General features: G+C 36.4%; 50 protein-coding genes (2 of these 50 only partly in view). 14 read left to right on the top strand and 36 right to left on the bottom strand.

The genetic code is table 11. From position 1 onward, the window contains the following. The 22 genes from LG402_RS06230 to apbC form a co-directional block, all read right to left on the bottom strand. Window positions 1–518, bottom strand: the beginning of a protein-coding gene (locus LG402_RS06230) for a hypothetical protein (protein ID WP_227336620.1). 661 nt of this gene lie to the left of the window's left edge; only the first 518 of its 1,179 coding nucleotides appear in the window; its start codon is at window positions 516–518; its stop codon lies beyond the left edge, outside the window. A gap of 4 nt (window positions 519–522) precedes the next feature. After that, entirely contained in the window at window positions 523–789 is a 267-nt protein-coding gene (locus LG402_RS06225) for a PAAR domain-containing protein (RefSeq protein ID WP_109409733.1), read from the bottom strand. A gap of 23 nt (window positions 790–812) precedes the next feature. Beyond that, window positions 813–1,760, bottom strand: coding sequence for a DUF6708 domain-containing protein (locus LG402_RS06220; protein WP_227336619.1), 948 nt, complete (start codon window positions 1,758–1,760; stop codon window positions 813–815). Window positions 1,761–1,789: 29 nt separating this feature from the next. Next, window positions 1,790–5,140, bottom strand: coding sequence for an ImcF-related family protein (locus LG402_RS06215; protein WP_227336618.1), 3,351 nt, complete (start codon window positions 5,138–5,140; stop codon window positions 1,790–1,792). A gap of 22 nt (window positions 5,141–5,162) precedes the next feature. Then, window positions 5,163–6,278: a hypothetical protein gene (locus LG402_RS06210; RefSeq protein WP_227336617.1), complete on the bottom strand. Its 1,116-nt coding sequence runs from the start codon at window positions 6,276–6,278 to the stop codon at window positions 5,163–5,165. Between the two features lie 2 nt (window positions 6,279–6,280). After that, entirely contained in the window at window positions 6,281–6,547 is a 267-nt protein-coding gene (locus LG402_RS06205) for a PAAR domain-containing protein (RefSeq protein WP_227336616.1), read from the bottom strand. 454 nt (window positions 6,548–7,001) lie between these two features. Then, window positions 7,002–7,571: a hypothetical protein gene (locus LG402_RS06200; protein WP_227336615.1), complete on the bottom strand. Its 570-nt coding sequence runs from the start codon at window positions 7,569–7,571 to the stop codon at window positions 7,002–7,004. Window positions 7,572–7,826: 255 nt separating this feature from the next. After that, entirely contained in the window at window positions 7,827–8,396 is a 570-nt protein-coding gene (locus LG402_RS06195; protein WP_227336615.1) for a hypothetical protein, read from the bottom strand. Between the two features lie 255 nt (window positions 8,397–8,651). Then, window positions 8,652–9,221, bottom strand: a complete 570-nt coding sequence (locus LG402_RS06190; RefSeq protein ID WP_227336615.1) for a hypothetical protein — start codon at window positions 9,219–9,221, stop codon at window positions 8,652–8,654. A 255-nt stretch (window positions 9,222–9,476) separates the two neighbouring features. Then, window positions 9,477–10,058 carry a hypothetical protein gene (locus LG402_RS06185; RefSeq protein WP_227336613.1) on the bottom strand — a complete coding sequence of 194 codons (582 nt, stop codon included), beginning with the start codon at window positions 10,056–10,058 and terminating at the stop codon, window positions 9,477–9,479. 31 nt (window positions 10,059–10,089) lie between these two features. Further along, the gene (locus LG402_RS06180; RefSeq protein WP_227336614.1) at window positions 10,090–10,884 is read right to left on the bottom strand and encodes a hypothetical protein; all 795 of its coding nucleotides are present in this window, start codon (window positions 10,882–10,884) and stop codon (window positions 10,090–10,092) included. A 243-nt stretch (window positions 10,885–11,127) separates the two neighbouring features. Beyond that, the gene (locus tag LG402_RS06175; protein ID WP_227336613.1) at window positions 11,128–11,709 is read right to left on the bottom strand and encodes a hypothetical protein; all 582 of its coding nucleotides are present in this window, start codon (window positions 11,707–11,709) and stop codon (window positions 11,128–11,130) included. Window positions 11,710–11,740: 31 nt separating this feature from the next. Continuing rightward, window positions 11,741–12,535, bottom strand: coding sequence for a hypothetical protein (locus tag LG402_RS06170; RefSeq protein WP_166540032.1), 795 nt, complete (start codon window positions 12,533–12,535; stop codon window positions 11,741–11,743). Next, window positions 12,483–14,126, bottom strand: a complete 1,644-nt coding sequence (locus LG402_RS06165; RefSeq protein ID WP_227336612.1) for a lipase family protein — start codon at window positions 14,124–14,126, stop codon at window positions 12,483–12,485. Before LG402_RS06165 ends, LG402_RS06170 begins: the two co-directional genes overlap by 53 nt. A 298-nt stretch (window positions 14,127–14,424) precedes the next feature. After that, window positions 14,425–14,880, bottom strand: coding sequence for a hypothetical protein (locus LG402_RS06160; protein WP_227336611.1), 456 nt, complete (start codon window positions 14,878–14,880; stop codon window positions 14,425–14,427). Beyond that, window positions 14,877–15,500, bottom strand: a complete 624-nt coding sequence (locus tag LG402_RS06155; RefSeq protein WP_227336610.1) for a T6SS effector amidase Tae4 family protein — start codon at window positions 15,498–15,500, stop codon at window positions 14,877–14,879. Before LG402_RS06155 ends, LG402_RS06160 begins: the two co-directional genes overlap by 4 nt. Further along, window positions 15,490–18,207, bottom strand: coding sequence for a type VI secretion system Vgr family protein (locus LG402_RS06150; protein ID WP_227336609.1), 2,718 nt, complete (start codon window positions 18,205–18,207; stop codon window positions 15,490–15,492). Before LG402_RS06150 ends, LG402_RS06155 begins: the two co-directional genes overlap by 11 nt. Before the next feature lie 679 nt (window positions 18,208–18,886). Beyond that, entirely contained in the window at window positions 18,887–20,248 is a 1,362-nt protein-coding gene (dcuC, locus tag LG402_RS06145) for an anaerobic C4-dicarboxylate transporter DcuC (RefSeq protein WP_087803616.1), read from the bottom strand. Between the two features lie 277 nt (window positions 20,249–20,525). After that, entirely contained in the window at window positions 20,526–22,460 is a 1,935-nt protein-coding gene (asmA, locus tag LG402_RS06140; protein WP_109409726.1) for an outer membrane assembly protein AsmA, read from the bottom strand. Between the two features lie 47 nt (window positions 22,461–22,507). After that, window positions 22,508–23,089 (bottom strand): dCTP deaminase, encoded by a 582-nt coding sequence (gene dcd / locus LG402_RS06135; RefSeq protein WP_072070520.1) that lies wholly within the window; start codon window positions 23,087–23,089, stop codon window positions 22,508–22,510. A 67-nt stretch (window positions 23,090–23,156) separates the two neighbouring features. Further along, a complete protein-coding gene (gene udk, locus LG402_RS06130; protein ID WP_036938247.1) occupies window positions 23,157–23,798 on the bottom strand; it encodes a uridine kinase in 642 nt (213 codons plus the stop codon). A 219-nt stretch (window positions 23,799–24,017) separates the two neighbouring features. Then, complete coding sequence (gene apbC, locus LG402_RS06125; protein ID WP_109409724.1) at window positions 24,018–25,130, bottom strand: iron-sulfur cluster carrier protein ApbC; 1,113 nt, start codon at window positions 25,128–25,130, stop codon at window positions 24,018–24,020. 204 nt (window positions 25,131–25,334) lie between these two features. Between apbC and metG the strand changes: the two genes are divergently transcribed. From metG to sanA, 6 genes are all read left to right on the top strand, one after another. After that, the gene (metG, locus tag LG402_RS06120) at window positions 25,335–27,362 is read left to right on the top strand and encodes a methionine--tRNA ligase (RefSeq protein WP_166541091.1); all 2,028 of its coding nucleotides are present in this window, start codon (window positions 25,335–25,337) and stop codon (window positions 27,360–27,362) included. Between the two features lie 134 nt (window positions 27,363–27,496). Then, on the top strand, window positions 27,497–27,970 hold the full coding sequence (locus tag LG402_RS06115; RefSeq protein ID WP_109409722.1) for a CidA/LrgA family protein: 474 nt from the start codon (window positions 27,497–27,499) through the stop codon (window positions 27,968–27,970). Continuing rightward, a complete protein-coding gene (locus LG402_RS06110; RefSeq protein WP_192876265.1) occupies window positions 27,964–28,665 on the top strand; it encodes a CidB/LrgB family autolysis modulator in 702 nt (233 codons plus the stop codon). The genes LG402_RS06115 and LG402_RS06110 overlap by 7 nt, the downstream gene beginning before the upstream one ends. Before the next feature lie 200 nt (window positions 28,666–28,865). Then, window positions 28,866–29,750, top strand: a complete 885-nt coding sequence (cdd, locus tag LG402_RS06105) for a cytidine deaminase (protein WP_166541090.1) — start codon at window positions 28,866–28,868, stop codon at window positions 29,748–29,750. A 213-nt stretch (window positions 29,751–29,963) separates the two neighbouring features. Further along, window positions 29,964–31,661, top strand: coding sequence for an NAD-dependent malic enzyme (locus LG402_RS06100; protein ID WP_166541089.1), 1,698 nt, complete (start codon window positions 29,964–29,966; stop codon window positions 31,659–31,661). A 141-nt stretch (window positions 31,662–31,802) separates the two neighbouring features. Continuing rightward, window positions 31,803–32,534: an outer membrane permeability protein SanA gene (gene sanA, locus LG402_RS06095; RefSeq protein ID WP_109409719.1), complete on the top strand. Its 732-nt coding sequence runs from the start codon at window positions 31,803–31,805 to the stop codon at window positions 32,532–32,534. Here the strand turns inward: sanA and yeiB are convergent. The 3 genes from yeiB to LG402_RS06080 form a co-directional block, all read right to left on the bottom strand. Further along, window positions 32,531–33,682: a DUF418 domain-containing protein YeiB gene (gene yeiB, locus LG402_RS06090; RefSeq protein WP_227336608.1), complete on the bottom strand. Its 1,152-nt coding sequence runs from the start codon at window positions 33,680–33,682 to the stop codon at window positions 32,531–32,533. The two genes, sanA and yeiB, sit on opposite strands and share 4 nt — an antisense overlap. A gap of 12 nt (window positions 33,683–33,694) precedes the next feature. Beyond that, window positions 33,695–34,354 (bottom strand): GTP cyclohydrolase I FolE, encoded by a 660-nt coding sequence (gene folE / locus LG402_RS06085; protein ID WP_036938265.1) that lies wholly within the window; start codon window positions 34,352–34,354, stop codon window positions 33,695–33,697. 142 nt (window positions 34,355–34,496) lie between these two features. Then, on the bottom strand, window positions 34,497–35,672 hold the full coding sequence (locus LG402_RS06080; protein WP_227336607.1) for a YbfB/YjiJ family MFS transporter: 1,176 nt from the start codon (window positions 35,670–35,672) through the stop codon (window positions 34,497–34,499). Window positions 35,673–35,891: 219 nt separating this feature from the next. Here LG402_RS06080 and moeA point away from each other — a divergent pair, with 219 nt between their 5' ends. After that, on the top strand, window positions 35,892–37,133 hold the full coding sequence (moeA, locus tag LG402_RS06075; RefSeq protein ID WP_166541086.1) for a molybdopterin molybdotransferase MoeA: 1,242 nt from the start codon (window positions 35,892–35,894) through the stop codon (window positions 37,131–37,133). A 5-nt stretch (window positions 37,134–37,138) separates the two neighbouring features. Next, a complete protein-coding gene (gene moeB / locus LG402_RS06070) occupies window positions 37,139–37,906 on the top strand; it encodes a molybdopterin-synthase adenylyltransferase MoeB (RefSeq protein ID WP_109409715.1) in 768 nt (255 codons plus the stop codon). A 221-nt stretch (window positions 37,907–38,127) separates the two neighbouring features. Here moeB and LG402_RS06065 read toward each other — a convergent pair whose 3' ends face one another. Next, window positions 38,128–38,412, bottom strand: a complete 285-nt coding sequence (locus LG402_RS06065; protein WP_227336606.1) for an NUDIX hydrolase — start codon at window positions 38,410–38,412, stop codon at window positions 38,128–38,130. A 234-nt stretch (window positions 38,413–38,646) separates the two neighbouring features. Next, complete coding sequence (locus LG402_RS06060; protein ID WP_227336605.1) at window positions 38,647–38,820, bottom strand: DegT/DnrJ/EryC1/StrS family aminotransferase; 174 nt, start codon at window positions 38,818–38,820, stop codon at window positions 38,647–38,649. 593 nt (window positions 38,821–39,413) lie between these two features. Here LG402_RS06060 and LG402_RS06055 point away from each other — a divergent pair. Next, the gene (locus tag LG402_RS06055) at window positions 39,414–41,114 is read left to right on the top strand and encodes an amidohydrolase (RefSeq protein ID WP_227336604.1); all 1,701 of its coding nucleotides are present in this window, start codon (window positions 39,414–39,416) and stop codon (window positions 41,112–41,114) included. 89 nt (window positions 41,115–41,203) lie between these two features. On the opposite strand, the gene LG402_RS06050 is transcribed toward LG402_RS06055, so the two are convergent. Continuing rightward, on the bottom strand, window positions 41,204–41,668 hold the full coding sequence (locus tag LG402_RS06050) for a GNAT family N-acetyltransferase (RefSeq protein ID WP_109409710.1): 465 nt from the start codon (window positions 41,666–41,668) through the stop codon (window positions 41,204–41,206). A 9-nt stretch (window positions 41,669–41,677) separates the two neighbouring features. Beyond that, window positions 41,678–42,256 (bottom strand): TIGR00730 family Rossman fold protein, encoded by a 579-nt coding sequence (locus LG402_RS06045; protein ID WP_109409709.1) that lies wholly within the window; start codon window positions 42,254–42,256, stop codon window positions 41,678–41,680. A gap of 329 nt (window positions 42,257–42,585) precedes the next feature. On the opposite strand from LG402_RS06045, the gene rhtA reads away from it, so the two are divergent. Further along, window positions 42,586–43,476 (top strand): threonine/homoserine exporter RhtA, encoded by an 891-nt coding sequence (rhtA, locus tag LG402_RS06040; RefSeq protein WP_109409708.1) that lies wholly within the window; start codon window positions 42,586–42,588, stop codon window positions 43,474–43,476. 275 nt (window positions 43,477–43,751) lie between these two features. Then, entirely contained in the window at window positions 43,752–44,258 is a 507-nt protein-coding gene (dps, locus tag LG402_RS06035) for a DNA starvation/stationary phase protection protein Dps (protein ID WP_072070537.1), read from the top strand. An 89-nt stretch (window positions 44,259–44,347) separates the two neighbouring features. Here dps and LG402_RS06030 read toward each other — a convergent pair whose 3' ends face one another. The 5 genes from LG402_RS06030 to dinG form a co-directional block, all read right to left on the bottom strand. Next, window positions 44,348–46,381 carry a TonB-dependent receptor domain-containing protein gene (locus LG402_RS06030; RefSeq protein WP_227336603.1) on the bottom strand — a complete coding sequence of 678 codons (2,034 nt, stop codon included), beginning with the start codon at window positions 46,379–46,381 and terminating at the stop codon, window positions 44,348–44,350. 61 nt (window positions 46,382–46,442) lie between these two features. Continuing rightward, window positions 46,443–47,588: an NrfD/PsrC family molybdoenzyme membrane anchor subunit gene (nrfD, locus tag LG402_RS06025; RefSeq protein ID WP_109409707.1), complete on the bottom strand. Its 1,146-nt coding sequence runs from the start codon at window positions 47,586–47,588 to the stop codon at window positions 46,443–46,445. Then, window positions 47,585–48,409 carry a 4Fe-4S dicluster domain-containing protein gene (locus LG402_RS06020; RefSeq protein WP_109409706.1) on the bottom strand — a complete coding sequence of 275 codons (825 nt, stop codon included), beginning with the start codon at window positions 48,407–48,409 and terminating at the stop codon, window positions 47,585–47,587. Before LG402_RS06020 ends, nrfD begins: the two co-directional genes overlap by 4 nt. Window positions 48,410–48,427: 18 nt before the next feature. Further along, a complete protein-coding gene (locus LG402_RS06015) occupies window positions 48,428–49,984 on the bottom strand; it encodes a [FeFe] hydrogenase, group A (RefSeq protein ID WP_227336602.1) in 1,557 nt (518 codons plus the stop codon). A 942-nt stretch (window positions 49,985–50,926) separates the two neighbouring features. Further along, on the bottom strand, window positions 50,927–53,035 hold the full coding sequence (gene dinG / locus LG402_RS06010) for an ATP-dependent DNA helicase DinG (RefSeq protein WP_227336601.1): 2,109 nt from the start codon (window positions 53,033–53,035) through the stop codon (window positions 50,927–50,929). Window positions 53,036–53,289: 254 nt separating this feature from the next. Between dinG and LG402_RS06005 the strand changes: the two genes are divergently transcribed. The 3 genes from LG402_RS06005 (at window position 53,290) to fabZ (ending at window position 55,768) form a co-directional block, all read left to right on the top strand. After that, a complete protein-coding gene (locus LG402_RS06005; protein ID WP_166541079.1) occupies window positions 53,290–54,198 on the top strand; it encodes a LysR family transcriptional regulator in 909 nt (302 codons plus the stop codon). Between the two features lie 74 nt (window positions 54,199–54,272). Continuing rightward, window positions 54,273–55,154 carry a dihydrodipicolinate synthase family protein gene (locus tag LG402_RS06000; protein ID WP_166541078.1) on the top strand — a complete coding sequence of 294 codons (882 nt, stop codon included), beginning with the start codon at window positions 54,273–54,275 and terminating at the stop codon, window positions 55,152–55,154. Between the two features lie 188 nt (window positions 55,155–55,342). After that, window positions 55,343–55,768 carry a 3-hydroxyacyl-ACP dehydratase FabZ gene (gene fabZ / locus LG402_RS05995; RefSeq protein WP_166541077.1) on the top strand — a complete coding sequence of 142 codons (426 nt, stop codon included), beginning with the start codon at window positions 55,343–55,345 and terminating at the stop codon, window positions 55,766–55,768. Between the two features lie 61 nt (window positions 55,769–55,829). On the opposite strand, the gene LG402_RS05990 is transcribed toward fabZ, so the two are convergent. Together LG402_RS05990 and purB are read right to left on the bottom strand one after the other, a co-directional pair. Further along, window positions 55,830–57,218, bottom strand: coding sequence for an MmgE/PrpD family protein (locus LG402_RS05990; protein WP_227336600.1), 1,389 nt, complete (start codon window positions 57,216–57,218; stop codon window positions 55,830–55,832). 80 nt (window positions 57,219–57,298) lie between these two features. Further along, window positions 57,299–57,671 carry the 3' portion of an adenylosuccinate lyase gene (gene purB / locus LG402_RS05985; protein WP_166541075.1) on the bottom strand. 995 nt of this gene lie beyond the right edge of the window, so the window shows 373 of its 1,368 coding nt (coding positions 996–1,368); the start codon falls outside the window, past its right edge; its stop codon occupies window positions 57,299–57,301.

Genomic DNA, 57,671 nt, shown 5'->3' with positions numbered 1-57,671 from the left:
ATTAATGATGGTTCTATTAATAATTTATTTAACCTATTTATTATTCTAGTAACATTATTCTCCTTAATATCAGAAAATTGAGAGCAATAAATAACATTGCCATCTAATTGATATGAAGGTAATAACGATGATTTACCAACCACTATTTGAGTCGATAAATCTTTACAATTTTCGAGATAAGGTAATATCATTGTTTGACTTAATAAGGTTATATATCTCTGTCCAATGATAATCAGATTATCTCTATCTTCTTCTCTTTTTTTATCCCACCCATCAGCTATAAATTGATGCAATATATAAAATAAATATCTGAAAAAACAGAGGCCAACCCACACTAAAAAGGTTAAAAAAGATATTTGTAAAACTGATATCTTTTTTATATTAAGAAAAGGAAAGATAAAGTAATTAATAAAATTAATAAAACATAATAAAAAAACAAAAAACTTTCCCCACGTTTTTATGGAGGGCAGTGAATGGCGTTTTGCTTTTGGTGGTAAAGATGATAAATCAACAGGCATAAGTTTATTGACTCACTTTAGCTTTAGAAAGAGAAGAAATTAATGTACAACCACAGCTACATTTATATCCATCGAAAGCAACAGGAATACCATCATCTAAAAATGTGGGATGACCTTGAGCTATTACAACATTATCATGCCCTTTTTTAGGGCAGTAAACAGCATCACCTAAACGTGCAACACCAATACCATTAAATATCATAGAAGATGATCCTGATAATACATAGCCTCCGCTACTATTCTTATCACCGATGCGAATAATTCCTTTCATTATTTAATACCTTAAAATAGTTTTTAATAAAATGCTTTCCAGAGATCTTTAGGATTCGTTTTTTCATTTAAGATATAAGGATCATTAGGGTCTATTTTGCACTGCTCTTCTACTTCCTCTGGCCAAATAGGACGGCGACTGGTTAAGATTGCAATATAGCGAGGAACACTAATAATAAAAATAATTGGAGACATCAATGGCATTAAAATTTTCAACATACCTTTAAATAACGTGCTGACATAAAAGAACGTGAATCCATAACTTTCTTTTTTATTGGCTATCGGCAAACAAAATTCAACTTGTTGAATAATATTCTCAGGACCTTCTTCCATATAACGTCGAATAAACTCCCAATGATATTTCAGTAATTCAAAATTACCGGTGGAGGCAGGAAGGCAAAAGGTATCAACAATGGTTTTATTATCATCAGCAAGAACATGCCCACTAATATAATAGTCATTTTTCATACTTTTAGCGTAATCAAGTCCCGTGGTGAAAAATACCTTCTTCCAAGGTACTGAAATAATAGAGCCATCAGTACGAAAGGCGTAAACCATCTGATTTTTACGATCAAAACGTATGGGGTAATGAGTCCATGCAAACCACTCTGTTTTCAGTAAAGAGAACATAAAAAGTCCCATTGCAAGAAATAGAGAGACCATGATAAAAGTAAATATAATATCTTCTTTAGTGAATTGATTAGAAAAAATGAGATCTATAATAAATAATAATGTACAACTTAAAAATGTAACAGTACCTAAAGACGAAAAAAGACTCACAAACCCTTTTGAGGAATAATATTTATCCACCATTTCGAGATAATGAGAATTTATTGCGATCACTTTTACATCTGGAATTAACTCTTCATTTTCTAAATCAATACGATTATTTTGGTCCAATTTACCGGCTATTTCTTCGTTATTTAATGGGCGATTAAGCTTAAATTTTTGTAGTAATCCATAAGAGTCCATTTTAATTATCTCTTTATTTGTTTAAATTTTTAATCTAAAAAGATCTTTTCTGGTAAAACAAAATTGCGTAGTTGCAAGAGTGCGATTGGGCCATCGCCCATTTCTGTTCTTAAAGTGTAATTGAGTGACTGTCCATTTAAGGTTTTCCAACTGACAGAGTAACTGCTGGTGCTACCAGCATAAGGGGCGATATTGGCATCCTCCAATAACCGAATGATGCCCCAGACGCCACGATAATCGCCATAAATACGTGTACCTGTATTGGTGGTGATCCAACTCAGCGATGCACCTGAAGCAACGGTATCAGCTGGCCAAACAAAGCGTTGCCATTGCGGTTGTTGGTTATCATAGATAAGAGATTGTTTATCTATCATTAGGTGGGTTTGCATAATGTCAGGTGATGTACCTGGACGTAATTCAAAATAAAGACGCGCTTCACCATTCGCAAAAACGACATCCCCGAGATAGCTTAGTTTGTCTAAGGCTTTTAAGAACTCAGGGTTAAAGGTTAAGCCCTGTGCATTTGTGGTATCGGGTACCCAGTGCGTACCTTCTTTATGCAAAACGCCGTTAAGGTGAGTTTCAAGGAAGCGCTGAATACGACCATTATCAGGGCGTAGATATTGCGCCATTAAAGGTAATGAGATTTCACTTTGCGTATTTTTGAGTGGATAGCGACCACCGAATGCCATATTCCAGTCATTAACAACGGCATTTCGCCATTGAGTGTTAATACCTTGCGAAGTGGGCGCTAATAACTGTTGCCATGCTTGAGACATGGGCTGTACAAGAAGTGTTTGTCCAAAGCCACTCCACTCTTGCCCAAAGCTTGCCGCGATTAAGCTACCGTAATCTTGCGTTTCTGATAAGTCGACCGTTTTTCCTTCAAAAACACTTCGAGCCAATGCTTGAGACATGGCTTGTGGATCGGGGGCATTAACAACTTGTTGAAGTTTTAAACGAACTCGAGTCACGCGTGTGAGGTAGGCTTGTAGGCTTAACGCATCACTGTTTTGCGCTGAAGATTGAGGATCGGTGAAGGCAAGTATTGGTGCAAAAACAGGCTCTAGAGGGCCGGTAAATTCCGCCTTTTGACTAATAACCGGCTGTTGTTCTTTGTTTAATAAATCTTTGGCTGAGTTAACAAAAGAGTCTGCTAGTTTTTCTTGTTGGCGCCCCGTTTTACCTTGATAAGAAAGCGTATTCATTAAGGCAATAATGGGGGATTGTCTGACATCGCTCATTAAGGTGAGTTGATCAATGGTATCTGAAAGACTTTGTGTTTCTCGCCACTGCAAACCATTGAGGAAGCTTAACCAACTGCCTGAAAAATCATTAAAATAGCGTTCTGTGAGATTTTGCTGGAGTTTTTCAGGTGAGATATCAATATCGGTCTCTTTTTGTGTGTCACTTAATACCCAATCTATTTCTTCTCGTCTCTCATGAACGGCTTTTTTAATCGCGGGTTCAATCGATTCTTCCCATGCTTTACGCGTAAAAATACCAGGTACTGTATCTGCTGAACTTAATAAGAAACTGACATCGGTATCACCGGTCATATCATCTAACGTCATATCCGCAAAGTTATGCTGCGCTTGTTGTAAGATTTTTTGGTAAAGCGCAGATTCGCCATTACGTTGACCAATTTGGCGAATAAGAATAGTTCGGCTTCCGGCAACTAAAGTTCGATTAGGCTTGATTGTCCATTCATGGTGATAAGGCAATTGAGAGGCATAGAAGGTTAATAATTCGGTGCCTAATGTCTGCCATTCCCCCTCTTTTAATCCGTTATAGTCAGGCCAAATGCGTAATGCACTTTCAGTGAAGAATGCAGGATCAATACGGGACGGATCGCTCATCATTAAATAGGCTTTTAATGCTTGATAAGCGGATTGAGCACCTTCAATACGTTCTGCGCTTTCTGGTGGGAGTTGCATAAACGCGTGAAGGTAATTTTCAAGGTGTTGTTGGGTTGAATCGCGCAATAACGGCAACATAGATTGGCTATAAACCGGCCATAGATGACTAAGTAATGCGTTATTACTGCTTAAGCCAAAGCGTAGCCAAAATGGAACAGAAGTTTTTTCTCGATGGCTTAATAAACCTAAGGTTTGTTGTAAGCCATATTGTGCCTGCAAGCGGGCAAATTCAGATTGATGATTGTCTGTTGCTAACTGCGCTTGTTGTTGGCTTTGGGTAATTAATTGGCGATTCATAAAATAAGAAACCACCATACCAATCCCCCACAGTGTCATGGCAGTGGCAACGGTATATTGCAAAATACGTTTTGAGTTTAGCCCTAAAGGTGATGCCTTTAGTTGAGGGGGAGGGTGTGAATTTGCCGTGAGAAGCGCTTTCCAATGGGGATTGGATGTCCATTGATTATTTTGTGATAAAGTTGCAGACACGTTATTGTCAACAGGTGTACTAAAGAGCACACCAGCGAACGGCAAGGAGCGATAACCTGATAAAAGCGGTGCCAAAGTATTGGCGATTTTTTCACATCCTTCATGTTGAAGAAAACGCGCTAATGCTAATAGGTAAGTTTGTGTTGGGTTATGCAAGACAGCTAGTGTGCCTTGTTCCACTAGTGCCGGTAAAAGCGTTTTTAAGTCATTAGAAAGCGTTTCAGATGTCGCTTTTAAAGGGGCTGAATAAAGGATTGTGGGTACTTCATTTGTTGTTATTTCACCGTTATTACTGATATTCCAAAGCCAAATGGGGGCTTGCCAGCGTAATTGACGAAATAGCTGGTGGAAATAACGGCTCGCTGTATCTGTATTGGTCGGATTTAAGTGATTAAATAAGGAATGACCCAGCGGTTGTTGCGATAAGTTATTTTCTGATACCCAAATAACCGCATCGAGCGGACGACGTCGGCGCAGTTGTTTTAAATCTTGAATTAAATTTTCATCAATACTTTGATGGATATCGCCACCATAGATAAGCAACGTGCCGTTGTTTTCTTGCCAGATATCTGTTGTTAGGTTGGGAGTCAGTTTTTCGATAGAAGTAGAGGTGCCTATTAACAAGTTAATTTTTACTTTACTCTGCCAAAATAAGCCATAAACTCTTTTCATTCTTTCTAATAAAAGATTATTACTATTACCTTCTTCTTTTATTCTATTTTCTTCAGATGGGTATTTGTTGAAATTTTTATCATTATTTCTATATTTATATTTTTTGATTTTATTGAAATAAAAAAATAATGTGCTAATAAAAAAAGACACCAATGCTAGAATAATAATAGCTACTTCTTTCTTTCTTGTCGTATCGATGAAAAAATATTCACCATAACGCCAGATGACGATACAAAGTATTAATATAATAAAAAAGAAGAAGATAGTTTTTATAGACAATGATAAAAATTTTGCATTCATTCTATTTGCTCATTATTTGTCGTTACTGTATTAATATAAAAATTATTTTCACTCTGACATAAAGAAAGAATGTTTTTTTATATTGATATACAAAATTTACGGACAATCCCATTGTTATCCAAGAAGAATAATCATCAATAGGTCCAATAAAATACTCTATATCTAAGGTATTATCTAATGATATATCATTTAATGAATTGTCATTATTAAATAATGCCATAAGGATATTACTATTTGCTTTACTATCTAGAATAATATGCGTGGCTAAATTCGAATCAATTTGAATTTCACTAAAGATATTTAGTGCTTCTTGATAATTTTCATCTTCTGCTATTAACATTGGACGCTGAACATTAGCCATTATGTCAATATGATGTTTTTTGATTATATCATCTGATGACATGATCAATATTCCCAAGGCCGCAGATTGATTCTCTTTAACACTCTGATCGATAATTATTATTTCAATATTATCATCATTATTTGCTATAGTGTTTTCTATATGCTGATACGATAAGCCATCAACTATTTCAAAATCAGGTATTTCTTTATTAAGAAAGAGTTCTCTCCATACAAGATAAAGTTCATCTCTTATTTTGTTTTTATCTTTAGTCGTTAGATATTTTATTTTGATAGACAATTTATCAAGTAATTTTTCTATGGTTGGTTGTGTACTTTTTAATAAATAATAAACTGATGGTTTTTTCTCATCTAAATAGTCGATATTCTGAGGAATGTGATAACATGATATATGTTCTGCTGCATTATTGTTTATATATGAAATCGTTGTTTTTTGTGGAAGGAAAAAAATGCTATCGATAACACAAACACTACGTCTTCCCCAATCCTCCCATTTTTTATCTGCAAATTTTTTCTCATTATATAAAAAAGAATAAATATTTTTGTTTTTTATATAAACTATATGCTTATATAAAAATGTAATTATTGTTATTAAAAAAGGAAGAATAGAAATAATAATTCTAAAGAATTCTTTTTGTTGTGTAACTTCATCTTTATTTTTTAAACTTAAAGAGTAGATTAGAAATAAAATCGACAAACCTATTGCTAAACACCATTTAAAATAAGGAAGATGAGTTGGTTTTGATGTTAATTTAATTGATTTTTTATTCCATGCCATAATTAATCCAGTGAAAAATCAGTAATGCTAGCAATAAGATAACAACCACACTCTGTATGGCATCCCTCAGTCGCAAGAGCTGTACCTTGACAAGTAAAATAAGATGAACCTTCAATAATAGAATTAATTCCATGTCCTTTCTTTGGGCAATTAACTTTATCTCCTACTTTAGCCGCTTTTTTTCCATTGATAATAAAATCAGAGGTCGCTGTAATAACTATGCCGCCATGACTGGTTTTATCTCCTAATAAAATAATTTTTTTATTCATAAATCATTCCATTAATATACATTAAAGGGTGATAATCCAATTTTTTAGATATTGAATACCAACGGTAAGCTATTTAGTGTCAAATAAAGAACTGTATTTTATCACTACGAGGAGCACAACCTTGGATCATAATGATGATAGACAGTAAGAGAAAAAATTTATAAACGCTCCATCTCTTCTTTTGCTTTATATTTGAAGCAAATAGGTTCAAATAACCTCCTGAATTGTAATTGAAGTTATATTTAGTTAAGACTTTTTAATTTATTATAATTTGGAGGCCATGAAGATTTTTTTTCTATGGTGCCATCTGAATAATAAATAATAATATCTTTTTCTAGCTCTTTAGGCATGTCAATCTTCGTGATATTATCCTTATGAAAGAGAGGGGTAAATAATATATTTCTTTCATTATTAACTAATATATATTGAGATCTACCCCAATGGTTAAATAAAGTTATTTTTTTTCATTTGATACTTCGTTATTAATAAATACCGGATAGTAATTAAGTTCTATTTTTTCATTTTCTATTAAATTTCTTATAATTTCTCCTTCATTATATTTATTGTTATTAAAGAGTAAAATAAGTTTATGTGATGGTATTGCTTCAAAGTCACTATCAGTATTCAGAGTTTTTTTGTAAATGATTGATATCCAAACTTCACTTAATTGCCATTGACATGAACCGCCTCCATTCAGGGCGATTTTAGTCTGATAGATATCACTGCTACCTTGTTGTTTAAGTGCTACGGCGTTAGGATTAAAACCAGAAATATACTCTTTCTCACCTGCAGAGTTATATTGAGCGCGTTGGCAAATTTCGGAACGATAAAGCACATTTAAAGGTAATACCTCAATCCCTGCTGGAAGCTTGATCCCGACGGTAACCCACTCTGTATTAGCAGGAGGAGACAGTGTTTTATTTTTATCACTACGAGGAGCACAGCCTTGGATCATGATGATGATAGGCAGTAAGAGAAAAAACTTATAAACGCTCCATTTCTTCTCTTGCCTTATATTTGACATAAATAGGTTCAAATAACCTCCTGAATTGTAATTGAAGTTATATTTAGTTAAGACTTTTTAATTTATTATAATTTGGAGGCCATGAAGATTTTTTTTCTATGGTGCCATCTGAATAATAAATAATAATATCTTTTTCTAGCTCTTTAGGCATGTCAATCTTCGTGATATTATCCTTATGAAAGAGAGGGGTAAATAATATATTTCTTTCATTATTAACTAATATATATTGAGATCTACCCCAATGGTTAAATAAAGTTATTTTTTTTCATTTGATACTTCGTTATTAATAAATACCGGATAGTAATTAAGTTCTATTTTTTCATTTTCTATTAAATTTCTTATAATTTCTCCTTCATTATATTTATTGTTATTAAAGAGTAAAATAAGTTTATGTGATGGTATTGCTTCAAAGTCACTATCAGTATTCAGAGTTTTTTTGTAAATGATTGATATCCAAACTTCACTTAATTGCCATTGACATGAACCGCCTCCATTCAGGGCGATTTTAGTCTGATAGATATCACTGCTACCTTGTTGTTTAAGTGCTACGGCGTTAGGATTAAAACCAGAAATATACTCTTTCTCACCTGCAGAGTTATATTGAGCGCGTTGGCAAATTTCGGAACGATAAAGCACATTTAAAGGTAATACCTCAATCCCTGCTGGAAGCTTGATCCCGACGGTAACCCACTCTGTATTAGCAGGAGGAGACAGTGTTTTATTTTTATCACTACGAGGAGCACAGCCTTGGATCATGATGATGATAGGCAGTAAGAGAAAAAACTTATAAACGCTCCATTTCTTCTCTTGCCTTATATTTGACATAAATAGGTTCAAATAACCTCCTGAATTGTAATTGAAGTTATATTTAGTTAAGACTTTTTAATTTATTATAATTTGGAGGCCATGAAGATTTTTTTTCTATGGTGCCATCTGAATAATAAATAATAATATCTTTTTCTAGCTCTTTAGGCATGTCAATCTTCGTGATATTATCCTTATGAAAGAGAGGGGTAAATAATATATTTCTTTCATTATTAACTAATATATATTGAGATCTACCCCAATGGTTAAATAAAGTTATTTTTTTTCATTTGATACTTCGTTATTAATAAATACCGGATAGTAATTAAGTTCTATTTTTTCATTTTCTATTAAATTTCTTATAATTTCTCCTTCATTATATTTATTGTTATTAAAGAGTAAAATAAGTTTATGTGATGGTATTGCTTCAAAGTCACTATCAGTATTCAGAGTTTTTTTGTAAATGATTGATATCCAAACTTCACTTAATTGCCATTGACATGAACCGCCTCCATTCAGGGCGATTTTAGTCTGATAGATATCACTGCTACCTTGTTGTTTAAGTGCTACGGCGTTAGGATTAAAACCAGAAATATACTCTTTCTCACCTGCAGAGTTATATTGAGCGCGTTGGCAAATTTCGGAACGATAAAGCACATTTAAAGGTAATACCTCAATCCCTGCTGGAAGCTTGATCCCGACGGTAACCCACTCTGTATTAGCAGGAGGAGACAGTGTTTTATTTTTATCACTACGAGGAGCACAGCCTTGGATCATGATGATGATAGGCAGTAAGAGAAAAAACTTATAAACGCTCCATTTCTTCTCTTGCCTTATATTTGACATAAATAGGTTCAAATAACCTCCTGAATTGTAATTGAAGTTATATTTAGTTAAGACTTTTTAATTTATTATAATTTGGAGGCCATGAAGATTTTTTTTCTATGGTGCCATCTGAATAATAAATAATAATATCTTTTTCTAGCTCTTTAGGCATGTCAATCTTCGTGATATTATCCTTATGAAAGAGAGGGGTAAATAATATATTTCTTTCATTATTAACTAATATATATTGAGATCTACCCCAATGGTTAAATAAAGTTATTTTTTTTCATTTGATACTTCGTTATTAATAAATACTGGATAGTAATTCAGTTCTATTTTTTCATTTTCTATTAAATTTCTTATCAGTTCTGGCGGACGAAAATTATGGTCCTTAAAGATTAAAATAAGTTCATCTGATGGTATTGTTTCAAAATCATTATAAGTATTTGGTGTTTTTTTATAAACGATTGACATCCAAACTTCACTTAATTGCCAGTGACATGCCCCGCCCCCATTAAGGGCTATTTGTGCCTGATAGATATCACTGTTACCTTGTTGTTTAAGTGTTACGGTATTAGGATTAAAACCCGGAATATAATATTTCTCGCCAGCTGAATTATATCGAGCACGTTGGCAAATATCGGAGCGATAAAGCACATTTAGAGGTAATGCCTCAATGCCTTCTGGAAGTTTGATCCCGACGGTAACCCACTCTGTATTAGCAGGAGGAGACAGTGTTTTATTTTTATCACTACGAGGTGCACAGCCTTGGATCATAATGATGATAGGCAGTAAGAGAAAAAACTTATAAACGCTCCATTTCTTCTCTTGCCTTATATTTGACGTAAATAGGTTCAAATAACCTCCTGAATTGTAATTGAAGTTATATTTAGTTAAGACTTTTTAATTTATTATAATTTGGTCTTGAAGAGTTGATTTTTTCTATAGTGCCATCTGAATAATAAATAATAATATCTTTTTCTAGCTCTTTAGGCATGTCAATCTTCGTGATATTATCCTTATGAAAGAGAGGGGTAAATAATATATTTCTTTCATTATTAACTAATATATATTGAGATCTACCCCAATGGTTAAATAAAGTTATTTTTTTTTCATTTGATACTTCGTTATTAATAAATACCGGATAGTAATTAAGTTCTATTTTTTCATTTTCTATTAAATTTCTTATAATTTCTCCTTCATTATATTTATTGTTATTAAAGAGTAAAATAAGTTTATGTGATGGTATTGCTTCAAAGTCACTATCAGTATTCAGAGTTTTTTTGTAAATGATTGATATCCAAACTTCACTTAATTGCCATTGACATGAACCGCCTCCATTCAGGGCGATTTTAGTCTGATAGATATCACTGCTACCTTGTTGTTTAAGTGCTACGGCGTTAGGATTAAAACCAGAAATATACTCTTTCTCACCTGCAGAGTTATATTGAGCGCGTTGGCAAATTTCGGAACGATAAAGCACATTTAAAGGTAATACCTCAATCCCTGCTGGAAGCTTGATCCCGACGGTAACCCACTCTGTATTAGCAGGAGGAGACAGTGTTTTATTTTTATCACTACGAGGAGCACAGCCTTGGATCATGATGATGATAGGCAGTAAGAGAAAAAACTTATAAACGCTCCATTTCTTCTCTTGCCTTATATTTGACATAAATAGGTTCAAATAACCTCCTGAATTGTAATTGAAGTTATATTTAGTTAAGACTTTTTAATTTATTATAATTTGGAGGCCATGAAGATTTTTTTTCTATGGTGCCATCTGAATAATAAATAATAATATCTTTTTCTAGCTCTTTAGGCATGTCAATCTTCGTGATATTATCCTTATGAAAGAGAGGGGTAAATAATATATTTCTTTCATTATTAACTAATATATATTGAGATCTACCCCAATGGTTAAATAAAGTTATTTTTTTTCATTTGATACTTCGTTATTAATAAATACTGGATAGTAATTCAGTTCTATTTTTTCATTTTCTATTAAATTTCTTATCAGTTCTGGCGGACGAAAATTATGGTCCTTAAAGATTAAAATAAGTTCATCTGATGGTATTGTTTCAAAATCATTATAAGTATTTGGTGTTTTTTTATAAACGATTGACATCCAAACTTCACTTAATTGCCAGTGACATGCCCCGCCCCCATTAAGGGCTATTTGTGCCTGATAGATATCACTGTTACCTTGTTGTTTAAGTGTTACGGTATTAGGATTAAAACCCGGAATATAATATTTCTCGCCAGCTGAATTATATCGAGCACGTTGGCAAATATCGGAGCGATAAAGCACATTTAGAGGTAATGCCTCAATGCCTTCTGGAAGTTTGATCCCGACGGTAACCCACTCTGTATTAGCAGGAGGAGACAGTGTTTTATTTTTATCACTACGAGGTGCACAGCCTTGGATCATAATGATGATAGGCAGTAAGAGAAAAAACTTATAAACGCTCCATTTCTTCTCTTGCCTTATATTTGACGTAAATAGGTTCAAATAACCTCCTGAATTGTAATTGAAGTTATATTTAGTTAAGACTTTTTAATTTATTATAATTTGGTCTTGAAGAGTTGATTTTTTCTATAGTGCCATCTGAGTAATAAATAATATTAGCACTTCCTAGCTCTTTAGGCATATCAATATTCGTGATATTATCTTTATGATAGATAGGGGTGAATAATATATTTTTTTCATCATTGACTGATATATATTGAGGCCTATCCCAACTATTAAATAGGATTATTTTTTTTCTATTTTCTATTTTACTATTAATAAATACTGGATAGTAATTCAGTTCTATTTTTTCATTTTCTATTAAATTTCTTATTAGTTCTGGCGGGCGAAAATTGTGGCCATTAAAGATTAAAATAAGTCTATGTGATGGTATTGCTTCAAAGTCACTATCAGTATTCAATGTTTTTTTGTAAATGATTGATATCCAAACTTCACTTAATTGCCATTGACATGAACCGCCTCCATTCAGGGCGATTTTAGTCTGATAGATATCACTGCTACCTTGTTGTTTAAGTGTTACGGTATTAGGATTAAAACCCGGAATATAATATTTCTCGCCAGCTGAATTATATCGAGCACGTTGGCAAATATCGGAGCGATAAAGTACATTTAGAGGTAATGCCTCAATGCCTTCTGGAAGTTTGATCCCGACGGTAACCCACTCTGTATTAGCAGGAGGAGACAGTGTTTTATTTTTATCACTACGAGGTGCACAGCCTTGGATCATAATGATGATAGGCAGTAAGAGAAAACATTTATAAACGCTCCATCTCTTCTTTTGCCTTACGGCTAAAACGGATAAGGGCATTTTCGCCTCCTGGAATTGATTTTGTGATATTAAGAGTGATAGCCACTGATTCTTGCATGCCTAAAAAACATTTATCTCTTGCAACTCTTTTGGGAGGGATCCTAGTTTGATCAGTATCATTTCTATTGGTGTATTGTTGTATTTGTTCTTTAAACTTCTGTCGATTGAGTTTGCGTTGTAATTCTAGCTCTGGCCAAGAAGCTTCTAATAATTCATTGTTTATATATGGAACATACATATCTGACATAGAATGATTTCTAGGATCTGTAAAGCTATCTAACAATGGATTTGTATTGGAGGGGAACAAATTTTCATAATCATCGAGGTTATATTCTTCCATTAATGCTTCTTGGTTAGCCCGTGCCTGCTCATTATCTAGCTTTGCTAACGATGGAACAAGAAAAAGCTTTACTTTATAAGGAAGTGGGCTAGTTTGCCGACGGCAATATAATTGTAAAGTATAATCATGGCATACTAAATATTCAATATGTTGTGATATTTTAAAAAAGCAAACTAATTCACCATGATGCCAAAAAGGATCTCCAGATATGGCGCCTATTTTATCTAATGGAAGTTGAACTAAACCCGCCCAAATAAAACCAAAAGTGTTACCCAAGTAACCAAATTTGCCATATAACCAGTTATCTAAATCAGCGTCAGGAGGCACGCTGGTGACAGTATCGGAATCATTAACATGTCGGTAATGAACAAAACTAGTCATCGTTTGAATGGCTTTAGCTGAAAAAATACGAGGCATACCATAAGTATATAATAAAGGTTTATAATTTTTCATTTCAGCGGCATAAGTTAGACCAAGTGCGCCTCCTAAACTATGTCCACAAATAAATGTTTTTTTATTTTTTATTTTATCAACTAGCTCATCCCAAATATCTTTAAAACTCACTTTTGCTATATTATAGGCATCTAAAAACCCCCCATGTATTTTCCCTTCAGAGGCAATCTCTTTTGGGCAAATACTTGGAATATAATTAATATCAGTAAACCAATCTGGTGCCTCCCATGTACCTCGCCAAGAAACAATAATATGCTCTTTATTTTCAACATAAAAAAGTTGCGTATTACCAACTGGAATAGTTGCTCGGCGAGTATCCATAAAAACAGGAGAATAGTAACGTTCACTAAATGGGACATCATTCACTACGGTGTAAGGCATAATTGTTGATTTTGTGAGCTGTGGAATAGCCGATAAATCTTGAAAGTCACGATCGAAAAATTTAATTAAATCGGGTTTATCAAGGTAGGCTAAATCAGACATCACGGCGAGATTATATGCATTAACTAGGGAATATTCGGGTATATGATGAAGAATGAGTAACCATGCGCGGAAAGGGCAAATTTCAATAACATGACGTTTATCTAACTGTTGATCGGATATTTTATATCCATCAAATTTATTTCCATTTGGGAAATGATAGAATGGTAATTTATCATCATTCCAATTTTCAATTACAGGCGCTTGGTTGCATAGTTCCCCAATTTTTGCATAGTGATAAATATGGCTCTTATCTGTATCATATTTGATTGTTGAACCTTCATCGTGTCGGCTTAATCTAAGTTGTCGTTTTTCCATTTCATCAGCAAATTCCTGGGCTTCTAGAAAGAGAGAAAGTTCCAGTTTATGTAAGTTTTTAATGGTAATTATTCCATCTTTATCACTTTTTCCTTTATAAATCTTATTATGCCCACAACGTGTTGATTCATTTTCAGCATACCATGATATACCAGCAATAGGTTTATTTAGCTCATCAACTAACTTTATTTCAACCCAGTATTTTTTTTTGATTATTATTCAAACTTACTATTTTTGTTTGACAGACCGACGATGTGTTATTAGAAAACATATTTATTTCCTTATAAATTTTTACTTTTTATTTTTTTAAAAAACTTATTAATATAATGCTGAAAACGGAAATTATAGTGAATATTCTAAACATAAAAGAGAAAACTTGTTGCGTACGTTCCTCGCCATTATAAATAACCCCATTGTAAAAAATAAAAATATATTTATCATATAAATAGGTATTTAAATTTGGAATTAAAATGACGGTAAAATAAATAAGCAATGAAATAAAGAATGAAGGTATAATTACTGTGCTAATTTTCATTCTAAATTGTTTGAATAGAGAGAATGCTATTGTATTTAATATTATCATTATAATAAATAAAAAAACAAAAGAATAAGTAGGAGTAAAAAATGACGGAAGCTCATTTAATAAATTATTAATTTTACTATTTCGTTTAAAACCATCAATGGATAACAATAGAATTAAAGAATAAAATGAAATGATTAAAATTGATAAAAAACTTAAAATATATTTATTCATAAAATCTCCCAAAAAAGAACTTTTTTTGCTTTTTCAAGGGATGTTACTCGCGCGTTTGAACCAAATAAATCAGTAAAACTTTCTGTAAAATTAGGAAAAGTCACTCTAAAAAAAGAGCCTATTGTTCCACTACCGGCTAATTCACCTTTATTCCATAAATCAATATGGTCTCCTGTTGCTGTTTTTTCTCCTGCTCGTAACCAATAATCTTGAAAAAATATAATGCCTGTTTTATCTGATATTACGCTTTCGTATGAACTCCCAGTTAATTTTATTGCTTTAGGACAACCTGCAAAAGGTTGATTTTGTAAATAATTACTTAATTCTTGTGCCCTAATTGCATGTATCCCTTTTTTTGTTTTATCGTCAGGTGTTGGGCAATGCCAACAACGAGTACCATGGAAACTCCTCATGAGTATTCCACATTGATATAGTGCTTCACTGACATGTATAGCACAGTGATCTGAAAAAACATCATCTCGCGTTTTAGGATCTTTGTGTTCTATTGTTGAAGATGGATAAGCATCCCATAATTTCTCAAATTGTAAGACATTAAGTGAGAGTGTTTTGATCGAATTTGAGTTTCCATTAGTTTTAGCTGTTGTCTCTTTATTCGGCATTTGTTTCTCCTAGTTCTATTTTTTCTAGTGCTTCATCTCCCCATAAAATTTTGATGTCAGATTCAACACCTGTTTCAAATCGTTCTGTTAATCCCTCACTGTTTGTATATCCAAATAAAATCTTACCGTTATTTGATGTCATATAATATGGGTAATTAGGAATAGGAGCTCCTGTCAATATATTGGTTGCTTTGAATTGCTCATCGTGAATGGTATCAGGAAATTCGATTTCTAATGAGTTGGGATAAGACGTATAGATAGTTAGTGTTTTCCCATCTTTATCAGAAACTCCATTATATTCTTCGCCTTCCTCTGTTGTGATTTTATAAGAAGTGAAAGCTAATGGCTCTCCAGTTTGTTCACTCGTTAATACATACTCACCACTAAAACCTCGGGGAAGTTCATTAATTGGGGTTGATAAGGAAGCAGCTCCCATTTTTTGGACATTAGATGATCTTAATAGAATATTTTTAGGACAACCCAGTTCAATATTTCCATTTTTAAGCGTGATATAAGCATCACCACAAGTTAAAGTAAGCTCTTGCTCAGCTTTAATAAGAACCTTACCTTGCTCACTACTTAATAATATATTGCTTAATGCAATGGCATTTAATTCATCATCCTGAGCTTGTAATTCTAATTTTCCTTGTCCTGCAAATAATTTCATTCCTGATTTTCTAGCAAATAAACTTATTGTTTCACTCGCTGTTGCTGTTATTGAATTTTCTGCACTAATATCCGTATTATGGCCCGATATGATCCCAATGCTTTCAACTCCAGAAGAAAGCATAATAGCTTTGGGACTTAAAATACCAATACCTTTTGGTGCATGTAAAAGCATACCTGCGGAGGATAAATATTTTAAAGTTGAATTTAAACTTGATTGACTTTCTAAATCATTGCTACTGGCATGAGCGACTATAGCTGCTTTTTGTAGATTTCTAGCGAGTGATAAAGCCTGCTCTAATTGTTCAATAGCCTCCTCCATTGCCAGCACTTCACCACCTGCTTTGGCTTGATTATCTGCACTAATAAACAATCCTTTACCTGCTCTTATTGCTCCCCAACTGTCAGTGCGTAACTCAAAACCTTCGCCACGTTTATCACGATTGGCATCGACAATATGACCTAAGCTTAACTGAGATTTACCACCATATTCGGTGCTGAGTTTAATATGCTCCTGTCCACGTTTATCCTCCATTCGCAATTTATTATTTGCAGGGGTACGAATCACATTACGAGTGTTGTTTCTATCCGTTACATGATCGGGATGACGCGAATCATGCAATGCATGGGCGATATAAGGTCGGTCTGGGTCGCCCTCATGAAAGGCGATAGCGACTTCAGTACCTTGAATTAACGGAAAATGCATCCCATAGGTATCGCCCGCATAAGGTTTTGCCAAACGTACTGGCATACTTTCATAACCCATGGGTTTTTCATCACGGTCAGCATCAAATTTTACCCAATAAAAACCGTGTTCATTTTGGTGGGCGTAAATATCGTTATCCTTTGCACTGGTAATGCGTGCTGTTAATGTGCCAGAGACGACAGGACGAGGCTTTAACGCAGGTCTCCAACACAGAGTTTCACTGTAGGGGATCGCATTAAATCGTACTTGTAGTGCTTTTTCTCGACCACCACTAAAGCGTAGGCGAGTGATTAAAATCGGTGATTGAAACACAGACGGTAATGATGAAGGTATTGCGTTATCAGTGATAGAAAGCACTTGGAGCGGTGATAAAAAGTCGGCATTACTTTCACCTTTTAAGCGGGTTTGTCGAGTGAGAAAACGTTCATGATCGAGTCTTGCCCAAAAGTTAGCAGTTTCTGCTTCAGGTGTGAGTTTATCGCCACGAGTAAGATGTCTTGCTTGGTAATGATAAACTTCACCATAGTGGATTTCATCACCTTCACCACGTGTCATATCAGCAACTGCAGATAATAATGTGTCTTGCGCTTGTCGATGGTTATAGTCTTTTGTTAATACATTTTGTTCGACCACTTGATGGTGTAATGATAATCCCCATACGCTTTCTTGGTGGTTATCGTTCATACCGGAAGGGCTATTGAGAGGTAATGTTTTATCAAAGATATAAGCACTTTGGCGATCGGCAAAACGGATGACTTCGGTTTGTGTTTGGTCTTGCAAATAGAATGAGTAAAAAATACCAACTTCACTTAATAGTCGTTCTATAAATTGACGATCACTCTCATTGTATTGATTAACTTGCTCACGCTTGGGATATTCATTTTTAAGTGTAAATTCAAATTCCCAATCTTTAAAATTATGCTCACGTAAAATTTGGCTTACAACATCAGGCACAGATTGATTGAGGAAAAATCGATGAGAGCGGATTTGATGACGTAATAATGCAAAGACAGGCTCAATAACGAGTTGATAACGCGCTTCATCCACCGAACCTGATAAACGCCGAAATTGTGTGATAACACCATGAACTTGCTTAGTGATGGGCTCTTGCGTTGCCAAATCGGTAATACTGTTAATTGGCGGTGTAAAAGATAGCGTTGCACTACGGCGCAAGAGTTGTTGTGGCTGTAAATCTTGAGTTTGGCAAGTAAAGGTAATTTGATAATGGTAGGTATCACTTATTGCTTCGCGTCCAGTGAAGTGTTCTACATCAAATAAAACATCACATCCTTGTACATTAAGATAATAGCGATTTTGTCCATTGTACCTGGCCATATTCTCCATTTTTACATTCTCTTTTTTATGTATTTAATTGATCAGTAGTGTATTTTTTAGTGGTTATTCACTGTGAATTACCCTATTAATCACCATAAAACACGCTACCGCCCTTTGCTGTAAACCAAAGCACATAAGGCGTGATTATCAATTCATTATCCATAGCATCATTTTTAGCCAATAAAAAAGCGTATTTAATAATACTTACCAGTGATTTAAGCCAAACATACCACGATACATAAAATAAATTAAACCTATTTATTTTTAAATGTGATTTAACAGTAAAAAAATAGGAATAAATAAGTAGTTACTTTTATTTATATTAGTAATATATTTACAGTTAATTTTTTACTAAATTTTATCAAAAAATAATGTTATCCATTAAATACAATCAGTTACAAATAAAACAATACAAATTTAATACAACACGGGATATTAATAGAGTATTTAAAGTAAAATTTAATTATATATATAGAATTTTGAATATAAAAATATTTAATCACTCCAAATAGGAGTAGAATAAGATTTATTATATTTATTTATATATTTATGAGTGTGATGAGAAAGAATAAGGCAGAATTTTTAAATTTTATTCAATAAAAAACGGGCTTTGTTCAATTACAAAACCCGCCAATAAAATTTAAAACAATAAATTTAGATTAATTTAATAAGTTAATAATTAACCTAATGTACTTGGTACAAGAATTTCAGTCGCAACAATAACAATAACCAGTCCTACTAATACTGGTACAGAAACACGTTTCATCACTTCAAACGGTGAAATTTTCGCCATACCTGATACCGCAACCACAACACCAGAAACAGGTGATAATGTACGGCCTAAGTTTGAAGCTTGTAACATAGGAATAGTTAAATAAGCTGGGTTAACACCCATATTGCTTGCTAAACGAGGAATTAATTCAACGAAAGCATAGAATGGTGCGTTCCCTGAGCCTGTTGTCATCGCAGCTAACATGGTAATTAATACCAGCGCAATCATCATCACGATAGCACCTGAGCCTAATGACTGAGCGCCTTCAATTAAGGCATTAATAAAGCCAACTGTTGTTAAGCCTTGAGCAAATACTCCTGCAGCGACTAATAACATAACAACTTGAGCAAATGCATCTGCCATACCGCGATAAGCAACTTCTAAACCTTCAAAAACCTGTTTTGCACTGAAGCTGCGAATGAATTCGATAATAGCCGCTAAAATCATACAGATGATAATAATGGCAACGATATGAAGCTCTGGTAACCATTTACCATCAAAAACGAGAACACCAATGATTGGCGTAAAAGGTAAAATCGCATAGAAACTTGGTGCGTGAGTTTTGATTTCATTCACGTCTAACATTTCAGTTTCAATGTGCTCTTTGCGGTCAAGGTAACGTTGCCAGAAGAAGTGCGCAATGCACATACCAATAATTGCAGCAATAGAGATAGGCAATGTGGTTTTAAATGCGAAGTCAATCAGCGGCATTTGAGATGCTTCAGCGGCTAAAATAACATCTCCCGATGTTGGCGCTAAAATAATAGAGGCTGGAGATGCACAAATTGCAGCTGCGGCACCGCGACTAATGCCCATATTCACCATAACAGGGAATAAAGTTGCCATTAACAACACCCCTAAACCTGTTGCTGATGAAACAGCCAGTGACATCAAACATGCAACAATGTAAGCCGCAACCATCAGCAGATAAGGTGAGTTGATCATTTTCAGCGGGCGTGATGCTAATTTAACAACAACATCATTAGCACCGATGTGTGTCATATAAGAAGCAAAACCACAAAGTATCATGATCATCATACCTAAATCGCCACCACGGCTCATTAGTAGATTTTTCACATACTCAACAATATCGATTAAGCCATAGCCTGTCGCAGTTGCACTTGCAGGTAAAACAGCTCTTCCCATAATAACGCTGATGATCAGTAATAACAGACCACCTGTCATTAGAACACCGGTTGGTGAATAGCCTTTTACAATATAACGTCCAACGCCTACAGCAACTAAGGCGCCGATAAGAATTTCAATCATTTATTTATCCTGTCTAAAGTAGTCATTTATAAAATGAAGTTTTTTTATTTTTTATCATCATTTTTGCGTTTAGTGCGATTGACACACTCTGCCCAAAGGCAACGTTGCAGTGTATGACATATATCAAAAAAAACGACTATTTTTTTGCATAGGTATAGCACGAATGCTTACTTTTCATTCAAAACATAAATTAAATGATAGATATAAAGCAAAAAGCACACAATTATCAAAATTGTGTGCTTTTATTAAGAGTGTGATGAAGTTAAAAGTCGTGAAATTAAATTTTCTTCAATAGCTGATTAAGTGCTTTTACTTCTGGGCTTTCAGCATCTTGCTTATTCAGCCAATTATCGATGGCTTGTTTCGCTTTTTGCTGTAATTGATCGCGCAATAATTTTTCAACATTGAGTTCATATTGCACCGCATTCCAATCTCCATAAAGCCTTAATGGAATATCAATTTTAGCCAGTTGGCGAATAAATTCATTTTCTTTACCCCACCCTTTTTTAATATTAACCAATAATGTTACATCAAGATCATGACGCTGAAGGTTAACTTTACCCTGCCCTTTAATTTGATAAGCATCCGCTTGGGCATCAAGGGAATTAACCGTCAATTGTCCTTTGGGTGTTAATTTAAATTGGGCAATGACATTATCTGCTTGGGTGTAACTTTCTATATCTTCAGGATAAATCACTTTATCTGTCGCTTGAGCAATAGATTGCTGGATCACCTGTGGGACATTTAGGCCCTGCATCTTAAATTGAGTTAATGAGGTATTGAGTGTGCCCTGCCAGTAATGATAAAAGGCTTTTCGGTTATATCCCGCACCTTCGATATTTCCTTTGGCTGAAATTAATCCACTGAAATTTTCAGGCTGATTAAACGCACGCAATAGAGGTTGTAACGGAATATTATTCATTGTGATATCCATACTAATATGTGCTGGCACAATACTTGTAGAAATCACAGTAGGTAGTGAAAAATCACCCTGATGAATCTTTCCTGTTAAAGTTTGAATATTCATCGAGTTAGGATTATTTAGCGCATCAAGTTTAAAATCATTAATCTCTAAATCTTTATAAAGGAGCTTATTCAGTGCTAATTTCAGCGTAAATTCAAGATCACCCCAATGCGTTAAATCATATTCTTTATTTTCAACAGTCACTGAAGTAATAACTGGCTTGGCCATAATCGTGGCATTAGGTGCTGGAGCCGCGTGTGCAGTATTAAATAATGAAAATGATGATAGTGTCTTATTATCTTTAAGGGACAATAATGCAGTTTCAGTTGTTTTAGCCGTTGCTAACTCTGGTAACAACGTATTTAAATTTAATTGTTCACCTTTTAAATCAACTTGATAACGTGTTTTATTTGCAAACTCTGCACTAACACTACCTTGTAATTGACTGTCATTAGCAGTTAGATTTAGATTATCAAATGAAATTTTTCTCACACCCTCATTTTGGATCATAAAATCTGAGGTTAAACTTCCTGTTATGCCATTTTCAGGGATTTCCACACCGGATAATGCATAATCTAGCTGTGTGATCGTACCGTTGATTTGGTAAGGATAGCTGTTCATATCAGCATTAGCGGCAACATTTAGCGTTATCTCACGACGATCACGATTTACTTTCGTGCTCATCTCTAGATTAATTTGTTTTTTATCATCTGTTTTCAGCGATAAATTAATATCACGCAAATTAAGTTGCTCACCATCTTTCATCTGCCAAATAATTAAGCTGTCTGAAATTTTGACTTTGGCAATATTTAACTGCCAATTATTCGCTCTTGTTTCAATCACAGGGTGAGAAACATCTTTAGGCGTAGAAGGAGAAACTATTTTAGGGATAGCCTTACTTTCAGGTGTTTGACGTACTACAGCACCTTTAAGCATGACTTCTTTTACTTCAAGTTGATGAGAAAGAAGCGGTAATAACTCAACATCCAGACGCATATTATCCGCAGTAATTAAAGGCATTTCAGCACCAGGTGCTGTCAATGACATTTTACCACTGATAATGCTCAGTTTTGGCCAAACATGCCAACGCATATCATCTTGTAATGTGAGTTTATAACCGCTTTGTTTTTCAACTCGCTCAACAAGATATCCACGGAAATCATTAGGGTTAATGAGTAAAACTAATGCTGTTAAGCCTGCCAAAATAACCACAAGCAAAATAGCCAGTGTTGTCAAAAACCTTTTCATATAATTACCCGTTTAGTAAAATCTGATAATGATGATTATAAAGATAGTTAATCTTCACTAATTCGACTACCTACCGCACCTTGTTGATTTTTATATTTAGCATCTTGACGACGATTATAAGGTCTATCGGCGGGGCCAGACATAGGTTCAAAACTTAATGCACCAATCACCATGCCCGGTCTTAATGCAAGAGGCAGTTTACCTGAATTAAAGAATTCTAATACGATTTGCCCATGCCAACCAGGATCAATACGATGTGCAGTAACGTGCACCATCAAGCCTAAACGTGCTAATGATGAGCGTCCATCTAGCCACCCCACCACATTATCAGGTAATGTGACTGATTCTAGTGTCACAGCCAATGCTAATTCACCAGGATGTAAGTAAAACGCCTCACCTTCAGGTAAAACAATCTCATCACTCATCACACGTTCTAATGCAGCATTCACTTCAGCTTTTGGACCACTCAGATCAATATAAGCGGCAGTATGTCCTTGGAAAACACGAAACTGGTTTCCTAAGCGAACATCTGCTGTTGCGCCGTTAATTCGCTCGACAGGCGGGCGAGGCTCAATGACTAATTTACCTTCATCCAGCCACTGAATAATATCACGGTCGCATAATCGCATTTTATTTCCTTCTTCAAGTTAATTAGGCAGTTTCATCATGCATGAAAGCTGCCCATAAATGAACCTATTATTCGCAGAACTGCCCAATTTTTGCTTTCAGAATATCAATCGCAACGCGGTTTTTACCCCCTCTTGGCACAATAATATCGGCATATTGTTTAGAAGGTTCAATAAACTGGAAGAACATCGGACGAACAGTTTTATTATATTGTTCAATGACTGAGTCTAAGCTACGTCCACGTTCATTTACATCACGTTTAATTCTACGCATTAAGCAAATATCTAATGGCGTATCAACAAAGATAGAGAAATCCATCTCTTCGCGTAGGCGCTTATCTGTTAATAACAAGATGCCTTCAATAATAATAACTTTTTTAGGCTTAAAAGGGATGGATTCTGTTTTGCGAGTGTGAGCAACGTAGTCATACTGAGGGAGTTCGATGGCATTTCCTGCTTTTAGTTCACACAAATGCTGGTATAAAAGTGCATGATCCATCGAATTTGGGTGGTCATAATTGACCTTATATCGTTCTTCCATCGTTAAATCACTTTGGTCACGATAATAACAATCTTCTGGTATCACACCGATATTATGATCACCTACTTGTGCTCTTAATTCACGGTAAAGCGTACTTGCAATAAGACTTTTACCCGAAGCAGAAGCTCCAGCGATACCTACAATTGTGCACTGATGTGCTGTGTCAGCCATAATCAAAAACCTGGTTTGAAATAAAAAGAGGGATAACGTAATAATATGTAAATATTACGCTAGCGCAGATTATAGTTTGAAATCACTCTGGTTCCAGCGTAAAACCAGAAATCTATTTGTTTTTTATCAAAAACAGCCGGAAATCACATGTAAAAAATGGAAAGCCAAATGACTCTCCATTTTAATCAGCAAATAATATCAGGCATTATTTTACTGCGATTACACTGCGCGGAAAGAAATTTCCGTTGGAATTGCATCACCATCCCAATACATTTGAGCAGAAACGGTTGACGCTATTTCACGATAAATATCAGCAAATTCACCTTCTGGATCACGCATCACTGTTGGCTGTCCACGATCTAAATCTTCACGTAAAGAGATATGAAGAGGAACTTGACCTAATAATTGGCAATGATATTTCTCCGCCAATTTCGCCGCACCACCTGTACCAAAGATAGGTTCAAGGTGACCACAGTTGCTACAAATATGCGCACTCATGTTTTCAATAATACCTAATACAGGCACATTGACTTTCTTAAACATGACAATCCCTTTCATTGCATCCACCAGCGCAATATCCTGAGGTGTTGTTACCACAACGGCTGCAGTTACAGGGATATTTTGGGATAAGGTTAATTGAATATCACCTGTTCCTGGTGGCATATCGATAACAAGATAATCTAAGTCAGGCCACAACGTATCTTGGAGCATTTGCATTAACGCTTTGCTCGCCATAGGACCACGCCATACCATCGCATTATCATCAGTCACTAAATAACCAATAGAGTTAGACGCTAATCCATACGCCATAATTGGCGCCATATGTTGTCCATCAGGAGACGTTGGACGCTCCATTGTGGTACCTAACATATTAGGAATAGATGGACCATAAATATCCGCATCAAGAATACCTACTTTAGCGCCTTCTTGTGCAAGGGCTAATGCAAGATTAACAGCAGTACTTGATTTACCTACGCCACCTTTACCAGAACTCACCGCAAGAATATTACGTACACCATTAACGCCAGGCAGATCATTTGCACGACGTAAGGTTGAAATATTATGCTTGAGTTTCCATTCAATTGCTTTTGCGCCTGTGATGTCACGAAGTTCAGCTGTCTTTTCTTCGATTAGCACTTGGAAAGGTTTTTTCCAAACAAATGGCATCACTAATTCGATATGAAGAACATCGTCAATCATCGCACATTGATGTAATGCTTTTAGAGAAAGCAGATTACGTTTCAATGTCGGGTGTTCAAAAGTAGACAAGACACCTGAAACTTTTTCGTTCAGAATCTCAGGGGTGGTCTGCTCGGGGGATTTATCACTCATCCCGGCTCCTCTCGTTTTCATTATTTATTAAATATATGAGTGTATCTATCATATCAGATAGTAGATGACTACGATAATGCCTTACCTCAATTTGCCAACTGAAATTTCTCTTGCAAAAACTCCATTATTGCCCTAGCGACATCATGACGGATCGGTTACCATCAAAGTCCCTTTTATTAATTTTATGGAAGTAAGATCCTTACTATGTCTCACGTCGCGAATAAATTATTGGTAACCTGCGCGTTACCTTATGCTAACGGTTCAATTCATCTCGGTCATATCCTTGAGCACATTCAGGCAGATATCTGGGTCCGTTATCAACGAATGCGCGGCAAAGAAGTTCATTTCATCTGCGCTGACGATGCCCACGGCACCCCAATTATGCTGAAAGCTCAACAACTGGGTATAACTCCAGAAGCGATGATTGAAGAAATGAGCAAAGAGCATCAGCAGGATTTTGCAGGCTTCAATATCAGTTATGATAATTATCACTCTACACACAGTGAAGAAAGTCGCGAATTATCGACAAAAATTTATCTAGCACTGAAGAAAAATGGTCACATCAAAAGCAAAACAATTTCTCAGCTTTATGATGAAGAAAAAGGCATGTTCCTACCTGACCGTTTTGTAAAAGGCACGTGCCCTAAATGTAAAGCACAAGACCAATATGGTGATAACTGTGAAGTATGCGGCTCAACATACAGCCCAACAGAATTAATTAATCCACGTTCTGTCGTTTCAGGATCAACACCTGTAATGCGCGAAACAGAACACTACTTCTTTGACTTACCTGCATTTAGTAACATGCTACAAGCATGGATCCGCTCAGGCGCACTGCAAGAACAAGTTGCGAATAAAATGCAAGAATGGTTCGACAGTGGTTTACAACAATGGGATATCACTCGTGATGCGCCTTATTTCGGTTTCGAAATTCCAGATGCACCGGGTAAATATTTCTATGTATGGCTAGATGCACCGATTGGCTACATGAGTTCATTCTTAAACTTATGTGAAAAACGAGGTGATTTAAGTTTTGATGAGTTTTGGAATAAAGACAGCAAAGCTGACCTTTATCACTTTATTGGTAAAGATATCGTCTATTTCCACAGCTTATTCTGGCCAGCTATGTTAGAAGGCAGTGAATATCGCAAGCCGACAAACCTGTTTGTTCACGGTTATGTCACTGTAAATGGCGCCAAGATGTCTAAATCTCGAGGCACCTTTATTACAGCTCGTGCTTATCTTGATCATTTTGATGCTGATTGCCTGCGTTATTACTATGCAGCAAAACTTTCATCACGCATTGACGATATTGACCTAAACTTAGAAGACTTTGTTCAACGTGTTAACAGTGACATTGTTAATAAAGTCGTTAACCTTGCATCGCGTACAGCAGGTTTCATCAGCAAGCGATTTGATGGCAAATTAGCGGATTCTTTAGATGATGCTAAGCTTTATCAACACTTTGTTGATATGCAAGAAACTATCGCACAGTCATTCGAAAATCGTGAATTTGGTAAAGCTGTTCGCGAAATTATGGCATTAGCTGATGAAGCTAACCGTTATATTGACGAAAAAGCACCTTGGGTAGTGGCTAAACAAGAAGGTCAAGATGCTCAGTTACAAGCAATCTGTACTATGGGAATTAACTTATTCCGCATACTGATGACGTACCTGAAACCAGTTTTACCTTCACTGACAGAACGTTCAGAAGCATTTTTACAAACCCAATTAACATGGGATGCACTTGAACAACCACTGTTAGGCCAAGAGATCACTAAATTCAAAGCATTGTTTAACCGCATTGAAATGGATAAAGCCAATGCAATGGTTGAAGCATCAAAAAGCACCATTGCACCTGTAAAAGAAGTCACAGGCCCATTAGCTGATTCACCGATCCAAGAAACCATCAACTTTGATGATTTTGCAAAAATCGATATGCGTATTGCTGAAATTAAACAAGCCGATTTTGTTGAAGGCTCAGACAAACTACTGAAATTAATTTTGGACTTAGGTGGTGAAACTCGCCAAGTATTCTCAGGTATTCGTACGGCATACCCAGATCCTAAAGTGTTAGAAGGTCGCTTAACGGTAATGGTGGCAAATTTAGCACCTCGTAAAATGCGTTTTGGTATTTCAGAAGGCATGGTAATGGCAGCAGGCCCTGGCGATAAAGATATCTTCTTACTCAGCCCAGATTCTGGTGCAAAACCGGGTCAACAAGTGAAATAACAACCAAGATTCATTTGCCAAATAAATAAATGGCGGGGTTCTATTAGAGCCCCGCTCTTTTTTTATTGTGATCCATAGCACACTTTCAAAATCGGTGTATGATAATTCTGTTAGTTGATTTGGGACACTTACTTATGAAATCTAAACGGGCACGATTGCAGATTACACTTTGGCATTATCTACGATCTTTTTTGGTTCTTTATCTTTGTCTTTTTGCAGGTAATCTTATTTCAGCCCTTCTACCCTTCGCGGTTCCTGGTAGTATTGTTGGCTTATTGATCCTTTTTGGTTTACTTGCTTTCCAGCTTATTCCGTTACGTTGGGTTAAACCTGGCGCCAATATCCTGCTAAAAAACATGTCATTGCTGTTTATCCCTATCGGGGTAGCCGTAATGAATTATTATGATTTACTTAGTCAGCAGCTCTTCCCTATCGTTTTAGCCTGTGTAGTCAGTACCTTTGGTGTTATGGCACTGGTTGCTTACTGTTCACATTATGTCCATCGTGAGCGTATTATCGTAGGTTCAAAACCAGATCTAGTTGAAGATGTTATTGAAACAAAAGAAAAAGATGATGATAAAGCATTAAGTGAGAAGAAAAAATGTTAGTGTTAATGAATATATGGTGGTCACTTCCTTTAACCATAATTATCTTTTATTTATCACGTAAACTTGCTGCTCGTTATAAATTACCTATATTGAACCCTTTACTTATTGGTATTGCGGTTATTATTCCTATCCTGTTAATTACACACACTCCTTACGAACACTATTTTGCCGGTAGTCGTATTTTAAATGATTTATTACAACCTGCCGTTGTTGCTTTAGCTATCCCGCTTTATCAGCAATTACACCAAATTCGCGCACAGTGGAAATCACTGATAAGCATTTGCTTTATTGGTAGTGTTGCAGCCATGGTCAGTGGTACTGCGATTGCCTTATGGGCGGGCGCAACCCCAGAAATTGCCGCATCAGTCTTACCTAAATCAGTCACAACACCTATCGCAATGGCAGTTGCAGACTCCATAGGTGGTATTCCTGCAATCAGTGCTGCATGTGTTATTGCAGTAGGTATTTTAGGTGCCATTTTTGGTCACACTCTATTCAAGATATTGCGAATTCCAACTCACGCCTCTCGGGGTCTAGCGATGGGAACCGTTTCTCACGCAGTAGGAACAGCAAGAGCTGCTGAAGTGGATTATATCGAAGGTGCTTACAGTTCATTAGCATTAATGACCTGCGGGATTATTACCTCTTTACTTGCTCCATTTATCTTCCCTATTATTTTGCATCTTTATAGTTGATATCTTTCTTACTCTCCATTCTTAAATCCCCGATTTAATTAAATTTATTTCGGGGATTTTTACTATAAATTTGAGATACATCTCTCAATTAATGAATTTGTTGCAATTGTTTCATTGAAAATATGATTTTCATCACATATAAGAATGGGTAAAGATGCCTAGAATCTTATAATACAGAAAGATTAATGGGAGACTCATGTATGCATACTCGTTTTCAGGCAGTTTGGTCAGATTTATCCCCTCAGTTACAACACGCACTTGCTCCTTATCTTGAGCAGGATGAATTCCCTGCAATGTTTACGGCAGAGCAGGTCAACGCCATAAAAACACAGTTACAATGTAATGATGATGCCTTAGCCCTCGCACTTTTACCGGTTGCTGCAGCTTGTGCTGTTGCACCTATCTCTAACTTCAAAGTAGGTGCAGTTGCGCGTGGTGAAAGTGGTAATCTCTACTTCGGTGCCAATATGGAATTTGCTGGCGCACCATTACAACAAACAGTCCATGCCGAACAAAGTGCGGTAACTCATGCATGGCTACGTGGTGAATCTCGCTTAATTTCAATCACCGTTAACTATACACCTTGTGGTCATTGTCGCCAGTTTATGAATGAACTCAACAGTGGCACCCATATTCAGATCCAATTACCTGGTAGAAAAGTAGCGACATTGGGGGATTATTTACCTGATAGCTTTGGTCCGAAGGATCTCAATATCACTTCTTTATTAATGGATAAAGTTAATCACAGTTACAAAATTGATAACCCTAGTGAATTAGCACAACAGGCGCTACAAGCCGCCAATCGTAGCCATGCACCTTATAGTGAGTCTCACAGCGGAATTGCTGTTCAAATGAAAAATGGCAAAATTTTCCAAGGTAGCTACGCAGAAAATGCCGCATTTAACCCAAGCTTACCACCATTACAAGCCGCATTAATTTTATTAAATATGGCGGGTGAGAGTGTGATGGAAATTGAATCTGCGGTCTTAATTGAAAAAGCAGAAACAATTTTAACGCAATGGGATGCAACTCAAGCCACATTAACGGCTTTAGGTTGTCGCCAGATGCAACGCATCACTTTGTAAAAAGTTTTAACTTATTCCTCTAAAAATCTCTCCTAAAAAAGCATCAGCATGTAAATTTTGCTGGTGCTTACCAGAAAAAGTTGTAACAACTGTATCTATCTCTCATTTCTAAGCATAAAAATCATAAAAAAATAACATAAGCTGTACATATTTTTATTATTTTGTAGGATCTACTATTGTCATGTGACTAACTGCCTTACAAGAGTATTTTTCATGGAACTGGAACACGAAAGTAAACGCCCTCTCTACATCCCGTATGCAGGCCCAATCCTGCTTGAATTTCCCCTGTTAAATAAAGGTAGTGCTTTCAGCGAAGAAGAACGCAGCACCTTTAACTTACATGGTTTACTGCCTGAAGCAGTTGAAACCATTGAAGAGCAGGTTGAACGCGCTTATCGCCAATATCTTGATTTCAAAAACGATAACGACAAACATATTTACCTAAGAAACATCCAAGACACCAATGAAACTCTGTTTTACCGTTTATTGGAATCTCACCTTACTGAAATGATGCCAATCATTTACACACCAACAGTGGGTGAAGCTTGTGAACATTTCTCTGATATTTATCGTCGTGCTCGTGGTTTATTTATCTCTTACCCTAACCGCGCCAATATCGACGATATGCTGCAAAACGCCACTAAACAAAACGTAAAAGTCATTGTTGTCACTGATGGCGAACGTATTCTTGGTCTAGGTGACCAAGGTATCGGCGGTATGGGTATTCCTATCGGTAAACTCTCTTTATATACTGCGTGTGGGGGTATCAGCCCGGCGTACACACTGCCTGTTGTACTTGATGTTGGTACTAACAATCCACAACGTTTAAACGATCCACTATATATGGGATGGCGCCATCCTCGTATTACTGGTGATGAATATAACGAATTCGTTGATGAATTTATTCAAGCTGTTAAACGTCGCTGGCCAAATGTTTTACTGCAATTTGAAGACTTCGCGCAAAAAAACGCGATGCCTTTACTAAACCGTTATCGTGATGAATTATGTTGCTTTAACGATGATATTCAAGGCACTGCGTCTGTTACCTTAGGTAGTCTTATCGCGGCTAGCCGTGCTGCGGGTCGCCAATTAAAAGACCAAACCGTCACTTTCTTAGGTGCAGGCTCTGCAGGTTGTGGCATTGCTGAGCAAATCATTGCCCAAATGAAATCTGAAGGCTTAAGTGATGAGCAAGCGCGTGAGCGTATCTTCATGGTTGACCGTTTTGGTTTATTGACAGACAAACTGCCAAATTTACTTGATTTCCAAAGCAAACTTATCCAAAAAAGTGAAACCATTGCTGATTGGGAAATAGAAAGCGATGCTATTTCGCTGTTAGAAGTGGTGAAGAATGCAAAACCAACTATTTTGATTGGTGTTTCAGGACAAGCAGGTTTATTCACTGAAGAAATTATTCGTGAAATGCACAAACACTGTGAACGCCCTATCGTGATGCCATTATCTAACCCAACTTCACGTGTTGAAGCACGCCCTGAAGATATTATCAATTGGACAGATGGCCAAGCTTTAGTGGCAACGGGTAGCCCATTTGCACCTGTAAAATACAAAGATAAAGAGTATCCAATTGCACAATGTAATAACTCTTATATCTTCCCAGGCATTGGGTTAGGTGTTATTGCCTGTGGTGCTAAACGTGTGACTGATGCCATGTTAATGGTTGCAAGTCGTGCATTAGCTGATTGTTCACCAATGGCAAAAGAGGGAGATGGCTCACTATTACCTTTACTGGCTGATATTCAACAAGTTTCGCGTTATATAGCAAAACAAGTTGCAAAAGAAGCACAAGTTCAAGGTGTTGCTACTGTTACCTCAGATTCAGCATTAGAAGAAGCCATTGAACGCAACTATTGGCAGCCTGAATACCGTATTTACAAAAGAACGTCATTCTAAATCGTTTTAAATACTAAGTACCATTCTGAAAAGCGCATCATTACTTAATATGAGGCGCTTTTTTCTTGCTTCCCTATCTTTGCTCAAGTAGCCTTAACTATTATGAAAATCATTTTTTATTTGCGTCATTAAGGCAAGGACATGCTAAAACGCCTCATTTATCTTTTTCTCACACTTTTTATTCTACTTGCAGTCACTTTGATTGCCTGCGATCGCTGGATCGGGTGGAAAACAAACCCTTATATTTTTGAAGATATTGATAAATTACCCGCCAAAAAAGTGGGCATGGTGTTAGGCACATCAAAATATTATACCAGTGGTTACATTAATCAATTTTATCAATATCGCATCCAAGGCGCAGTTAATGCCTATAACAGTGGTAAAATCCAATATTTATTATTAAGCGGAGATAATGCAAAGCATAGCTATAATGAGCCTAATACGATGCGTAAGGATCTCATTAAAGCGGGTATTCCGGCTTCTCGTATCGTAATGGATTTTGCAGGATTCAGAACGCTTGATTCTGTTGTGCGGACAAAAGAAGTCTTTGGTACTGATGGTTTTACTATTATTACGCAACGTTTTCATTGTGAACGAGCCGTTTTTATTGCTCTAGAAAAAGGAATTGATGCGCAATGCTTTGCGGTTGCATCCCCTAAAAGCATGTTTAAAGTACGTATACGTGAGGTGTTTGCCAGAGCAGGTGCAATGATTGATGTATATATTTTAAATCGAGAACCACGCTTTTTAGGGCCTCCAGAAACAATTCCCGCGATACAATCTATTCCTGATAGCATTAAAGGATATCCCGCAGTTTCACCAGAGGAAGTTGAATCACTTCCTCTAAGTGACAATAATAACGAGAAAATCTAAAAGAATTGCGCTAATTTTGCGGCTGATTTACGCCAAATCCACTCTATTGGGCCTTGTGGAAAATAGCGTAGCCAAATTACGGCAAAAGCAATGTTGATTGCCCAAATAACGACTACAAAAGGCATCAGTTCAGGTAAGGTAAATTGGTTAAATAAGCCCATCCGCTGAAACAGGATAATACCGATAAGACTTTGCATTAAATAGGTCGTTAGCGCCATTTTTCCTACACAACGTAAAGCATAGGCAAAATAAGAGTGGCGAATTATATTCCAACTCCAATAAAATAACGCAATATATCCCAAGCTTTGTATAACTTGGATCAACATAGTTAAAGGCTGTGCCCAAACCGCTGCCCAGCGATAATTCCAATCAGAAAAATAATCCACCAGCACAATCATTGTTTGTAAGCTTAAACTGATTGAGAGAAAACAAAGTGCCACATAACCATAATGTGTACGACTAAATTTCTGTTGTAACCAGCCCGATGCCATTAGCGCAGCACCCATCAGCATTGCGCCAAATAAAAACCAACTATATTGACGCACCAAATTAAAAACGAAAATACTTAACTCATTCAAGCGATAATAAATACTATTTAAATAAGGCCCTGTTTTCCAATCGGATTCAAGCAGTTGGGAATATGGTGTGCTGTACCAAACCGTATCAATAAAATCACGATAATAATAAAACAACATACCTAAAATAAATGCACCACAAAAATAGAGTATCGCCCCCAATATAAATTGGTTCTTTATCGTTATTGATTTGATAAAGACAAAAACAAATAAACCACATACACTATATGGAAATAAAATATCACCTTCCCAAATAAATAGCGTGTGAATAACACCAATCAACGCTAACACAACTAACCGCGATAAATTAAAGCGTGTTCCTTTACGTAGTAGCAGGTAAAGCGTACCACCAAATAGTAATGCAAAAATAAAGAGGAACTTACCTTGGGCAAAAAGGTTTAATGCCATCCATGTTATACGATCACCAAAAGAGGCTTCCCCCGAATGTAACGGATTAAATGAAGCCACTCTTAATAAAGCAAAACCTGAAATATTGAGCAATAAAATGCCAAGGATCGCCATTCCTCTCAACGCATCAAGTGATTCGATACGTTGATGAGACGATTCATTCATTTATTTGAAATCTCAAAGGTGACGAACTGCGCGTAAAAATTCCTGACGCGTATTTTGACTTGATTTAAATAACCCACCTAACGAGGTTGTTGTGGTTGCACTCGTAGCATCACGAATACCACGAGCTTTAACACAATAATGAACCGCATCAATAGAAACAGCCACATTTTTTGTGCCTAGTAACGTTTGTAATGCGATAAGAATTTGCTGGGTTAAACGTTCTTGAACTTGAGGACGTTGAGCAAAGAATTGCACTATACGATTAATTTTTGATAAACCAATCACTTTATCTTTTGGAATATAAGCCACAATCGCCTTGCCATCAATGGTAACAAAGTGATGTTCGCAAGTACTGGTTAATGTGATATCTCGTACTGTCACCATTTCATCAACTTGCATTTTATTTTCAATTAGTGTGATTTTGGGGAAGTTGTGATAATCCAGTCCTGAGAAAATTTCATCAACATACATTTTAGCAATACGACGAGGCGTTTCAGCTAAACTATCGTCGCTTAAATCTAGATTTAACAGCTTCATCACTTCTGTCATATGATGTTCAATTTGCTGTTTACTCTCACTTGGAGATAGCTTTGATTCACGAAGAGGCGTTTCCAAACCGCGTTCAACTAACGCAGCATGCACCCATTGCGCCTCTTTACTTAATGATGACATTGGACTCTCCGATAAACACATTAATGAAGTATCTGTTTTGCTGTCAGCGACAACAGCCTACACTTTAGATGACATGAATCACATTATCCAGCGATACCGCATTTTTCGTTATGAAATTATTGCATTTTTGTATGAACTATTTTTAGCTTAAGCCTGTTTTTTTCTCTTTTAAACACACCAGAAAACCACCGATTATCAACACAATAAAAGCGACATAAAGCGCAGGTTCTAATTTTCCAGTTAATGCCGTTGAAAGCGAAGAAACAACAGGACCAACCAATTGCCCAATAGCATAAAAGGTCGTGAGTAACCCCGCCATATAACGCCCATGATCAGGAGCTAACTCTCTACCTCGTAAAAAAGCAAGTTGTACCGCACACATCAAACCGCCACCAATTAAAAAAGCACCTATCGCAAGCCCTGTTATTGTCGGGAACCACTCTGCGATCAAAATACCTAATGCTTGTAACCAGAGTGTAATAGCTAAGCGTAATTGTGTGTTTAATACATTACGCGTTAAAATAGCAATTCCGATACATAATGCAGCAGATGCACCAAATACGGGCCAAACAAATTGTGCGATTAAGCTCCCAGGAAAGCGCTCTGCTGCCATTTGAGAAAGAAATGTAGCTGGTAAAATATAACCAAAACCCGCAAAGGTATAACCCCAAATTAACTTTTTCATTGCTGGTGTCAGTGTTAAAGGTGCCACTTTAACTTCTTCTCGACTCATCGCCCAAGGTTTAGGAAGGTGATAACTCACATATATTGCACAAATAAAAGCAAGCGAACCGTAAATAAGCCAGCCAGTCATCGCATTCATTTGCCATTTCATAATTAATACAGCGAGCATACCGCTAATAAATATGCCTGCTCCTGTTCCAGCATAAACAGCAACGCTTAATGCAGGGCGATTAAGGCGAGCCAATAATTCATTGGCCCATGATGCCACCAGTACCAACGTCCAACCACTTGCCCAGCCGATAAAAAAACGAGCAATACTGTGTGTAAATGCATCATTTAAAAAAGCAGACAACAGAGTGATTATCACTGCTCCCCAAAGCCCTGCCCACAAGCGATATCCCACACCTTTAACAGCTTTCATTGCATCGTAGGAACCAGCAAGATAACCAAGATAATTAAATGCAGCGACAATGCCCGCACTTGTTAGCGTCAATTGATATTCTGCAATCATCAATGGCACTTGTGGTGTAAAAGTAAAACGCCCTATCCCCATTGCAACGACTAAAGCAAGAAAACCACTAAATGCGATATGAAAAGCTTGCGCTGAATGACTTTGGTGATTTGAAGTATTCATTGATATCCATTATTTTGTTTTATCGTTTTATACATTTTAAATGTGCTGTTCATTAATAACAGAATGCGCAACACATTAACCCCAAATGGTTAACGTTTTTACAATAAGATGTTTCATTTCTTTCTAGTCACAAGATGATCTCTGACATGATGATGTTCATCGTGATAGATTAGTATCATGAAATAAAACAGAACATTTCGATAGATCTTGGAGTATATGATGAGTCAATGTCACGTTAGCGGTTTATTATCTCTTGATGAAGCGCTAGAAAAACTACTTGAAAAACCGCTGGCAATTACCGATACCCTTAACATCCCATTAAATAATGCAGCCGATTATATTCTAAGTGCAGATATTACATCTCCACTCAATGTTCCTCCTTTTGATAATTCTGCAATGGATGGTTACGGACTTCGTTACGCTGACTTAGATACCCAAACTCCTCTTCCGGTGGCCGGAAAATCATTCGCTGGTATTCCTTTTGAGGGAGAGCTTCCTGCTGGTCAATGTGTACGCATTATGACAGGGGCAATGGTTCCTGCTGGTGTTGATACTGTCATTATGCAAGAAGAAGCAGAAGTCACTGAACATGGTGTTCGTTTTTCACAGCCCGCTAAGAAAGGCCAAAATATTCGCCGTATTGGTGAAGATATTAAAGAAAACGATATTGTATTACCTACTGGCACTAAGCTTTCAACTGCACAATTGCCATTAATCGCTTCTTTAGGGATCGCCACAGTACCAGTTTATCGACGCTTAAAAGTTGCCGTTTTCTCAACAGGTGATGAATTACAAACTATTGGCCAGCCATTAAAAGCGGGTCAAATTTATGATACTAACCGTTTTGCTGTGCGCTTAATGCTTGAAAAATTAGGTTGTGAAGTTTTAGATTTAGGCGTTATTCCTGACTCACCTGAAAAACTCCGTGAAACCTTTAAAAAAGCAGATCAAGAAGCAGATTTAGTGATCAGCAGTGGCGGTGTTTCTGTAGGTGAAGCTGATTACACCAAACAAATTCTTGATGAAATTGGGGAGATTGGTTTTTGGAAATTAGCCATTAAACCGGGAAAACCATTTGCATTTGGTCGATTACACAATGCATGGTTCTGCGGTTTACCGGGTAACCCTGTCTCGGCAACCGTCACATTCTACCAATTAGTTCAGCCTTTGATCGCACGGTTATCAGGCTTTAGTCACTGGAAAGCGCCACAACGTTTCCAAGCCGTAGCACAATCATCATTGAAAAAATCAGTGGGTCGTCTTGATTTTCAACGTGGTATCGCAAGTATTAATGCGGAAGGTGAGTGGCAAGTAGACACTTCTGGTCACCAAGGTTCACACGTTTACAGCTCCTTTAGTGTCGCGAACTGCTTTATCGTCTTAGAACGTGAACGCGGTAAAGTGGCTGCAGGCGAAACGGTCACAATCGAGCTATTTAATTCTCTGTTAAAAAGCGAATAGTTTTTATGAGTATCGAATTAACCGATGAAGAAACACTGCGCTACAATCGCCAGATTGTATTAAGAGGTTTTGATTTTGATGGTCAAGAGGCACTGAAAAGTGCCTCTGTATTGATTGTTGGCGCAGGTGGCTTAGGATGTAGTGCTTCGCAATATCTTACAGCTGCAGGTGTAGGAAAACTCACACTATTAGATTTTGATACTGTTTCTCTTTCTAATCTTCAGCGCCAAATTCTTCATCGTGACGCTACGATTGGCCAACCCAAAGTACTCTCTGCAAAAACAACATTAGAAGCAATTAATCCTCATGTCACAATAGAAACTGTTGATGCATTACTTGAAGATGAGGCTTTAGCTAAACTTATTAGCCAACATAATATCGTAATGGACTGTACGGATAATGTGGCAGTACGCGAGCAACTTAATCGCCTCTGCTTTCATCAGAAAAAACCACTAGTATCTGGTGCAGCTATTAGGATGGAAGGTCAAATCAGCGTATTCACTTACCAAGATGACGAGCCTTGCTATCGTTGCTTAAGCCATCTTTTTGGCAATAACGCTTTAAGTTGTGTTGAAGCGGGCATAATGGCACCTGTTGTGGGTACTATTGGCACATTACAAGCAGTTGAAGCCATTAAATTACTCACTGGCTATGGTGAAAATCTGCATGGCAAGGTATTAATGTTTGACGCAATGCGAATGCAGTTTCGTGAATTCAAGTTACCTAAAAATCCACATTGCGAAGTGTGCTCTGCCAATTTACCCGATAACTAACCACTTTCTATCCTAGATAAGGTAAGTCTAACTTTTTTAAACTTACCTTATCACCTTTCAAAGAGAGAGGTATTCACTCTAATGTAATTATCTTAAGCATAAACTCATCTAAATTACTCAAGAAAGTATCTAATCTTGAAAAGATAAATTCAGAGTGTTCATCACTTAGTTTCACATTCCCAGAACAACGTACATTAAAGTTTATTTGTAGGCATTTAGCTTCATTGGCAATGATAATCAACGGCATTGACAAATTTATCAACATATAAAATATCTAGATTTGTCTCTTCTTTTATTTCACGTTTAAGTGCTTGAAGCATGGATTCTCCCTCTTCAATACCACCTGAAGGTATTTCCCAAACATTAGGCATAAACTCATGCTGAGAACGTTTTAGAAAAAGTACTTTATCGTTTATGTCATCAACTTTAATGATGCCACCAACTACGATACGATCATATTTATCCAAAGAATTTAATATGTTATAAGGAACTAAAGGCTCAATCATTTTTTATATAACTCCGCAACAGTTCTAATAATGGATAAATAGTTATCAATAAAATTGTAGCGTTCTTCACCATACCAAACATCTAATTTGAACATACTATTATGAAATTTAATGGTATTCTCGAAATGACATTTTTGAATGCGTACTTTTTACAATAACTTTGAGATATCTTCTGTGGAGAGTGAAATAAAAAATAATTATTAAGTGGGCAAGTTGTTCCCGGAATATCAGCCTCTACACATGGAATCCCCCACCTTTTGTCTTACGAGTAATTAAAGCTTCTACAGCCTTAAGATCAACATTGCCATTATCTCCACAATCAGCAAATTTCAATTCTGCTCCCAGTTGATGAAGGGGCGCACAAGTTGCAAAAAAAGTATATATAGTAAGAATAGATTGGAATTTCATGATTAAGGATTTCTTTAGCTTGATTAATATTATCTGAAGATATATCACACAACGCATGAATTTTAACACCTAATAAAACCATTACAGGTAAGTGTTCTTTAATACAATGCTCCCACAACCAATTACTGCCATTTTCATTACAAACGCCTTCCTTGTAAAAATTAAATACATTTAAATTATTTAATTTTAAAATAATTATATGGTAATAAAAATCTCATTCACACAATAAAAAACTCTATAAAACCCACTATACAAACAAATTAATTAAAAAAATAAAAATATAAATAACAACCTCATAATTAATTATAAAATCATTGTATTTATTTCATTTCAATTAAAATATTTTTAACATTACTTTATAAGTCTAAATTATTTTAGCTTATTAAAATAAATTAAATAATGAAAAATAAAATTAGAAACATTAATAAAAGTAGGTTGTACTCTTATACATACCTGTTTTATATTGATTAATTATTTATGGCATATTTTCAAAATATTATCGCCCGCGTCAAAACGCAACAGGATGCCCTATAAGCAGAATAATCATTTAAGCACGCGTTTTATGTGCTAAAAAAGCAATACAAGGTAGAAGAATGACATTTCAAATTGCAGACACTCTCTATTACAACGGCCTTATTTATACCGCTGATCATAATAACAATATTGTTGATGCTATCGCGATCAGCCAAGGTGTAATTATTGCTTCAGGTAAAAAAGAGGGGTTACTTTCTTTCTGTAATGAAAACACTGAACAGATTGATTTACAGGGAAGAATGGTCATGCCAGGCATTATTGATGCACATATGCACCCATTTTGGGGAGGTGCAACGTTGGCAGGTTGCCATCTTGATTATCAATCACTCTCTATCGATGACATTTTATCGCGGATTCAAAAATACCTTGATGAAAACTTTATTGATAATGATACCGAATGGTTAAAAGTCTCTGCATGGTATCGTGAAAGCATGCAACCAGAAGGTGTGCAAATGACACGTTATCACCTTGATACCTTAAATACGGCTCGTCCTATTCTGCTCTTTTCTAGCGATTGCCATAGTGTGCTTGCCAATTCTCGGGCTTTAGAACTATTAAATATCACAGCAGAAACCCCCGATCCACCAGATGGAAATATTGAACGTGATGGTGACAGAACACCTATTGGTATTCTTGAAGATGCACCTGCAATGCAAGCCATTGATAGTTTGCCACCACTCACTGAAGCACAAAACCTACAAATCGCCCGTCATGTTCAAAAACTATTAAATAAACAAGGTGTAACCACTATTATGGATGCGCGTGTGGGTGAGCCTCAATTACGCGCTTTTAATACATTAAGAAAAACCAGTGAACTGACCCTTCGTGTTGAAAATGCCGTTGAAATTACACCAGATGATGTGCCATCTATTGATGATATTCCAAACGCTGTACGCCATGCTGCAACTCGTTTTTCACAATGGCATCAAATCAACGAAAATGCTCAACCCAGCGTTGCTATCCGTCACATTAAACTTTTCCTTGATGGTGTATTACAAGCACCGATTATGACAGCACGCTTACATGCACCTTATCGTATTAATGTTGGCACCGATGACACACCGCATTGGCAAACATCTGACCATGTTGGTGACCTCTATTTTTCACCTGAAATCTTAACGCCATTAATAACAGAAATTGCTCGTGCGGGTTATCATCCTCATATTCATACCGTTGCTGAGGGTGCAATCAGTACAGCATTGGATGCTATTAGTGAAATGCGTAAAGTCTTACCTGAGAAAGACATTAGACCAGGGCTTGCGCATAATGAATTAATGTGTGAAAAAGATTACGCTCGTTTTACACAATTAAAAACCTACCCTTTTCTCTCTTTTCAATGGGCGGCTGTCGATCAGAACAATATCGAGAAAGATATTGAAATGCTGGGTAAATCTCGCTGTGACTATTTGGAGACAGCTGGGAAATTTATTGATGCGGATGTCACTGTTGCTTTTGGTAGCGACTGGCCAATTGATCCACTTAATGAATGGTACGATTTTAAAGTTGCGATGACTCGCCAAAAAGATGCAACAAGCCCACGTCTTGATAACGACCGTAATCTGACATTAGTGGAAGTCTTACGTGCGGCCACCATTAATGCGGCAGAAGCTTTGGATATGGATACTCAAATTGGATCATTAGAAGTCGGAAAATTTGCCGATTTTATTGTATTAGATAGAAATCTGTTTGAAATATCGGCAGAAGATGTTGAAAATGTCAGGGTATTGTGTACGATCATTGCGGGGAAACCCACAATTTAGCTGAATAATATAAGTAATAAACCCGCATTAAGCGGGTTTATTTTTATCTATGCACTTAATTCTATGAGAATTAACGTAAATTGGATCTGCTATAAAGCAATTCCCATCACTGTGCTCACTTCTTTTAATCCTTCACGTTCGTAAAAACGTTTTGCTGCACCATTTTCAGCTAATACCGATAACTCAAGATGCGTCATTTTTTCTGATTTTGCCCACTCTTTCATTGCAGTTAGTAACAAACGACCGACACCTTGGTTACGTATCGTAGGATCAGTAACAATATCGTAAATATAGGCATACTTACGTTGAACTAAGCAGTTAAACAGAGGCGTTTCTTGAATTTGTGCAATGCTAAATCCAATCACCTTGCCATCTAAATCTGCGACCAAAAGATGAAACTTATTATTTTTTATTCCATTAATAATAAAAGCTTCGTCTTGTTTACCTGGTTTTAATCGATCGGGTTGTAAATTCGCCATTTCATTAAATAAATGGGTGTAAAGATCATTAATTTCTTCTACATCAGACAAAATTGCTTTTCTTATTATTATCATTTTTTACCTTTATTTGTTGTAGGTTTTTACAGGGGGTGCAATATATGTTTCAAATTTATCTAATAATTGAATAGGACATTGTTCTACAATTGCCATATTGCGGTATTTTTCATGTAAGAATTGTTCGTCCGCCATTTTATCAATCATCATTAATAATGGTGAATAAAACTGATTGATATTAAGTATGCCCAATGGTTTTTGATGCAAACCAATTTGGCTCCATGTAAAGACTTCACTAAACTCCTCTAATGTACCAAAACCACCAGGTAAAGCGACAAAACCTTCTGCCAGTTCTATCATTTTACTTTTGCGCTGATGCATGGTCTCAACAATATGCAGTTCAGTCAGATTTTTATGAGATATTTCACGCCCTTCTAATAGCGTAGGAATAACGCCAATCACCTTTCCGCCTTCAGCTAATACTGTATCGGCGAGTGTGCCCATAATTCCTACACTTGCACCACCATAAATTAAGGTGATATTACGTTTAACCAGCTCTTTGGCAAAAATAATGGCCTGTTCTTTATAAATAGATGAAGCACCTAAACTAGAGCCACAATACACTGCGATAGATTTTATTTTATTCATTTTTATTCTCATTTAGCTAGTTAAAACGAACTTTGAATTATACTTAAGCTTACTTTGATAAAAAAGGTTAAAAAAAGTGTTTTTGCACTTTTTATCGTACATATATTGTTAATTATTATTAAATCTAATATTTAAATCATCCTGATTTTTATTTTACTAATTATTAATAAACTTATATTTTAGCTAAGTTTATTCAACTAAATTTAACTAAAAACATTTATTAATAAATAACTATATTAAAGCACGTAATTTTATCCTATATTATGCGATCCTTTGTTATCTCGCTAACAGAGCACACATACGATTGATTATTGACGAGGTTTTATAGGATGTTGTCAGCCAGACACTCAGCTAAATTACAGGTGTTTTACCCTGTGCTTCTTTTGCTTCTTTCTATGCTTTCGATACAAAGCGGCGCATCCCTTGCTAAAAGCCTATTTCCAGTTATTGGTGCCCCTGCGGTAACGGCGTTACGTCTATTATTGGGGACTTTGATCCTATTTTTTATCTTTAAGCCATGGCGACTCAAATTTAATCGCGAGTCTATTATGCCACTGTTTTTATATGGCTTATCTTTAGGGGCAATGAATTACCTTTTCTACCTTGCACTTGAAACTATCCCGCTAGGTATTGCTGTAGCCCTTGAATTTACAGGCCCTTTAGCCGTTGCAATGTTTTCATCACGCAGAGCTATCGACTTTTTATGGATAATTTTAGTCATTGCTGGCTTAGGATTATTGCTACCTATTGGTGATAACATCCATGGTCTTGATCCACTTGGCATTCTTTATGCATTAGGTGCGGGTGTAGGTTGGGCTTTATATATCGTATTCGGACAACGTGCAGGAAAAGGCTATGGTGCGGCAACCGTATCAATTGGTTCATTAGTAGCAGCTTTTATTTTTGTGCCTATCGGTATGTTACAAAGTAGCCCTGATATTATGTTTAGCTGGTCTATTTTACCTATTGCCTTAGCTATTGCGATTTTATCAACCGCGTTCCCTTATACCTTGGAAATGATCGCACTTACGCGCCTGCCAGCTAAAACATTTGGTACTTTAATGAGCTTAGAGCCGTGTATGGGTGCCTTTATTGGTATTATTTTCCTACATGAACATTTGACGTTAATACAATGGGTTGCCTTAGCTTTTATTGTTTTAGCTTCTATAGGTTCAACAACGACAATGAAAAGCAAAACTAAAATTGAAGAAGTAAAATAGATATTTAACTCATTTTACTCAGCAAGAAGTAAATATTAATTTAAAAAGGATCTTATGATCCTTTTTACTTATTAAATAATAACTTTACTGACCTATCATTGCTATTTTGCGCTCATTGTCTTACCCTAAATAGACTATTTCGATAGATTAGATTTTTTTAATAGATGACCTATCAATTTAATAGTATCAATCGATAAGACTAACCATTAATAATTCACTATCATGATTAACAGAAATTAAGATATTGAGTTATTAATTATTTAGGGAGAACGATTATGAGTACTGCTAAATTAGTCAAATCCACACCTTCAACCCTGCTTTATACCCGTAATAATCTCGATGACAGCGTAAAACTGCACGCTATCGAGTTACTGCAACAGATGGTGACGCAGTTTATCGACCTATCTCTCATCACAAAACAAGCTCACTGGAATATGCGTGGTAGAAACTTTATTTCTGTTCATGAAATGGTTGACGGCTTCCGTGACACCATAAATGAGCACACTGATGAATTTGCAGAGCGTATTGTTCAATTAGGTGGCACTGTATTAGGCACTGCACAAGTTGTCAGCAAGAAAACTCCATTGAAAGCTTATCCTCTGGATATTCATGATGTACAAGACCACTTAAAAGCACTGGCTGATCGTTACGCTATCGTTGCAAATGATATTCGTAAAGCCATTGATGAAGTTGAAGACGAAGATACCGCCGATATGTTTACTGCAGCATCACGTGATCTTGATAAATTCTTATGGTTCATTGAAGCCAATATTGAGAATTAATCTACGTATAAAAAATACGTTATTAATTACATTGTTAATAATGAAAAAGGCTGTCATTTTAGGCAGCCTTTGTCTATTTTACTCTTGGATTAAAATTTATAGACGATACCAGCGTTAACGCTAAAACCATTTCCAGGGAAAAGTAAGGCATCGTTTTTATTCACAGTTGGATTAGCTAACGTACTTGCTGCATAGCGCTTATTTGTAAGATTGTCCAAATTTAGGTAAGTCGACCACTGATTATCATATTGATAATGTGCATTAAACCCGAATAATGCGTATGGCTTACTTTTTTGAATATTAAGGTGATTACCATGATCAACTGCAACATTGGTTGGTGACCAATACACTGTGGGACCAAATCTCAATCCTTTTACTTGGTAATAAACTTCACCTGAAATAAGATTTCTAGGAACACCTGCAATATATTTTCGGTTATATTCCCCACCCATAAAACGAAAATCATTATAAGTCCATGTTGCTCGATAAAGAATATCGCCCATTGGAAGTGGTTGAATTGCATTTAAACCTAGTTCTACACCTTGGTGGCGTGTTTTTGCTGGATAATTATATATATCAACAATATTCCCATCTACATCATGTGAAGTGATATATTCGTCTTTAATCAAGCTACGATAGAATACTGCACTCAAACTTATGTTGTCAGTTAATTCCATATCACTACCTACCTCAAAACTGGTTGCTTTTTGAGGTGATAGCTTTAAAAGGTTCACTTTATTTAATGGCGCTTTAGGATTAATAATATCATTAAAAGAAGCAGGTTCATGGCTCATACTGACATTAGCAAATAAACGCGTTTGATAATTAGGATACCAAATAAGCCCAACTTTCGGTGTTAAAAAATTAAATGACTGCTCAAGCTGATTTTGGATAGAAAACAGATCTCTTCTTGCATGAGTACCTTTTAAATCAAGGTTAACTAATACGCTATTTGTAATATGTATTCCCGCACCTAAAGAAGCATAAATATTTTCAGCTCGACCATCGAATCGCCCTAACCAACCTTGAGGATTTTTTTCGATATCATCTTTCATTACCGAATGATCCCATGCCAATGCAGTACGATAGCTAATAATCTCTGTCTCTAATTTATAATTAAATTGAGCTCCTTTAGTGTAATAATTTACAAATTGATAATGGCTAGGTGTTTTAAAATTATCGTGTGTTTGTGAATACCACCAGCCAAATTGAATATCGTGAACACCACTATTCCATGTCGATTTATTAGCTATACGTAATTGCTCGATATTTCTATGAGGATCTTTTTTCTTGATTGCAGGTAATATCGCTTTAGGATCATCCTCAAGCATTTGTGAAGTTGCTGGGCCAGGAACATCAAAACGTAAATCTGTCCAATTGATCCATGTTCTGTTTTCAAAATTATCTAATGTATAACCCAATGTTGAACGCATAGCTTTACGCTGAGAAGCTGAATGCTCACGGTAACCATCATAATGGTCATAGCTTAGGCTTATTCTGGCATCAATCGGATAATTTTCACTTTCACCGCCCAACGCCATTTGCATACCTTGACGCCCAAAAGAGCCTTGCTCATAACGTAATTGATTATGGCTCTCTTTTCCTGTGTAAGTAATAAAATCAAGCTCACCACCTAAATTATTACTTTGTAATTGAGTGCTGTTAGCTCCCCGGCGAATACTAACAAATTGAACGTCACGCACGTCAATCATACTTGAATGAAAACTGCCATCCGCTTCATTAAGTGGTAAACCATCTTGCAGTAATAATACCCCTCTGGAAAGAGGCGCACTTTGAACACCCGATCCTCTAATGCTTAAACGAGGTTGATCTAATCCACCAAATAAACTTTGTATAACAATGCCAGGTTGGTTTTTTAATGCATCATTAAGTGTTAATAAGCGATTTCCCTTATCTACTGCAATTAAATTCGTTCCTCCAGCAATATTACTTATTTTTTCAGTTTCAATATTATAAGTATGATTAGAGATATTCTCTGCTTTTGATCCACTCACAATAATACGTTCAGGTTTATCTTCATTCGATTGAGCATAATTAAATATTGTTGTTATCGAAAGCAAAGAGGATGAAATAAACCATAAGATTTTTTTTAAAATAGGCATATTTATAGTTCTACTTATCGTTAAATAAAAATGCCCAACGTTGAATTGGGCATTTAATCTGTTAATGATTGGTTTCATCATGTTCAATAATACGGAAATTCTCACAGATAAATAAATAAGCAAGAACCCCCATCGCAACAAGACCAATAGTGATGGTTAATTCTGGTAATGATGGCCAATAGGATACGCCTGTTGATGTAACCATGCCTGTCACCACAACGTTATAACGATTTAAAATAACGCCAGAAGCCACTAAAGCACCAAATGTAGCAACCCAACCACGACGTTTTATTAATGGAGAAAAACAGATAATTAGTGGGACAATAACGCCAAAACCGACTTCAATCCAAAAGAATAAAGATTCAAAACTACCTTCAAAAAGGTAACTCACTTTACCTTCAGCAATAATACTGCCGAATTTTAGAGCCAAATAAACAAGCATTGCATAACCTGAAATTCGAATTAATCCACTTAATACAGACATGGGTACTTTATGATTAAATGCTCTACCTGCTAATGCAGTTTCAACAGCTATCATTGCAGGACCAACAAAGAATGACGATATTAAAAATTGAAAGAAGATAATTGGCGACCACCACAATGGATGTAATTTATCTACCATTAATAAATAAAGCGCACCGAGTGATGATTGGTGCATTGATGGAATAGCAATACCGATTACTAATAATACAGGTAATATTTTTCGGAAAAACTTATGATATTTACGCCCAATCCGTTCAGTGGCAACTTCGCCAAATTCAATTAATTGCACACTGGTATAAACGGAAACGCAAATAAAAACTTCAAAAAGTACTGAACTATGTCCTTGAGAAACTAGTGGCCGCCAAAAATTCCACCATTGCCCAATATCAAGGAAAAGGCCTACCATCACCAATAAATAGCCAATTAATGAGGTTAATGCAGCACTACGCGCAATACTTGAAAATTGTTCTTGTTTAAAAACATAAACAATTAATGCAGTACCATACCCCCCACCAGCTAGCGCTACACCACACATCACGTCAAACGAGATCCAAAGGCCCCAAGGCCACTCATCGTTAAGATTGGTTACTAATCCCAATCCAGTGACTAAACGAAATAAAATAAGTCCAACTGCAATCAAGCTAATGACAACAAGTACCCAGCGTACAGGTGTCATAGGAAAACGCCACTTACCAAAGCTGGTCGTATTATCGATAACACTCATTCTGATCTCCTTGTTTCATCATCCTTACTATTTTTCTTCGATTCTTGATGCAATTGCTCATCGTGACTGACCCTATCTTTTCGGTGATTAAACATTGCAATACCACCAAGGATCACCGCCCAAGTTGCCCCCGCAATTGGCGTATATTTCATAAAATCAGAAGTATAAGAAGAGAGTGGTTTTTCAGTTAAGCCTGTTTTAAATCCAAGTTCATTAAAAGGCACATCAGAGATGTAGAGCCATTCCGTTCCTCCGACTTCTTTTTCACCATAAATATGTTGAACATAGTTAGAGTTATTCGTAATGGTTTCTTTCGCTTTTTCTAATAAGGTTTGCCTATCACCAAAAACTAAAGCCTGTGTTGGGCATACTGCAACACAAGCCGGAGATTGCCCTTCTTCTACACGCGAAGAACACATCATGCATTTAGTGACATAAGGAAGTGATTTTTCCCATTCATATTTAGGAATATCAAATGGACATGCCACCATACAATAACGGCATCCTACACAGAGATCGGGATAATAAACCACGGGCCCCGCGGGTGTTTTTTGGAATGCTTTTGCAAAACACGCTGAAGCACAAGCAGGATCAATACAGTGAAAACATTGCTCTTTAACGTAACGCCAAACCGCTTTATCTTCTTTTTCAACAGTAACCGTTTTTATAACCGTCCAGTTTTCATCTGCTAATTTTGCATTTTCGCCACTGGTAGGTTGCCTTTCTTCTATCCATTTATTTTCGTTGTACATTTTACATGCAACTGTACAACTACCACAGCCGATACACTTAGTAAGATCGACTAATACACCTTTAGACATAATGTGTTTCCTCAATCTTTAAGCTTTCTTTTTGTTAAAATGAATACTGCGATCTTGATAATGCGTATGAAGCAATTGATGAGCACGTTCACCACAAGGCTCGCCTAAAAATTGTTTATAAATGCTTTGAATTTCACTATTTTCATAACTTAAGCGAATGGTGGCGCGTTCATCTTTGCTATACAGCGCTTTCATGCGTAATGCTCGAATTTCATCAGAAGGTGGTAATGCAGAACGAGGTTGACCGCCACCAGCAATACATCCTCCTGGGCATCCCATAAACTCGACGAAATGCCACGCTTTTTCCCCTTTTTGAATGGCTTCTAAAACGGGACGAGCATTTCCCATACCAGAACAGACTGCGACACGAATTTCACCGACACTTGGTATATTTAAAGTAGCTTCTTTAATACCTTCTAATCCGCGTACAGGTTGTAAATTAAATAAAGGTTCTGGTGGTCTTTCGCCTGTAATAAAGTAATAACTGGTTCTCACTGCGGCTTCCATAACACCGCCAGTGACACCAAAAATAGCGCCAGCACCGCTATATTCAGACATCAAACGGTCATAATTTGCGGGCTGAAGCGAGGTTAAATCGATATTGTGACTTTTGATTAATCTTGCGAGCTCTCTTGTTGTTAGAACGATATCAACATCTCGAAGATCGGGCTTTTCCCATAACACACTTGCACCATTCATTTCGGGACGAGCCGCTTCTGATTTTTTAGCAGTACACGGCATAATGGCAACAGAAACAATTTTACTAGGATCGATATCTTGCTCTTTGGCGTAATATGTTTTTATCATCGAACCAAGCATTGTCATTGGTGACTTTGCAGAAGAGAGATTAGGAATTAATTCTGGATAAAACATTTCACAAAATTTCACCCAACCTGGTGAACAAGAAGTGAATTGAGGCAATACACCATTATTTTTAATTCTTTGCAGTAATTCTGTGGCTTCTTCCATAATGGTTAAATCAGCAGAAAAGTTAGTATCAAAAACTTTATCAAAACCTAACTTTCTAAGTGCCGCTACTTGAAGTAACTCAATGTCCTCACCAGGCTGCATTCCAAACTCTTCACCTAATGCAACTCTTGTAGCTGGCGCGGTTTGTACAACAACATGCAAAGTCGGATCTAACAACGCTCTAATAACTTTATCTGTGTCGTCAACTTCTGTTATTGCCCCCGTTGGGCACCAAAGAGTACATTGACCACAATCGATACAAGGAACACTATCAATTAACGGTAAATCATAGTTTCCCATTACGGTTTGTACTTTTTCACACACTTCAACGCATTGGCCGCATAAAATACATTTTTTGTCATCACGGCAAATGGCGACATTGTTAGGATCAATAGGAATACGGCCCCTTACTTGGACGGGGAAAGTACCTTTAGCATTATATTGCTCAGGAACCCAACCTGTACCACCAGAAATATTGCCATCACATCCCGCTGTGACAGCGGTTACCCCAGCGGCAAGACTTACCTTTCCAGCAAATGAAAAGAAAGAACGTCGAGATAATAATTTCTCGTCACTTTCTTCTTTTGTAGGAAGAAGAGATTTCATTTTTCACAATGCTCCTGCTTTAATATATGAATAAAATTACCTATTAAAGGTAACAATATATAAAGAGTTTAATTTTATTTTTGTTAAAAATATTTGTATTATTTAATTAATAAAAAACCAATACTTAAAATAAGTATCGAGTTAATATCAAATGAATTTTTATGTAAAAAACACCCTATCAGCAATCATCGTTTCATTTAAGAAAATCAGGAGAGATTTTTTTAATTCAATAAGTGATAGGGTGTTTATGAGAGATATTGTACTGAAAGGGGATTTAAAAAAAACAGCTTTCAACCTTATTAATTAAATATAATTAATTTTATTGATACATATCAAAATAAAAATGAAAGCACAAAAACACCCCTATAAAAACAGATAGAAAAAACCAACAAATAAAAATAAAAAATAATTAAAAATCAACAAATTAAACATGGTGTTATTTTTTATAAATTTATTGAGCGTTTATCTAAACTAAATAAAAAAGGTTCATTTCATAATATTTAATAAAAAATATATATAATTAAAAAAATATCACATGAATAATATCTAAATAAAGTATACACTTTTTCTAAATAAATAAAAATAAGCATTTTATTATATGAATATTTATTTTGTTATAATTATATTAATTTATGTGAATTAATTATTATATTTTAAACATAGTGTATTTTTATTTTTTAAATATTAATAAGATTCATAAAAAATACAAGTTAATAATATTAGATACATTAACACCTAAAAAAACAAGGAAATGATTAAGTAATTTTAACTATAAAGTGAGATGTGTTTTTTAATAAAAAAATACAACCTCACTTTTATTAAAAATAAAAAGTTATAGTAAATAGCCTCTATTTATTGATAACGTGTTAATAACCAGATAAAAACAAGTTATGGATGCATAAATCACTAATAAAAATGAGAGTTCTATAAAGTAATAAAAAATTATTTCTCTTTAGGCATCTCAGGTTGATAAATAGGGAAAACAGGTAATGCTGTTAATAAACGCGAACCATAATTTTTTGTTAGCAAGCGTCTGTCATAAATGATAATTTCACCGTGGCAATGATGGCTACGGATAAGACGCCCAACTTGCTGAATTAAATTAAACGATGCACTTGGCAAGCTCTGCACTTCAAAAGGATAACGTTTCAGCGATTTAAGCCATTCCCCCTCTGTCACAATCACCGGATCAGTCACGGGTGGAAAAGCAATTTTATGAATATGCACCTGCGTTAAATAATCGCCTTTTAAGTCAAGTCCTTCGGCAAATGATTGCAAACCTATCAATACACTATTATCACCTGCATCAATGCGCTTACAATGTGTTTCTACCAATCTATAACGAGGCTGATCCCCTTGTACCAATAAGCATAAACGTAAGTCTTTCACTTCTTCTAAAAAGCCTTCCATTGCCCGTTGGCTACTAAATAGAACCAATTGTCCTCGATGGTTATTCTCTTCCATGCTTTGACGAAAATAACGCGCCATCTCTTTTAAATGTTCGCGCTCATGGCTCATGGTCGGTTCATAGCGCATTTTAGGAATAACTAATCTACCTTGATCTTTATGTTCAAAAGGTGAAGATAACGTAATAAAGCGATCATCAAAATGCTCACTTAATCCTGTTAGCTCTTGAATGCGAGAATAGCTATTTAATGAGCGTAACGTTGCAGATGTGATAACCACATGTGGGATATTTTTCCATAACAATTGTGTCAGCTGTTCGCTGACTCGAATACCTGCGCAATGAAAATAAAGATGAGACTGCTTTTTATCGTAACGGCGAGTGAGCCATTTCGATACAGGCGCTTTTGAGGTTTGCTCTAATGTGGCTAAGCGCCACAATTTTGCCATATTCTCTAAATAACCGACCATTCTACTGGTCGTTAAAATGGCACTATGTAAACGCACAACATCTTCTTTTGCTGTACGCTCTGTTAAATCATTTAACATGGCTTCACCCAGCATTTTTAAACCATCCGTTAGCTTAAATAATGTCTGGCAACTTAACAGAAGTTGTTCAGGTAATTCGCCTAATGGAAAGAGATATTCATCTTGTTCACTACGTTCTGGTAATAACGCACGCGTAAATGTATCAACCTCTTGATAAGCCTCACGTAACTTAGCAATATGAGCATCAAAACGAATAGGGTCAGCCAATTTAGGTGGTCTTACAGGAATAAATTGCGCTAAATATTGACTAACATGACGAGTAATATTATCCAGCTGATTATTAAGGGTAGCTAAGGTTATTTCCCCTTCAACTTCAAGCGCATCTCGCGCAACATCAGGAATATGATGACCTTCATCCAATACTAATAGCAGATTTTTTGCATCAGGTAATACTGATTCACTTTCCATTGCTGCCATCACTAAAGCGTGATTGGTAATAACCACATCTACTTCATCAATTTCACGGCGTGCAATAAAAAAAGGGCAGCGATGATAATATTGGCAATTACGTCCTAAACAGTTCATTTTATCGGTGCTAATTTTGCGCCATAAGCTGTCTGTTAATGCCCGTTTATGGTGATCACGCAAACCATCCCAACCGAAACTGGTAAAATCATTTTTTAGCTCTTGGCAAATTTCTCTTTCTGCACTAGTCGCCAGATCCACTTTATCCTCAAGCAAAAACATTAAGTCGATTTGTTCACCTTCTGTTGCACAAATCGCGTCTAAATTACGTGGACATAAATAGCGCCCACGGCCAAAAGCCCCCGTGAACGTGAGATCTGGGATGATTTTTTTAAGTAATGGGAGATCTTTGCTAAAAATCTGATCTTGCAGTGCCACATTGGCCGTACTGATAATCAGCGGTTTTTTTTCATCGCGGCTAATAGCAATACCTGGAATAAGATAAGAAAGTGTTTTACCTACCCCAGTTGGAGCTTCAATCACTAAATGTCGTCCCATTTCATCAGAAAAAGTCTTAGCCACTTCAGCTATCATTTCACGCTGTGGCGCACGCGGAATAAACCCTTCAATATGCTCTGGTAGGGCTTTATACCACTGACTTATTTGATTTTTGACTGGTTGAGAAAGAGACATAACTACTCTGTGACTGATTTTAAGAAGGGCGCTATTGTCTCATAACACTGTATAAAAATCAGTAGTTACCTTCATTTGCTCTCTTCTTTCATCAAAGAATGGATAACGCCTCGAAATTATTGAGCTTTGTTATAGATTATTAATCCAACTCTTCATAGTATGAGTATTGATTACGTAACTTCTAAAAATAGCCTTATAAAAAATAGTATTTTTTGTTTGATTAAATACAACAACACCAGTTAAGAGACACCATAATGACCTCTACAAAGCGCCCTATTTTTAACTTAGAACTTGATTTACTCCGAACCTTTGTTGCTGTTGTCGATGGGAATACCTTTGCCGCAGCCGCTGAATCGGTTTGCCGCACTCAATCTGCAGTAAGCCAGCAAATGCAACGCCTTGAATCGTTGATAGGCAAAGATCTGTTTGCTCGCCAAGGTCGAAATAAAACACTGACAGAAGCGGGTACACAACTGCTGAATTATGCTCGCCGTATTTTGCGCCTAAATGACGAAGCTTGTCTTTCATTGATGCATGAAGAAATTGATGGGATCTTAAAAATTGGCTCCCCCGATGATACGGCAAACACAATTTTACCGGAACTACTTGCGCGTTTTTCAGGGGCGTATCCCCGTCTTATTATGGAAATCATTGTTAAACGTAGTCCGTTTTTAATGTCGATGTTAGAAAATAACGAGCTTGATTTAGCCATTTCTACCGAAGAACATGTGGGTTATCCCAAAATTGTACTGCGTGTTTCCCCTTCCTTATGGTATTGCGGAAAACACTTCCGATTTGATCTTGATGAACCTTTGCCATTAGTCGTATTAGATGAACCCAGTACATACCGCGATATGATGATAAATCACCTTGATCAACAAGGTATTCGTTGGCGAATCGCTTATATTGCTACAACGCTTTCAGGTGCAAGAGCCGCCGTACGTGCGGGATTAGGTATTATGGCGCGTTCAATTGAGCTTTCAGGTGACGACTTGCGTATTTTAGGCGAAAAAGAAGGCTTACCTCCTTTACCAGCAATTAGTTATAACCTGTATCTCAATGCCAATAGCCCAGGAAAAGCAGCACAAATACTGTTTGATTCATTAAAAAATGAACAAAATGAAGTGATTAATCATGCTGATATTACACTTCAACAAGAATAGAGATTTTAAAGCCCTTAAACAGTGTTAATAACCAAAGCAATAAAATATTAAAACCATAAACCAGGACACCGATTATGACTCAATTCCATGGTATTTTTCCTTACCTTGTTTCCCCTGTTAATCAAACTAAAGGCACCATTCTTGAATCTTCATTACGTCGTTTGATCGAACATTTGATCTCGTGTGGCGTTCATGGTTTAAGCCCGTTAGGTAGCACAGGTGAATACGCTTATCTCTCTCAAGCCCAACGTAATGAAATTGTGCGTATCACGGTTGATCAAACTGCGGGGCGAGTGCCTGTTATTGCAGGTGTTGCTGGATTTTCAACCGCAGATGCTTGTCATCAAGCTGAACAATACGCCCAATTAGGTGTAGATGGCATGGTGCTGATTTCACAAAAAATGTACCCGTTAAGTGAAACCGCACAAGCAGGTTATTTCCAAACTATCGCTGAAGCATTTCCTGAAAAATCCATGACTATTTATACCAATCCTGGACTTTTGGGTGATGTTCTTCCTATCTCTTTATTCAATGAACTTAGCTATATCTCGAATATTGAATATATTAAAGATGCATCAAGCAATACAGGTCGCTTACTCACCATGATCAATACATTTGGTGAACGCGTTAAAATCTTCAGTGCTTCTGCACATATTCCATTGTTAGTATTAAAACTTGGTGGTGTAGGTTGGATGGCAGGCCCTGCTTGCGTATTACCAAAACAGTGTGTCGAACTTTATGAATTAGCCACCAAAGGTGATTTTGATACAGCATTAGCAAAACAAAAAGAGATGTGGCAAATCAACGAAGCCTTTACTAAATATTCGTTAGCATCATGTATTAAAGCCTCTTTAAATATTCAAGGTTTTGATGTGGGCTCACCTATTTTACCGCAAGAGCCTCTAAATGAAGCTGCAATGAACGATCTACGCCAAATTATTGCTCACCTTGATTAATAAGCTATTCTTATTTAGAAATAACAAAGACTAGATTTTTCTCTATTCTGGTCTTTGTTATCTGTTTAATTAAAGTTTCTCATCCTTAAATGCAGACCAACACTGTACGACATTGAATAAGAATGAAATAATAGCCACCATTGTTGCAAAATCGTGTTTACTCTATCACCATAACGAGGAGAGAATGTATGCCCATTTCCGTCAGTGAAATAATGGAAATCTTACCTCATCGTTATCCATTCTTATTAATTGATGGTGTTATTTCTGAACCAGCTGAACTTGCTAGTGGTAAATTAATCGCAATTAAAAATATCACCACCAATGACACAGTTGTTTTTGGCGAATTTTACCCTCCCTTACTGCTCCTTGAAAGCATGGCTCAAGCTGCTGGAGTTCTTGCACATTACTATCTTTCTCCCATGGAAGAAGGTCAGCAATGTTATTTTGCCAGTATAAAAAATGCACGTTTTTATGATGCAGTAAAAGCAGGCGATCAACTACTTATTGAAATCGAATTTCGTCGTCAGCGCCGTACTATTGTTAGTTTTTCTGGTGTTGTTCGTATTGGTGAGAAGATTGTTTGTACATCTGAATTTATGTGTGCAAGGCAATAAAAAAGGATTGGTAGCTCAAACCAATCCTTCATATCATCATCTTATTGACATTATGTTTAACTTAATGGGCCGCTTCTTCAATACGCAATAATTGTGTTATCTCAGAAAGAGTGTGCTTTTCAAAATTCAATACTTTTTCAACGAGTTGAGCCGATTGTTTATCCTCTATTACTAGTGAGGCATTATCGTAAAATTTGCTGATAACATCTTTGTCAGTCATTGGATTTTGTGGGTTACCATATTGAATATCTAACCTCTCAGTGATCATCTCACCATTCTTTAATGCCACGAAAATTAATCCTGGAAAATACGTAGGGAATGGAATCTCGCCTTTTTCGGGATAGCGATAACTCACTTTTTTCGCTAACCTTTGAATATCTTCACGTTGTAAATTTTCTAAAGATAACGATGATAATGTTAACGCATTGTCTAAAAATCCGACTGCAAATAGCCACGACAAACTAAATTTTGCCCCATAAGCTGTTTTAGGCGCCCATTTTGTTTCAAGTGGCTCGCAAATTAAAGCGGCTGCGACAGGATCAACCACGCACTCCACGCTTTCAATATCATCAGCCGTGATCCCTTTTTTCAGCAAATTACGGCCACAATCAATAGTGGCATGAGCAAAATGACACACAGGATAAGGCTTAATAGAAACATTTAAAAATTCCCATTTTTCACCTAATCCTAAGGCTACTTGTTCGGGTTGTGCTTGCTCTCGAATACCATGGGTTTGATAAAGGCTATAGCGACCTTCAAATATCGTTTCAGGGCCCGTCATTCCACCTTTTGCCAATGATGCAGCAATAATACCTGATTGCGCAGCCCATCCCGCATGAAAGCATTTAGAAGAGGAACTGTTAGCAAGGTATTCCGCCACACCTCCTGCTTGGCTTCCTGTTAATCCTAATGCATTCACAGTTTGTTCAGGTGTTAATTTTAATAGTGAGGCTGCACAAGCTGTTGCCCCAAAAATACCAGCAATCGCGGTGGCATGAAAACCACGCTGATGAAATCCACTATGGCTAGCCAGTCCTACTCTTGCTGCAACTTCCCAACCAATCACCCACGCCGTTAAAATATCTTGTGATGATGCGCCGATAGACTCACCTAATGCAAAAGCAATCGGCGTTAATACCGCGCTGCCATGTGCAATAGAATCGGTATGCGTATCATCAAAATCTAATGCATGTGATGCAATACCATTTGTCAATGCAGCAACTGTTGTACTTGTTGTGAGTGAACTGCCCCAAATTGGAATAGTGCCTTGGCTATCAGGTAAAAAAGTAATGCCCTGACGACTTTGGATCGCACTTTGTTGCGCACTACCCGCAAGTGCAACGCCTAATGTATCTAATAAATGAATTTTAGCGCGCTCTACAACTTGAGCAGGTAAATCAGAAAATGTGGTTGTGGTAATAAATTGGGCTAATTGCTGACTCAATGTCATAAACACCTCGAAATAGATAAGAAAAAGCCAGCATTTCACCGGCTTTTAGATAATAAGAAGGTTAGATGTAATTAAGTCACTTAGTCATTTAGCCAGCCAGAGGCTTTAGTTTGAGCAACAACACGATCAACTTGGGCTGGTGCATTTCCTACATAAGTTGTTGGATCTAAAAGTGCATCAAGCTCTTCTTGAGTAATGTGATCACGAATACGGGTATCACGATTAATTGCTTCAACAAAAGTTATACCTTCTTCTTGCCCTGACATTGATGCTTCATACACAATTTCATGTGCAGTTTGTTTACCTGCTTTATCAGATAGTGCAAACATCACACGCTCTGCCAACATAAAGCCACCCAAAATATCCATATTTTCGCGCATTTTTTCTACATGCACATTTAATCCACCTAATACTGTTTTCATATTATCGAAGATAACAGACAGCATCAGGCAC

This window comes from Proteus sp. NMG38-2 (assembly GCF_020640995.1).
GTDB lineage: Bacteria > Pseudomonadota > Gammaproteobacteria > Enterobacterales > Enterobacteriaceae > Proteus.
The sequence above is the reverse complement of the archived record's forward strand: the minus strand, read 5'-3'. Positions and strand labels throughout refer to the sequence as shown.

What these genes read in the sequence shown, in the direction of transcription:
- LG402_RS06225 (WP_109409733.1), bottom strand. Translation starts at nt 789, where the DNA reads ATGAAAGGAATTATTCGCATCGGTGATAAGAATAGTAGCGGAGGCTAT.
- LG402_RS06220 (WP_227336619.1), bottom strand. Translation starts at nt 1,760, where the DNA reads ATGGACTCTTATGGATTACTACAAAAATTTAAGCTTAATCGCCCATTA.
- LG402_RS06215 (WP_227336618.1), bottom strand. Translation starts at nt 5,140, where the DNA reads ATGAATGCAAAATTTTTATCATTGTCTATAAAAACTATCTTCTTCTTT.
- LG402_RS06210 (WP_227336617.1), bottom strand. Translation starts at nt 6,278, where the DNA reads ATGGCATGGAATAAAAAATCAATTAAATTAACATCAAAACCAACTCAT.
- LG402_RS06205 (WP_227336616.1), bottom strand. Translation starts at nt 6,547, where the DNA reads ATGAATAAAAAAATTATTTTATTAGGAGATAAAACCAGTCATGGCGGC.
- LG402_RS06200 (WP_227336615.1), bottom strand. Translation starts at nt 7,571, where the DNA reads ATGTCAAATATAAGGCAAGAGAAGAAATGGAGCGTTTATAAGTTTTTT.
- LG402_RS06195 (WP_227336615.1), bottom strand. Translation starts at nt 8,396, where the DNA reads ATGTCAAATATAAGGCAAGAGAAGAAATGGAGCGTTTATAAGTTTTTT.
- LG402_RS06190 (WP_227336615.1), bottom strand. Translation starts at nt 9,221, where the DNA reads ATGTCAAATATAAGGCAAGAGAAGAAATGGAGCGTTTATAAGTTTTTT.
- LG402_RS06170 (WP_166540032.1), bottom strand. Translation starts at nt 12,535, where the DNA reads ATGCCCTTATCCGTTTTAGCCGTAAGGCAAAAGAAGAGATGGAGCGTT.
- LG402_RS06165 (WP_227336612.1), bottom strand. Translation starts at nt 14,126, where the DNA reads ATGGAAAAACGACAACTTAGATTAAGCCGACACGATGAAGGTTCAACA.
- LG402_RS06160 (WP_227336611.1), bottom strand. Translation starts at nt 14,880, where the DNA reads ATGAATAAATATATTTTAAGTTTTTTATCAATTTTAATCATTTCATTT.
- LG402_RS06155 (WP_227336610.1), bottom strand. Translation starts at nt 15,500, where the DNA reads ATGCCGAATAAAGAGACAACAGCTAAAACTAATGGAAACTCAAATTCG.
- LG402_RS06150 (WP_227336609.1), bottom strand. Translation starts at nt 18,207, where the DNA reads ATGGCCAGGTACAATGGACAAAATCGCTATTATCTTAATGTACAAGGA.
- dcuC (WP_087803616.1), bottom strand. Translation starts at nt 20,248, where the DNA reads ATGATTGAAATTCTTATCGGCGCCTTAGTTGCTGTAGGCGTTGGACGT.
- asmA (WP_109409726.1), bottom strand. Translation starts at nt 22,460, where the DNA reads ATGAAAAGGTTTTTGACAACACTGGCTATTTTGCTTGTGGTTATTTTG.
- dcd (WP_072070520.1), bottom strand. Translation starts at nt 23,089, where the DNA reads ATGCGATTATGCGACCGTGATATTATTCAGTGGCTGGATGAAGGTAAA.
- udk (WP_036938247.1), bottom strand. Translation starts at nt 23,798, where the DNA reads ATGGCTGACACAGCACATCAGTGCACAATTGTAGGTATCGCTGGAGCT.
- apbC (WP_109409724.1), bottom strand. Translation starts at nt 25,130, where the DNA reads ATGAGTGATAAATCCCCCGAGCAGACCACCCCTGAGATTCTGAACGAA.
- metG (WP_166541091.1), top strand. Translation starts at nt 25,335, where the DNA reads ATGTCTCACGTCGCGAATAAATTATTGGTAACCTGCGCGTTACCTTAT.
- LG402_RS06115 (WP_109409722.1), top strand. Translation starts at nt 27,497, where the DNA reads ATGAAATCTAAACGGGCACGATTGCAGATTACACTTTGGCATTATCTA.
- LG402_RS06110 (WP_192876265.1), top strand. Translation starts at nt 27,964, where the DNA reads ATGTTAGTGTTAATGAATATATGGTGGTCACTTCCTTTAACCATAATT.
- cdd (WP_166541090.1), top strand. Translation starts at nt 28,866, where the DNA reads ATGCATACTCGTTTTCAGGCAGTTTGGTCAGATTTATCCCCTCAGTTA.
- LG402_RS06100 (WP_166541089.1), top strand. Translation starts at nt 29,964, where the DNA reads ATGGAACTGGAACACGAAAGTAAACGCCCTCTCTACATCCCGTATGCA.
- sanA (WP_109409719.1), top strand. Translation starts at nt 31,803, where the DNA reads ATGCTAAAACGCCTCATTTATCTTTTTCTCACACTTTTTATTCTACTT.
- yeiB (WP_227336608.1), bottom strand. Translation starts at nt 33,682, where the DNA reads ATGAATGAATCGTCTCATCAACGTATCGAATCACTTGATGCGTTGAGA.
- folE (WP_036938265.1), bottom strand. Translation starts at nt 34,354, where the DNA reads ATGTCATCATTAAGTAAAGAGGCGCAATGGGTGCATGCTGCGTTAGTT.
- LG402_RS06080 (WP_227336607.1), bottom strand. Translation starts at nt 35,672, where the DNA reads ATGAATACTTCAAATCACCAAAGTCATTCAGCGCAAGCTTTTCATATC.
- moeA (WP_166541086.1), top strand. Translation starts at nt 35,892, where the DNA reads ATGAGTCAATGTCACGTTAGCGGTTTATTATCTCTTGATGAAGCGCTA.
- moeB (WP_109409715.1), top strand. Translation starts at nt 37,139, where the DNA reads ATGAGTATCGAATTAACCGATGAAGAAACACTGCGCTACAATCGCCAG.
- LG402_RS06065 (WP_227336606.1), bottom strand. Translation starts at nt 38,412, where the DNA reads ATGATTGAGCCTTTAGTTCCTTATAACATATTAAATTCTTTGGATAAA.
- LG402_RS06060 (WP_227336605.1), bottom strand. Translation starts at nt 38,820, where the DNA reads ATGAAATTCCAATCTATTCTTACTATATATACTTTTTTTGCAACTTGT.
- LG402_RS06055 (WP_227336604.1), top strand. Translation starts at nt 39,414, where the DNA reads ATGACATTTCAAATTGCAGACACTCTCTATTACAACGGCCTTATTTAT.
- LG402_RS06050 (WP_109409710.1), bottom strand. Translation starts at nt 41,668, where the DNA reads ATGATAATAATAAGAAAAGCAATTTTGTCTGATGTAGAAGAAATTAAT.
- LG402_RS06045 (WP_109409709.1), bottom strand. Translation starts at nt 42,256, where the DNA reads ATGAATAAAATAAAATCTATCGCAGTGTATTGTGGCTCTAGTTTAGGT.
- rhtA (WP_109409708.1), top strand. Translation starts at nt 42,586, where the DNA reads ATGTTGTCAGCCAGACACTCAGCTAAATTACAGGTGTTTTACCCTGTG.
- dps (WP_072070537.1), top strand. Translation starts at nt 43,752, where the DNA reads ATGAGTACTGCTAAATTAGTCAAATCCACACCTTCAACCCTGCTTTAT.
- LG402_RS06030 (WP_227336603.1), bottom strand. Translation starts at nt 46,381, where the DNA reads ATGCCTATTTTAAAAAAAATCTTATGGTTTATTTCATCCTCTTTGCTT.
- nrfD (WP_109409707.1), bottom strand. Translation starts at nt 47,588, where the DNA reads ATGAGTGTTATCGATAATACGACCAGCTTTGGTAAGTGGCGTTTTCCT.
- LG402_RS06020 (WP_109409706.1), bottom strand. Translation starts at nt 48,409, where the DNA reads ATGTCTAAAGGTGTATTAGTCGATCTTACTAAGTGTATCGGCTGTGGT.
- LG402_RS06015 (WP_227336602.1), bottom strand. Translation starts at nt 49,984, where the DNA reads ATGAAATCTCTTCTTCCTACAAAAGAAGAAAGTGACGAGAAATTATTA.
- dinG (WP_227336601.1), bottom strand. Translation starts at nt 53,035, where the DNA reads ATGTCTCTTTCTCAACCAGTCAAAAATCAAATAAGTCAGTGGTATAAA.
- LG402_RS06005 (WP_166541079.1), top strand. Translation starts at nt 53,290, where the DNA reads ATGACCTCTACAAAGCGCCCTATTTTTAACTTAGAACTTGATTTACTC.
- LG402_RS06000 (WP_166541078.1), top strand. Translation starts at nt 54,273, where the DNA reads ATGACTCAATTCCATGGTATTTTTCCTTACCTTGTTTCCCCTGTTAAT.
- fabZ (WP_166541077.1), top strand. Translation starts at nt 55,343, where the DNA reads ATGCCCATTTCCGTCAGTGAAATAATGGAAATCTTACCTCATCGTTAT.
- LG402_RS05990 (WP_227336600.1), bottom strand. Translation starts at nt 57,218, where the DNA reads ATGACATTGAGTCAGCAATTAGCCCAATTTATTACCACAACCACATTT.